Source organism: Pseudoalteromonas aliena (genome assembly GCF_038155085.1).
In the GTDB taxonomy this organism is placed as follows: Bacteria; Pseudomonadota; Gammaproteobacteria; order Enterobacterales; family Alteromonadaceae; genus Pseudoalteromonas; species Pseudoalteromonas aliena_A.
Window position 1 is genome coordinate 1 of the sequence record NZ_JBAKAU010000010.1, and the last position, 57,671, is coordinate 57,671.

At 39.1% G+C, this 57,671-nt stretch carries 44 protein-coding genes (1 of these 44 running past the window's edge); 9 read left to right on the forward strand and 35 right to left on the reverse strand.

The features are described 5' to 3' along the window. Positions 1-330: 330 nt before the first annotated feature. From V6260_RS11025 to V6260_RS11035, 3 genes are all read right to left on the reverse strand, one after another. Complete coding sequence (locus V6260_RS11025; RefSeq protein ID WP_341594117.1) at positions 331-1,086, reverse strand: class I SAM-dependent methyltransferase; 756 nt, start codon at positions 1,084-1,086, stop codon at positions 331-333. A gap of 139 nt (positions 1,087-1,225) precedes the next feature. Then, positions 1,226-3,265, reverse strand: a complete 2,040-nt coding sequence (gene prlC, locus V6260_RS11030) for an oligopeptidase A (RefSeq protein ID WP_341594118.1) — start codon at positions 3,263-3,265, stop codon at positions 1,226-1,228. Positions 3,266-3,362: 97 nt separating this feature from the next. Then, positions 3,363-3,497 carry a DUF2461 family protein gene (locus tag V6260_RS11035; RefSeq protein ID WP_341594119.1) on the reverse strand — a complete coding sequence of 45 codons (135 nt, stop codon included), beginning with the start codon at positions 3,495-3,497 and terminating at the stop codon, positions 3,363-3,365. Between the two features lie 78 nt (positions 3,498-3,575). Here V6260_RS11035 and gorA point away from each other — a divergent pair, with 78 nt between their 5' ends. Next, positions 3,576-4,937 carry a glutathione-disulfide reductase gene (gene gorA, locus V6260_RS11040; protein ID WP_341594120.1) on the forward strand — a complete coding sequence of 454 codons (1,362 nt, stop codon included), beginning with the start codon at positions 3,576-3,578 and terminating at the stop codon, positions 4,935-4,937. A 45-nt stretch (positions 4,938-4,982) separates the two neighbouring features. Here gorA and V6260_RS11045 read toward each other — a convergent pair whose 3' ends face one another. Continuing rightward, positions 4,983-6,413, reverse strand: a complete 1,431-nt coding sequence (locus tag V6260_RS11045) for a hypothetical protein (protein WP_341594121.1) — start codon at positions 6,411-6,413, stop codon at positions 4,983-4,985. A gap of 284 nt (positions 6,414-6,697) precedes the next feature. On the opposite strand from V6260_RS11045, the gene V6260_RS11050 reads away from it, so the two are divergent. Continuing rightward, positions 6,698-7,534 carry a mechanosensitive ion channel family protein gene (locus tag V6260_RS11050; RefSeq protein WP_341594122.1) on the forward strand — a complete coding sequence of 279 codons (837 nt, stop codon included), beginning with the start codon at positions 6,698-6,700 and terminating at the stop codon, positions 7,532-7,534. Positions 7,535-7,588: 54 nt separating this feature from the next. On the opposite strand, the gene tldD is transcribed toward V6260_RS11050, so the two are convergent. From tldD to V6260_RS11175, 25 genes are all read right to left on the reverse strand, one after another. Continuing rightward, complete coding sequence (gene tldD / locus V6260_RS11055) at positions 7,589-9,028, reverse strand: metalloprotease TldD (protein WP_341594123.1); 1,440 nt, start codon at positions 9,026-9,028, stop codon at positions 7,589-7,591. After that, complete coding sequence (locus tag V6260_RS11060; protein WP_341594124.1) at positions 9,025-9,864, reverse strand: carbon-nitrogen hydrolase family protein; 840 nt, start codon at positions 9,862-9,864, stop codon at positions 9,025-9,027. The genes tldD and V6260_RS11060 overlap by 4 nt, the downstream gene beginning before the upstream one ends. Then, positions 9,861-13,718 carry a YhdP family protein gene (locus tag V6260_RS11065; protein WP_341594126.1) on the reverse strand — a complete coding sequence of 1,286 codons (3,858 nt, stop codon included), beginning with the start codon at positions 13,716-13,718 and terminating at the stop codon, positions 9,861-9,863. Before V6260_RS11065 ends, V6260_RS11060 begins: the two co-directional genes overlap by 4 nt. Beyond that, complete coding sequence (gene rng / locus V6260_RS11070; RefSeq protein ID WP_341594127.1) at positions 13,718-15,190, reverse strand: ribonuclease G; 1,473 nt, start codon at positions 15,188-15,190, stop codon at positions 13,718-13,720. Before rng ends, V6260_RS11065 begins: the two co-directional genes overlap by 1 nt. 1 nt (position 15,191) lies before the next feature. Beyond that, on the reverse strand, positions 15,192-15,761 hold the full coding sequence (locus V6260_RS11075; protein WP_341594128.1) for a Maf family protein: 570 nt from the start codon (positions 15,759-15,761) through the stop codon (positions 15,192-15,194). After that, complete coding sequence (mreD, locus tag V6260_RS11080; protein WP_341594130.1) at positions 15,761-16,240, reverse strand: rod shape-determining protein MreD; 480 nt, start codon at positions 16,238-16,240, stop codon at positions 15,761-15,763. Before mreD ends, V6260_RS11075 begins: the two co-directional genes overlap by 1 nt. Beyond that, a complete protein-coding gene (mreC, locus tag V6260_RS11085; protein ID WP_341594131.1) occupies positions 16,233-17,075 on the reverse strand; it encodes a rod shape-determining protein MreC in 843 nt (280 codons plus the stop codon). The genes mreD and mreC overlap by 8 nt, the downstream gene beginning before the upstream one ends. Then, positions 17,075-18,118, reverse strand: a complete 1,044-nt coding sequence (locus V6260_RS11090; RefSeq protein WP_341594132.1) for a rod shape-determining protein — start codon at positions 18,116-18,118, stop codon at positions 17,075-17,077. The genes mreC and V6260_RS11090 overlap by 1 nt, the downstream gene beginning before the upstream one ends. A gap of 96 nt (positions 18,119-18,214) precedes the next feature. After that, positions 18,215-20,257 carry a formylglycine-generating enzyme family protein gene (locus V6260_RS11095; RefSeq protein WP_341594133.1) on the reverse strand — a complete coding sequence of 681 codons (2,043 nt, stop codon included), beginning with the start codon at positions 20,255-20,257 and terminating at the stop codon, positions 18,215-18,217. A 121-nt stretch (positions 20,258-20,378) separates the two neighbouring features. Continuing rightward, a complete protein-coding gene (locus V6260_RS11100) occupies positions 20,379-24,119 on the reverse strand; it encodes an H-type lectin domain-containing protein (protein WP_341594135.1) in 3,741 nt (1,246 codons plus the stop codon). Further along, positions 24,116-24,607: an agglutinin biogenesis protein MshP gene (locus V6260_RS11105; protein ID WP_341594137.1), complete on the reverse strand. Its 492-nt coding sequence runs from the start codon at positions 24,605-24,607 to the stop codon at positions 24,116-24,118. The genes V6260_RS11100 and V6260_RS11105 overlap by 4 nt, the downstream gene beginning before the upstream one ends. Next, positions 24,597-25,436, reverse strand: coding sequence for a type II secretion system protein (locus V6260_RS11110; protein ID WP_341594138.1), 840 nt, complete (start codon positions 25,434-25,436; stop codon positions 24,597-24,599). The genes V6260_RS11105 and V6260_RS11110 overlap by 11 nt, the downstream gene beginning before the upstream one ends. After that, entirely contained in the window at positions 25,436-25,972 is a 537-nt protein-coding gene (locus tag V6260_RS11115; RefSeq protein WP_341594139.1) for a type II secretion system protein, read from the reverse strand. Before V6260_RS11115 ends, V6260_RS11110 begins: the two co-directional genes overlap by 1 nt. Next, the gene (locus V6260_RS11120; RefSeq protein ID WP_341594140.1) at positions 25,959-26,450 is read right to left on the reverse strand and encodes a type II secretion system protein; all 492 of its coding nucleotides are present in this window, start codon (positions 26,448-26,450) and stop codon (positions 25,959-25,961) included. Before V6260_RS11120 ends, V6260_RS11115 begins: the two co-directional genes overlap by 14 nt. A gap of 8 nt (positions 26,451-26,458) precedes the next feature. Further along, positions 26,459-27,019, reverse strand: coding sequence for a prepilin-type N-terminal cleavage/methylation domain-containing protein (locus V6260_RS11125; protein ID WP_341594141.1), 561 nt, complete (start codon positions 27,017-27,019; stop codon positions 26,459-26,461). A 22-nt stretch (positions 27,020-27,041) separates the two neighbouring features. Next, positions 27,042-27,623, reverse strand: coding sequence for a pilus assembly FimT family protein (locus tag V6260_RS11130; protein WP_341594142.1), 582 nt, complete (start codon positions 27,621-27,623; stop codon positions 27,042-27,044). Between the two features lies 1 nt (position 27,624). Then, entirely contained in the window at positions 27,625-28,845 is a 1,221-nt protein-coding gene (locus tag V6260_RS11135; RefSeq protein ID WP_341594143.1) for a type II secretion system F family protein, read from the reverse strand. Then, on the reverse strand, positions 28,832-30,559 hold the full coding sequence (locus V6260_RS11140; protein ID WP_341594144.1) for a GspE/PulE family protein: 1,728 nt from the start codon (positions 30,557-30,559) through the stop codon (positions 28,832-28,834). Before V6260_RS11140 ends, V6260_RS11135 begins: the two co-directional genes overlap by 14 nt. Then, positions 30,556-31,698, reverse strand: a complete 1,143-nt coding sequence (locus V6260_RS11145) for a tetratricopeptide repeat protein (RefSeq protein WP_341594145.1) — start codon at positions 31,696-31,698, stop codon at positions 30,556-30,558. The genes V6260_RS11140 and V6260_RS11145 overlap by 4 nt, the downstream gene beginning before the upstream one ends. Further along, positions 31,695-32,597 (reverse strand): ExeA family protein, encoded by a 903-nt coding sequence (locus V6260_RS11150; protein ID WP_341594146.1) that lies wholly within the window; start codon positions 32,595-32,597, stop codon positions 31,695-31,697. Before V6260_RS11150 ends, V6260_RS11145 begins: the two co-directional genes overlap by 4 nt. Positions 32,598-32,599: 2 nt before the next feature. After that, on the reverse strand, positions 32,600-34,258 hold the full coding sequence (mshL, locus tag V6260_RS11155) for a pilus (MSHA type) biogenesis protein MshL (protein ID WP_341594230.1): 1,659 nt from the start codon (positions 34,256-34,258) through the stop codon (positions 32,600-32,602). Further along, positions 34,242-34,568, reverse strand: a complete 327-nt coding sequence (locus tag V6260_RS11160) for an agglutinin biogenesis protein MshK (RefSeq protein ID WP_341594147.1) — start codon at positions 34,566-34,568, stop codon at positions 34,242-34,244. The genes mshL and V6260_RS11160 overlap by 17 nt, the downstream gene beginning before the upstream one ends. Further along, complete coding sequence (locus tag V6260_RS11165; protein WP_341594148.1) at positions 34,546-35,223, reverse strand: agglutinin biogenesis protein MshJ; 678 nt, start codon at positions 35,221-35,223, stop codon at positions 34,546-34,548. The genes V6260_RS11160 and V6260_RS11165 overlap by 23 nt, the downstream gene beginning before the upstream one ends. Continuing rightward, positions 35,220-35,819: a PilN domain-containing protein gene (locus V6260_RS11170; protein WP_341594149.1), complete on the reverse strand. Its 600-nt coding sequence runs from the start codon at positions 35,817-35,819 to the stop codon at positions 35,220-35,222. Before V6260_RS11170 ends, V6260_RS11165 begins: the two co-directional genes overlap by 4 nt. After that, entirely contained in the window at positions 35,816-36,739 is a 924-nt protein-coding gene (locus tag V6260_RS11175) for an MSHA biogenesis protein MshI (protein ID WP_341594150.1), read from the reverse strand. Before V6260_RS11175 ends, V6260_RS11170 begins: the two co-directional genes overlap by 4 nt. Positions 36,740-36,817: 78 nt before the next feature. Between V6260_RS11175 and V6260_RS11180 the strand changes: the two genes are divergently transcribed. Continuing rightward, the gene (locus V6260_RS11180; protein WP_341594151.1) at positions 36,818-37,726 is read left to right on the forward strand and encodes a 1-aminocyclopropane-1-carboxylate deaminase/D-cysteine desulfhydrase; all 909 of its coding nucleotides are present in this window, start codon (positions 36,818-36,820) and stop codon (positions 37,724-37,726) included. A 19-nt stretch (positions 37,727-37,745) separates the two neighbouring features. On the opposite strand, the gene V6260_RS11185 is transcribed toward V6260_RS11180, so the two are convergent. From V6260_RS11185 to V6260_RS11195, 3 genes are all read right to left on the reverse strand, one after another. Further along, positions 37,746-39,422 (reverse strand): EAL domain-containing protein, encoded by a 1,677-nt coding sequence (locus V6260_RS11185; protein ID WP_341594152.1) that lies wholly within the window; start codon positions 39,420-39,422, stop codon positions 37,746-37,748. 221 nt (positions 39,423-39,643) lie between these two features. Further along, complete coding sequence (locus tag V6260_RS11190; protein ID WP_341594153.1) at positions 39,644-40,258, reverse strand: response regulator transcription factor; 615 nt, start codon at positions 40,256-40,258, stop codon at positions 39,644-39,646. Beyond that, positions 40,255-42,387, reverse strand: coding sequence for a PAS domain S-box protein (locus tag V6260_RS11195; RefSeq protein WP_341594154.1), 2,133 nt, complete (start codon positions 42,385-42,387; stop codon positions 40,255-40,257). The genes V6260_RS11190 and V6260_RS11195 overlap by 4 nt, the downstream gene beginning before the upstream one ends. Positions 42,388-42,947: 560 nt before the next feature. On the opposite strand from V6260_RS11195, the gene V6260_RS11200 reads away from it, so the two are divergent. From V6260_RS11200 to pntB, 5 genes are all read left to right on the forward strand, one after another. Next, positions 42,948-44,339, forward strand: coding sequence for an NAD-dependent succinate-semialdehyde dehydrogenase (locus V6260_RS11200; RefSeq protein WP_341594155.1), 1,392 nt, complete (start codon positions 42,948-42,950; stop codon positions 44,337-44,339). 73 nt (positions 44,340-44,412) lie between these two features. After that, positions 44,413-45,195 (forward strand): acetoin reductase, encoded by a 783-nt coding sequence (locus V6260_RS11205; RefSeq protein WP_341594156.1) that lies wholly within the window; start codon positions 44,413-44,415, stop codon positions 45,193-45,195. A 225-nt stretch (positions 45,196-45,420) separates the two neighbouring features. Next, entirely contained in the window at positions 45,421-46,440 is a 1,020-nt protein-coding gene (gene adhP, locus V6260_RS11210) for an alcohol dehydrogenase AdhP (RefSeq protein WP_341594231.1), read from the forward strand. 109 nt (positions 46,441-46,549) lie between these two features. After that, entirely contained in the window at positions 46,550-48,082 is a 1,533-nt protein-coding gene (locus tag V6260_RS11215) for a Re/Si-specific NAD(P)(+) transhydrogenase subunit alpha (RefSeq protein ID WP_341594157.1), read from the forward strand. Between the two features lie 10 nt (positions 48,083-48,092). Beyond that, the gene (gene pntB, locus V6260_RS11220) at positions 48,093-49,487 is read left to right on the forward strand and encodes a Re/Si-specific NAD(P)(+) transhydrogenase subunit beta (RefSeq protein ID WP_341594232.1); all 1,395 of its coding nucleotides are present in this window, start codon (positions 48,093-48,095) and stop codon (positions 49,485-49,487) included. A 228-nt stretch (positions 49,488-49,715) separates the two neighbouring features. Here pntB and V6260_RS11225 read toward each other — a convergent pair whose 3' ends face one another. From V6260_RS11225 to V6260_RS11235, 3 genes are all read right to left on the reverse strand, one after another. After that, positions 49,716-52,445, reverse strand: coding sequence for a response regulator (locus V6260_RS11225; RefSeq protein WP_341594158.1), 2,730 nt, complete (start codon positions 52,443-52,445; stop codon positions 49,716-49,718). A gap of 376 nt (positions 52,446-52,821) precedes the next feature. After that, entirely contained in the window at positions 52,822-53,547 is a 726-nt protein-coding gene (gene ssb / locus V6260_RS11230; RefSeq protein WP_039485810.1) for a single-stranded DNA-binding protein, read from the reverse strand. A gap of 20 nt (positions 53,548-53,567) precedes the next feature. After that, the gene (locus tag V6260_RS11235) at positions 53,568-54,935 is read right to left on the reverse strand and encodes an MFS transporter (RefSeq protein WP_341594159.1); all 1,368 of its coding nucleotides are present in this window, start codon (positions 54,933-54,935) and stop codon (positions 53,568-53,570) included. 163 nt (positions 54,936-55,098) lie between these two features. Here V6260_RS11235 and uvrA point away from each other — a divergent pair, with 163 nt between their 5' ends. Beyond that, a protein-coding gene (gene uvrA / locus V6260_RS11240; protein WP_341594160.1) for an excinuclease ABC subunit UvrA crosses the window boundary here: on the forward strand, positions 55,099-57,671 show its 5' portion. The gene runs 247 nt beyond the window's last position; 2,573 of the gene's 2,820 nt are visible here — the first part of the coding sequence; its start codon is at positions 55,099-55,101; the stop codon falls past the right edge of the window.

Sequence of the window (57,671 nt, forward strand, 5' to 3'; positions counted from 1 at the left end):
TTTATGGGGTTAACCTAACATGCGCGGCATAAAGCCCCGCCCACATGGTATTGCCTCGTAGGCGTGAGTTTACCTCGCGCAACTCTTGTAAGTTTACCTCGTCCTTTATGGGGTTAACCTAACATGCGCGGCATAAAGCCCCGCCCACATGGTATTGCCCCGTAGGCGTGAGTTTACCTCGCGCAACTCTGATGAGCTTACCTCGTCCTTTATGGGGTTAACCGAACAAGCGTGGCATAAAGCCCTACCCACATGGTATTGCCCCGTAGGCGAGAATTTACCTCGCGCAGCTCTTGTAAGTTTACCTCGCGCTGGTTTACTAATAAGTTTTTAAACCATTGCCGCCTTTACATATACATCAAAACGGTTCTTTTTGGTTTTTATCTGCATACTTGGGGTTTTTTCGTTTAAGAATGGAGCATAATCGGGGCGTTTTACAACAACACGCTTACTGGCAAGTGGATAGGCAAAATCAAGTAAGTCGTCTGCGTCGTTGTCTGCACCAACTAGCTCTTGAAATACGCGCATTTCTTTTTTAACTAATGCTGATTTTTCGCGATGAGGAAACATAGGATCTAAATAAACAACATCGGGCACGCTTTCGCACTGAGAGAGCAAAGTATGGCTTGAACCAAATATTAGGCTCATATTTTCTTTCATCCATGAGCCAATCTCAATGTCAGAATAAGCGCGTTGAAGGCCGTCATACAACAGTGCAGCGACTACGGGATGCCGCTCATGTAAGATTACTTTACAGCCAAGCGAAGCAAGTACAAAGCCATCTCGCCCTAAACCAGCGGTAGCATCAAGTACGACAGGCGTTGCACCTTTATTTAAACCCACCGCTTTGGCAATGGCTTGCCCTTTACCGCCACCAAACTTGCGTCTGTGAGCCGCAGCCCCTGTTACAAAATCAACATTGATTGCGCCTAATTTAGGCTCGTCGGTTTTAAATAGACTTAACCCTTTATCGTCGTAATGTAAGCTAAAGCCACTGCAGCTTTGTGCCCATTGGGCCAAACCAAAGCGTGTTTCTAACTCATTTAAGTAAGGACGTAACTCTTTAAAAGCACACTGAATAACCACAAATAGCTCCGACGATAAAATACTACGTTAGTATATCAATCAGTATCATTTAAAGCACTAAAATAGCTTTATAACGTTATGTTGGATAATAAAAAAGCGCCATTTAGGCGCTCTTTTAGAATTGTGCTAATTACCTACTTTAAGCTGCAATACCGCTGTGGCGTAGTAACGCGTCAACCTTAGGCTCACGACCACGGAACTTTTTAAATAATTCCATTGGCTCTTCACTGCCGCCTTTTTCTAAAATGTTTTCAAGGAAGGCTTTGCCTGTTTCAGCATTAAAAATGCCTTCTTCTTCAAATTTAGAATAAGCATCAGCAGAGAGTACTTCAGCCCATTTATATGAGTAATAACCAGCGCTGTAACCGCCTGCAAAAATATGGCTAAAGCCATGCTGAAAACGGTTAAACTCAGGAGGCTTTACGACCGAGGTACGGCTACGCACGTCGTTTAGTACGGCTTGAATTTGACACTCTTCACCCGCTTTATAATCATTGTGGATTTTAAAGTCGAATAACGAAAACTCAATCTGACGTAGCATTTGCATGCCTGAGTTATAGTTTTTAGCCGCTAGTAGCTTATCAAGTAGCTCTTTAGGTAACGGCTCGCCCGTTTCATAATGACCTGAAATAAAGCTCAATGCTTCTTCTTCATAACACCAGTTTTCTAAAAACTGACTAGGAAGCTCTACCGCATCCCACGCCACGCCATTAATACCCGCAACAGGAGCAGCATCAACTTGTGTAAGCATGTGGTGAATACCATGGCCAAATTCGTGGAATAAGGTTGTCACTTCGTCATGAGTAAACAATGCAGGTTTATCGCCAACCGCTTTATTAAAGTTACACACTAAATAAGCCACTGGAGTTTGTAGGTCGCCGTTAGCACGTACTTTACGACCCATACAGTCGTCCATCCACGCACCACCACGTTTACGGTCGCGTGCATATAAATCGAGATAAAAACGTCCGCGTAGGGTATTACTACTGTCGTAAATTTCAAAAAAGCGAACATCTTTGTGATAAGTATCAAAATCGGTAACTTCTTTTACGCTAATACCAAATAAGCGATTAACCGTTTCAAATAAACCACTTAGTACTTTATTTGCTGGGAAGTAAGGACGTAGTACTTCGTCTGAAATTGCATACTTTTCTTGCTTAAGTTTTTCGCTGTAGTAACCAAAATCCCATGCCTGTAATTCAGAAATACCATGCTGTTGCTCAGCGTAAGCTTTTAACTCAGCCACTTCTTGCTCTGCTTGTGGTTTTGATTTGGCAGCTAGGTCTTCTAAAAACGAGAATACTTGCGCCGGTGTTTCGGCCATTTTAGTTGCCAGTGACTTTTCAGCGTAGCTGTTAAATCCTAGCAATTGTGCAAGTTCATGGCGAAGCGCAAGCTCCTCACTCATAATTGCTGAGTTATCAAACTCACCGGCGTTAGGGCCTTGATCTGATGCGCGCGTAGAAAACGCGGTGTAAGTTTCTCTGCGTAGTTCGCGGTTATCTGCATAAGTCATAATTGGTAAATACGATGGAAAATCAAGGGTAAATACCCAACCGTCTAACTCTTTACTTTTTGCCGTATCGGCTGCAAGTGCAAGAGCTGATTCTGGTAAGCCTGCTAAGTCGCTTTTATCAGTAATATGTTTGTGCCAAGCAAGTGTGGCATCCATTACATTGTTGCCAAATTTTGAGGCAAGTTCTGATAAACGCGCGCTAATCTCACCGTAGCGCTTTTGATCTTCTGCTGATAATGCAATACCCGATAATTTAAAATCACGAAGCGCATTAGTAATTGTTTTTTGCTGTGCTGTAGTCAGCGTTTTAAATTCGTCGCTATTATAAAGCGTATTATACGCGTTGTATAAACCTTGGTGCTGACCCATAAACGTTGAATATTCAGATATTAATGGTAAGCACTGCTCGTAAGCTTCGCGTAATTCGTCGTTATTCATTACTGAATTTAAGTGCGATACAGGGGAGAATAGTCGCGATAATTTATCGTCGGCTTCTTCAAGGGGTAATACTAAGTCATCCCACGTGTACGAGCCTTTAGCTAACACGTCATCAATGGCTTTACGACAAAGCTCAATACCGTCTTTTAGTGCTGGTACTACGTACTCAGGCTTTATTTTTGAAAATGGTGGTAAGCCTTCAAGGCCAATTAGTGGGTTACTCATAAATACTCTCTTTGCGTTAATGCATTATGTTTTAAATTGGGCCTAAAAGTAAAAAAACAACTATTATTTAATGCACAAAGTCTTTGGTGAGAGGCGCTTATATTTGCCTAATTAAACCTAAAGCGGGCTCTCTTACGTATTCCTCGTACTGTGATTTATGGTCGTTAAACCAGTCTCTATTATTGTTTTGATCAAGCTGAGCAAGAAATTCGAATGTTTTTTTACTAAACATAGGTCACCTAAACACTCTTTATTTTTAAAACTTAATGTTATGCTAATGCGCATAAAACTCAACGCCTAAGGACATAAAATGACACAACACTTTGATTATATTGCAATCGGTGGTGGCAGTGGTGGTATTGCCTCTGCAAATAGAGCGGCAATGCGTGGCGCTAAAGTAGCACTTATAGAAGCAAAACACATGGGCGGTACGTGTGTGAACGTAGGTTGCGTACCTAAAAAAGTAATGTGGCATGGTGCTCAGGTTGCTGAAGCAATTAATTTATATGCCCCAGATTACGGCTTTAATGTTGAAGTTAAAGGCTTTGATTGGAGCAAGTTAGTAGAAAGTCGTGAAGCCTACATAGGCCGAATTCATAAAGGTTACGACAGTGGCCTAGCAAGCAATGGCGTTACTGTAATTAAAGGTTTTGCTAAATTTGTAGATAATAAAACAGTTGAAGTAAACGGCGAGCACTACACAGCCGACCATATATTAATTGCAGTAGGTGGACGCCCAAGTATTCCGCATATTGAAGGTGCTGAACACGGTATCGATTCAAATGGATTTTTTGAGCTAAAAGAGCAACCTAAGCGTGTTGCAGTTATTGGTGCAGGTTACATAGCTGTTGAGCTTGCTGGTGTATTACACGGCCTTGGCACTGAAACACATTTATTTGTTCGTAAGCACTCTCCACTTCGTAACTTTGACCCATACATAGTTGAAACACTTGTTGATGTTATGGCTGCTGAAGGCCCTACCCTTCATACAGAATCTGTACCTCATAAATTAGTTAAAGAAGATGATGGCTCTGTAACGCTACATTTAGATAACGGCAAAACTCATAACGTTGACCAAGTAATTTGGGCCATTGGCCGCCAGCCAACAACAGACGCAATTAATGTAGCTGCTGCCGGCGTAGAAGTTAACAGCGATGGTTTTGTCAAAGTTGATGAGTTTCAAAATACTACAGCTAAAAACATTTATGCTGTTGGTGATATTATCGAAAACGGTATTGAACTTACGCCTGTAGCAGTTAAAGCAGGGCGTACTTTATCAGAGCGTTTATTTAATAAAGAACTACCTGATGATTTAAAAATGGATTACAGCCTAGTTCCTACTGTTGTATTTAGTCACCCACCAATTGGTACTATTGGTCTTACTGAGCAAGAAGCTATTTCTCAGTATGGCGAAGAAAACGTTAAGATTTACCAATCTGGTTTTACGGCGATGTACACAGCGGTAACTAAACATCGTCAGCCTTGTAAAATGAAGCTTGTATGTGCAGGCCCAGACGAAAAAGTAGTTGGCCTACACGGTATTGGTTTTGCAGTCGACGAAATGATTCAAGGCTTTGCTGTGGCAATGAAAATGGGCGCAACTAAAGCTGATTTTGATGCAGTAGTGGCTTTACACCCAACAGGTTCGGAAGAATTTGTAACGATGCGATAAAGCACTTAAATACTTAGCCTCTTAAGAGGCTAAGTATTACTTTTGTTAGCTTATTTTTTGTTTAATAGAGTTAAATACGCGTAAAAATGGCGCTAACAAGTAAGGCGTATTTGGTTTTATGCCAGATTCTGTCGCTAAATTAGTAAAAGCAGATGAGGCACCAGACCATAAATTAGACATGTTTTTGTAACTCACTACATCTTTAAAATCTTGTTTTAATAAGGCGTTAAATACATTTTTATGAGCAAAAGGAGAAACTACAGTAAAAAATTGACCTGCTGCAATATTTCCTCCATTTATTATATAACGACCTCCTCGCCCATATAAACTTTCGAAGTAGATAATGTTTTGATAAGGAGTTAAATTAAGCTGGGAAGTGACTTTTGCAAATTCATTAATTAAAAACTCTGTGTTTATTGCATCTAAGTGTCGATATCGTCGTTTTAATATATATTTTGCAGATAAAGGAAGTCTATATAAAATTGGAAATAGCAAAAACAAGCCACCTAAAACTCCACCTAACTTTAAATAACTAGCTCTTTGTAACCCATCTCCCAAATAGCCATCATAAACAGTGCATGTTGAAACTTCTTTCGATTGCTCAGCCAATGCATTAGATATTTGCCTGTAAATCGTAAAAGCATTTGATACATTCGCATCAAAAATATACTTGTCTGCTTCAATGTCTACTTTATTTTCTGCGTCTAATTCAAATTGGAAATAACAAGCTGTCGTACTTGTGATCTGCTTTCCAATTAAAGTATCTATATTTGTTGGTGCACCGTAGGTATAACCATACGAAAAAGTGGATGTACTTGCGATAAGTCGTGAATCAAACCCTCCTGTCAACGGGGCAACCCTTAGTTTATAAGGGTATGACTCAATAAGATGACCCATTTCTTTTCTAACATAGCTGATTGGCTGCGGTGATTCCGCTATAAGTGAAGTGTATACTTTGACTTTACCTGTATGATTGACAACACTCCCAGGAGGGAGCCTTTTTATATCTTTAAAACGAGTATAATTTCCAACTAAATGCCCTTGCTGGTTCTCAAATCTTGCTAACTGCTCATCTAAAATCTTGTTATCAAAAGCACTAGTTGTTGGCGCAATTTCAATGCTGTTTTCTGTAAAGCGATAATAATGAGTAGATAGTCCAAATGGATCATTTATTATATCTATATTATTATCGTGAGATATTATTGCAATAAAGTTGCCCGCATTAATCGTACCTAATTCATTGTTTTTATAAAGCGTATAAAATTCATTCGCATCGATAAGTTTATCGGTGAAGGCCCAGCCATGAAATAACACTACGTGAGCATCTAAAAACGCACAACAGTCTTTATTTTGATGCGAAAAATAGCGAACAGAACTTTCACCTATGGAAAACTCTTGAAGCCTTAAGCTAGTACATTCAATCATCCCGCTGTCAATTATAGAATCACATTTCGTATTGAGATAGACTCCTTTCATTACTTTACCCTCCTTTGCAAAAAGAACATATTAACATATAAAATCAATGGCATGCACAGTAAAAATTAACATACCACCAAGATAACTACTCTAATTAAGAAATATAATTTAAGTTAGAAATAAACTTTCTTAAATTCGGTATATTTAAGACATTTAGACCTAGTGTATGACTATTATGATTGACGTTTACGTGGCAAAGTAAGATATTAGGGCGTGTTGAATTTGTAGTATTTTGAAATATTATTAACGTCAAATTTGTAGTTAGCTTCCCCTATTAGAGAGCCATGATAAAAAACATATTATTACATCCATTTCTTCTTTCGCTAATAATGCTATTCACCGGGTTTATTTTAAAAATACTTGTGGATAAATTAGCAAAAAACCGTGCAGAAAAAAAAGAAAAAGATATCCGCTACATTGCACACAATATTAAGCATTTTATTAATTTTGTAATGGTGTTGCTATTACTGTTTATATGGGCTGCTGAAATTCAAAACTTTGCACTTTCTATTGCTGCTTTTGCTGTGGCGATTGTACTGGCAACGCGTGAATTTATTCAGTGTGTAATAGGCTTTTTTTACCTCGTAACAACTCGCCCGTTTAGAGTCGGTGATTGGATACAAGTAGGTGATTACTTTGGTGAAGTAGCTGAAACTGATTGGATAAAAACAACCATGCATGAAATTGATATACATACTTATCAATTTTCTAGAAAAACCATATACATACCTAACAATAAGTTAATTACCAGCTCTATTAAAAACTTAAACTTTGTAAAACGCTTTGTTACACATCATTTTATTATTGTCCGAAGAGAGAGCTTTAACCCGTACCCTATTCACGACACACTCACTGAGCAAGCTAAGCTGTACTGCGAAGAGTTTCAAGAAGTAGCAAGCCGTTATAATTCGATGATTGAGCGTAAACTTGATGCAAAAATATCTGGTCCAGAACCGGTAATTCACTTTGGAACAACCGATTTAGGTGAATTTAAAGCAAGCTTTACGCTATTTTGCCCTACGGAAAAAGCGCTTGAAATAGAGCATAAATTAACAGAGTGCTTTTTTGCGTTATGGTACAAAGAGGCTGAAAAAAATAAAGAGGATGAAAGAGAAGTATAAACCTCACCTTCATTAAAACAAAAAGCGCGAATTCACTTCGCGCTTGAGTGACTTTTAAGCTGTACCACCTACTGTTAACTGATCAATTTTAAGGCTTGGTTGGCCTACGCCTACCGGTACGCTTTGACCATCTTTACCACAAACACCAACACCTTTATCAAGCGCAAGGTCGTTGCCAACCATCGATATTTGCTGCATTACTTCTGGTCCATTACCAATAAGCGTTGCGCCTTTAATTGGCTGGGTAATTTTACCATTTTCGATTAAATACGCTTCTGATGCGCTAAATACAAACTTACCTGAGGTTATATCAACTTGTCCGCCGCCAAAGTTAGGCGCGAATACCCCTTTTTTAACTGAGCTGATAATATCGGCTTGGCTGTGCTCACCACCTAACATGTAAGTATTAGTCATGCGAGGCATTGGTAAATGTGCATACGACTCACGACGTGCGTTACCAGTAGGGTTTACACCCATTAAACGCGCGTTTAGCTTATCTTGCATATAGCCTTTTAAAATACCGTTTTCGATGAGTACGTTGTACGCGGCTGGTGTGCCTTCATCATCAACATTAAGTGACCCTCTGCGATCGGCCATGGTGCCATCATCAACAACTGTACACAGCTCAGATGCTACTTTTTGGCCCACTTTACCACTAAACGCAGACGCGCCTTTGCGGTTAAAGTCGCCTTCAAGGCCGTGCCCTACTGCTTCGTGTAAAAGCACGCCAGGCCAACCATTACCGAGTACCACTTCCATCGTGCCTGCAGGTGCATCAATAGCTTCAAGGTTTACTTTAGCTTGGCGTACCGCTTCTTCTGCAAATTCCATCCAACGTGGTTTTCCGTCAACAAGCTCTTTAAAGTAACCATAATCTAAACGTGCACCACCACCTGCGCCACCGCGTTCACGGCGACCGTTTTTTTCAAGTAGCACTGAGCAGTTTAAGCGAATAAGCGGGCGAATATCGGTGGCAAACGTACCATCACTTGCTGCAATTAATACTTCTTCATATACTGCCGACATTGAACTAATGACTTGCTCTGCATCGGGTGCTAATTCACGTATGTAGTTTTCAAGCTCACGTAATAAGCTTACTTTATCGTTATCACTCATGCTTGAAATTGGCTGGTGCGGTGCAAATTGCTCTTTAGCTTTAACATCACTAAATACTTTAATCGCTTTATCTTCGCCAGCATCTGCAATACTACGAGCCGCTGTAGCCGCTTTATTAAGTGCTTCAAGGTTTATTGCATCAGAGTAAGAAAAACCTGTTTTTTCGCCGCTTACAGCACGCACACCAACACCACGCTCAACGTTGTAAGAGCCTTCTTTAACTAAGCCATCTTCAAGCACCCACGATTCGTGGTGACTAGATTGAAAATATAAATCGGCGTAATCCACTTTATACTGATGTATGTAAGCGAGCGTTTTTTCGAGCTCTTCTCTATTTAGCTGGCTGTCTTTTAGTAAATGCTGTTCAACCGAATTCATAATAAATGCTCTCTAAATCGTTGATGAGACTGCACGGGCATATCTCGTCTAATTTTTTGTAACTGGTCTAAATCTGCGTGGCAGCTTATAAAACCGGTGCCTGTTGGCAATTCGCTCAGGGTATTACCCCAAGGTGAAATAATAATACTGTGACCATATGTTTGTCGGCCATTTTCATGTGTACCGTGTTGAGCCGCTGCAACTACATAGCATTGTGTTTCTATTGCGCGAGCTGCTAATAGCGGTTGCCAGTGTGCTTGCCCTGTAACAACTGTAAATGCACTCGGGACTAAAATAATCTCCGCGCCTTGGCGAACTAGATCATTGAACAAGCCACTAAAGCGCAGATCATAACATACTGTTAAACCTATTTTACCAAATGGAGACTCAACCACCACCATATCGCTACCTGCTTGGGTAAAATCTGACTCTCGATAGCTACCTGTTTTATCATCTACATTTACATCAAATAAATGTATTTTGTTGTACGTTGCAACAAGCTCGCCTTGATTATTATATAAGTGCGATGCTGCGTAATATTTATGTTCGTTAAATGGCTCAGGTATTGTGCCTGCATTTAACCAAATATTATGGTGTTGGCACAATTCACTAAGTTGTAATTTGTATTGCTCAACTTGCTTAGCAACAAGTAACGTATCGTTTCCGCTTTTACTAAATACTAAAAAAGCCTCTGGCAAGCAAACAAGTAATGGCCTCGTTGTTGGGAGGGTTCTAAGTGCGCGCTTTAAGCTTGCTATATTGTCATCTGGGTTTTGCACTGAACGCATTTGTAGGGCAACTATTGTGGGTGTGCTTACGCTTGCTGTTTTGTTCATTGCGTTGCTGTTACTTGTGCATCTTTAAGTTTTAAATCGACTGATGCTTGTGGCTGATTTTGCGCAGCTTGAGGTAGCGTTACTTCACGACTTTTTCTATCGAGCTCTTGAACAATAGGATCGTTCATTTTACCGGTCACCTTAAAGTTGATCTCTGAGATCACTCTTGCTGAGTGGATCACTTTATCTAGTGCAAGTGCTGCTAGCCCTGTGACCGGATTTACCATCCACGCAACAATAACAGGAATGCTCGAAGTAACTTGCGGTGCAACAGCCAAATCGTAATTTATATCAAGCGTGTTTAAATTTGCGTAGCCTTTAATGGTTAAATCAGCTGGCACACCGTCCATTTTAGTATCTTTAGTGTAAGCAATACCGTTTTCTAGCTGCATAGAGCCTTGCATGCTGTTGTAAAAAAAGCCCTTAGAAAATACATCTCTAAAATCAAGTTTCAGTTTGCGTACGAGTGAATCAAGGCTCAACAGCGAAAATACACGTGCACCACCATCACTGATTTCAGTTAAGTGGCCTTCCCCTAAATCCCAAGTAATCTCACCGCTTAAGTTTGCTATATCAAAATCATAGGGGGCTGCTTGCCAAGTAAGGTCATAATTTAGATCAGCCTTTGAATCTTTAATCGCGGAGGTTATATCAAACTCATCAAACAGCGCACCTATATCATCACTTTTAAGCTCGCCACTTAGCGTTGTGAATCCACTTTGCCACTGCCCTTTAGTACGAAGGATATGCTCGTCTTTATCTACTACTAGTTCAGATATTAATAAACGCTTACCATCACCTAGTAATGACGCACTCACTTTATCTAGTTGGTAGCGGTCAATTTTGCAATCACTACATTCAAACTCAATGGCAGGTATTTTAGTAAGCCAGCTCAAGTCTTCCTCAGGAAGTACATCTGTTCTTTCATGTGCTTGGTCTATATTTTCAGCAAAATTAAGCTTTAAGTAATCAGCGTTAATTCGTATTGGCATGCTCGGTTGTGACGTAGGTATAAAAACGCCAGCTCTAAGTTCTTTAGCATTTAGCTTTAGGTATAGATCGTCTTTTGATGGTGCTAAACGCATTTCAAAGTCATTAAAAATGATGTTACTCGCATCAAGCATACCTATATTTGCGACCACTTCATTAAGCGGTGGCATAATCCCTGTTGATTCTTTATCCGGGTTTGCTTTACCTGCTTTAATTATTTGATCAATCAGATCAAACCAAGGCACTAATTCACTCTGTTCAAGATTTATATTTACACTTAAGTCTTTTTGGCTTAATCCTAAATCTTGTTTTCCGAGCACAAAATGGGCATTACTAAACTGTGATTTACCGTTTTCTAAAATAGCATTAAAGTAAAACCGTTGATTAGCGTTTGCTGTAATGAGATTAGAAATTTCATCACCTTGTACTACTGCATCTAATGGCCAAACCTGTTCGCTATTTTTATTATAAGGTGCAGGTAAGTTACTCGTTAAGCCAAGTAGTTCTGAGTTTACCTGTGCACGGTAATTAAAGCCTTGCTCAGTAAAATTAAGTACTAAGCCAATATCAACATCGCTTTGCCCGTTCAAGTAATTTTTTAATATACCTTGTCCACTATCTATTAGTGTATCGGCATCAATTTTGGCATTTATATCTATATTTGCTTGGTAATTTTTTGCATCACTTTTACTGCTGTAATTAATATTTAGCGGCATGCCCAACCACTCTGCGGTCGCATTTTTAAGTGTTATGTTGTCATTTTTAAAATTAAGTTCGCCAGTTAAATTTTTAAGCTCAATACCTGGCGTTGCTATAAATACTGGCAAGTCATTTAAATTAACTTTGCCACTAACACTGGCTCCGCCTTTAAACTTAGAGCCAACTAAAAGCTCAATACTGGCATCGGCTTCGCCTTTGCCCTGTACAACTTTAAAAATTTCAGCAAGAGGTTTGGCAATAGGTGTCGCTGCAAAAAAATCATGCAATTTTTCCACCTGCGCTTTTTTATCAATTTGTACAATAAGCTCATCAGCATTCATTAAATCTGCAATGCTTACCTGTACGCTATTACCAATATCTAAATTAACCAACTTACCTTGTTGGCTATATATGTCCATACGTTCATTATCAAAATGTAGTTGTACATCGGCATTAGTGACCAAAGGCCAGTCAGGATCAAACTGATAGGTTGCGTTGTCTATTTGCGCTAATACACCAAACTGGCCACTCCCATCGGTGAATGGAAAACCAGATAAAGGCCCTGCAAATAATACTTGTGCTTTAGATACTTCTCCGCCTTTAATTGCGCCATTTAAATAGCTAACGAGTTCAGGGCTCATTGCTTTTAATGGGAAGTAGTGACCTGCAATTTTGGCATCTGGGGCGAACGCTTCAGCGTAAAGATCTAAACGAGGATCCTCTGTTAGGCTAAGCTGTAGCTCCGCGGCAAGAGTAACCTCGTCATTATCAAACCAAATATCATCACTACTTATATGCCAAGCATCATCATACTTAGCTAAATCGAGCTCTACATTGAGTTGGTTGTAATTTATATTGTCACTAAAACTTTCACCTGTAACAAGTGTGCCGTTTTCTCCAAATATCTCTAATCGTCCACGTGTTTGATTCAATAAGGCACTTACCCTTAGCGCTTGTGCAGCTGGCACTGAGTTCAACTCTTGCCAACCAATATTATTTGCCTCAAACCACAACTGCCAATGCTCTGCATTAGTAAAACTGAAATAGGCTTGATCTATTTGCCCGCTTGGAGAACGTGATAAAAAAGGTTCTAAATAACTAAAGTTACTAAGGTCTGCTAAATTACTTACTAGCTCTATATCAACTTGATTAAACCATACTTTATTTTGCGTACCTAATTGAGCTTCAAACTCTAAACTTGGCCATATTGTATCGTTACTATTAAATGTTAAGCCGGTACTTTTTAAGTGCCAGTTATTTTGTTCTGGATATAGATGGAACCCACCTTCACTCAAACTTACTTGCTGACTTTGCCCTTCTCTTTGCCAACGCACAAAACTAGGCAGCCACTGCACTTTTATATCGCTTACAAAACCTTTATCTAGTTTAAGCCACGCTTGTAAATTAATATCGCTATGCAGTTGTTGCTTTTGCGTATTTATATATTGTGCTAGCCAGTTAGATACATCAACTTTATTAGCCTGTACGTAAATATTACCCGCAACTTGTTCAAGTGTTTCACCAGTAAGTGCTATGCGTGCATCAAAATCGCCAACAGAAATACCAGGTAAAGCTAAACTACCACTACCAAGATGCTGCTCATCTTCATTTTGCCAAACAATATTTTTGAGAAGTAATTTACGTTCTTTACCATCTTCGAGAATAAAGTTAATACTAGAATTTTCTATCGCGAAATGGCCTGTTTCACCTAAAAAAAGCTCTTCTATTAACTCTTTTTGTTCAAATGACACTCCACCTTCGGCGCTATTTTTTAATAAGTTAGCAACCTTCACGCTCGTATGAAAACCATTTATGACGAAGTAATTGGACTTTAACTGTAACGACTTTAAACTTTCCCATAAATTTAATTCTAGGCTAGTTTTAGCGATAGTGAGTGAGATAGGTGCGGTTTCGTTATCTTTAAATGATAACTCCTCCAGCACTAATGCAGGGCCGCTCCCCTGCCAACTTGCTGATATTTCTCCAATAGATAAGCTTATGGCAAACTTATCGTGTAGGTAGCTTTCTATATTACCTTTGTAGTCGTTTGCGTAAGGTAATGTATATTTTAAAATTGAAACAATAACGGCTAGTAATACTAAAACGATGGCGCAGGTTTGCCATAATTTTCTAAAACAAAAAAAACAAACCGCTTTTGCCTTCATTACATCATTACCACATCAAACTGTTCTTGGCTGTATAAGCTCTCTGTTTGAATATTGACTTGCTTGCCAATAAATAGTTCAAGCTCTGCAAGATTATGATATTCATCATTAAGTAAAGCCTCACTTACCGCTGGTGCTGCATATACCATAAATTTATCGGCAGCGTATGCTCGGTTAACACGCACTATTTCACGTAATATTTCGTAGCAAACAGTTTCGACGGTTTTTTGCGAACCACGACCAGAGCAAGCAGGACACACATCACACAAAATGTGCTCTAAGCTTTCGCGCGTGCGCTTACGTGTCATTTCAACTAAACCAAGTGCAGAAAGTCCATTAATATTGGTTTTAGTGCGATCTTTTGCCAGTGCTGATTCGAGTGAATGTAATACTCTGCGCTTATGATCTTCACTCACCATATCTATAAAATCGATAATTATGATTCCACCGAGGTTACGTAATCTAAGTTGACGTGCGATAGCTGATGTTGCTTCAACGTTTGTATTAAAAATAGTTTCATCTAAATTACGATGGCCTACAAACGCTCCGGTATTTACATCTACTGTCGTCATGGCTTCGGTTTGGTCAATAATTATATAACCTCCCGATTTTAGCGTTACTTTGCGATGCAGTGCTTTTTGGATTTCACTTTCAACATCAAACAAATCAAAAATAGGTCGCTCACCAGGGTAATACTCTAAGACTTGAGAAAGAAGCGGCACAAACTCTTCAGTAAAAATTTTCAACTCTTGATAAGTAAGCTTTGAGTCAACCCGGATCCGCTCCATATCCTCACCGACATAATCACGTAAAGTTCTAAACGCTAGTGTTAGATCTTCATGTAAAATATTAGCTTTATTGATTTTTTGACGACGTGATATTATTTTTTCCCATAGTTTTCTTAAAAATCCGGCGTCGTGCCTTAACTCTGCTTCGCTAGCACCTTCTGCCGCTGTACGGACAATAAAACTACCATTTTCATCACTATACTCGGCAACAATTTTTTTTAAGCGTGAACGCTCTTCTTCAGTTTCAATACGCTGACTTACACCTACATGGGTCGCATCTGGCATAAACACTAAATAGCGAGAAGGAATCGTTATATCGGTGGTGAGTCTTGCACCTTTAGTACCAAGCGGGTCTTTAACGACCTGCACCATTATATATTGGCCTTGGCGAACTAACTCTCTAATATCCTGTACTTTTTTTATTGGTTCATCGTCTACGCCTTCAACAATGGAGGCACTATTTACAATATCAGATGCATGTAAAAAAGCAGCTTTTTCAAGCCCTATATCTACAAATGCAGCTTGCATCCCAGGGAGTACGCGGCTAATTTTACCTAGATATATATTCCCCACAATACCTAGGTTACCTATTCGCTCTAACTGGATTTCTTGTAATACACCGTTTTCGATTAGGGCAACACGGCTTTCACTTGGCGTGACATTTATTAGTAATTCTGTACTCATGTTACCTTCTTAAGAATGCTTGTAATAATTGTTCGGTCTCATATAAAGGTAAGCCTACTACAGCAAAATAGCTACCCGCAATGTGAGTCACAAAACGACCACCCAAACCTTGGATACCGTATCCGCCAGCTTTATCTTGTGGTTCGCCTGACTCCCAGTAGGCATTAATTTCTTCATCTGTTAGAGGCTTAAAAGTTACATCAGTGCTTACAACACAGCTAAGCACATCACTTTGCGTTGCAAATGCAACAGCGGTGAGAACTTGATGTGTATTACCCGATAGGCGTTTTAGGGTATTTGTAAAATCAATTTTATCGCGAGGCTTACCCAATGACTCGTTGTCTATGACAACTACAGTATCGCTACCAAGCACTGGGCGGTCAGTATAACCAAGCTCAACCCCACTTTGTGCTTTTAAACGCGCTAAACGCTCAACAAGTGCTTTAGGTTGCTCATTTGGAAGTGGGCTTTCATCTGCATCAACACTAAATTGTGTAAATTCAATATCTAATTGGCTTAATAACTCTTTACGACGGGGAGAGGCTGATGCCAAATATACTGCGGTAGTCATTACCTAATCCTAAAATGTCTGCGATATTTACGTAGTAGTAAAAAAACCCAAAACCAACTAACCATTCCGGTAAGAACGGGCCATAAGTACTGTGGATTAAAGTAAACCCCTAGCAAAAAGTGATTAAGCCAAAACTGCATTAAATGATACAGCGTTAAAAACAAACCAATTATTAAGCTTTGCTGCCAAAGCGAAAAGTTGCGAATTTTTTGAAAGTTGCTTGCGGTTACAAATATACATATTGAAAATGTAAGCGAATTTACCCCTAGCGGCGAGCCAGACGCTAAATCGATTAATAAACCAACTACCCATGCGGTACCAATATTTAAACGGTGTGGCACTGCAAGAGACCAATACATGAGTACAAGTAAAACCCAGTCAGGTCTAAATGGTTCAAACGAAAATGGAAGTGGCATTAAAGCCATTATTAACGCAAAAAAAATGCTTAGCGCAATTGACAGTGAGTAACGATTAATCATCGCTGATTTGCTCCTGTTGAGCACGCCAAAGAATTACAAGTAAACGAATACGATCTAACTGTGCTATTGGCTCTGCAAATACTTGTGCGAATGGGCGGCCTTCATCACGATTAATTTCAGTGACAACGGCAACCGGATAACCTTCTGGAAATGTACCACCCAATCCTGATGTAACTAGCACATCTCCAATTCGGACATCTAAACTATGTGGAACATGTGAGAGTTTAACGACATTTATTTTACCAATACCTTCAACCACGGTGCGTACATCGTTACGAAGTATACGCACAGGCGTAGCATGTGTAGTGTCGGTCATTAGTAATACACGTGAAGTCATTGAGCCAACTTTTGTAAGTTGTCCTACTACACCCATTTCATCAATTACAGCTTGTCCTTCGCTAAGCCCATCAGCAGCCCCTCTATTAATAACGACCTGATGACTATAAGGATTAGAATGGACGGAGAGTACTTGAGCAATAATTTTACGATTTGATTGCTTAGCAGATGAGCCTAATAAAGCACGTAGCTTTTGGTTTTCTCTGACTAAAAATTGATACTGCTGCAACTGCTCACTTTGCAACATTTGCTTTTTTTTCAGTGCTTCGTTTTCGGTAAGAAGTTGATCTCGCGTATGCAGGCTTTTAGCACTCAAACTAAATAATTCGTAGGGTAAATTAGCAACGTAGATTAGTGGGCTGACTAAAGTATTAAGGCCAGTACGAACAACCGTACCACCTTGCGTATATCGGTCTCCAACTATGAGTACGATACTCAAAAGCACTGCGACAAAAAGTCGCAGCTGCAAGGAGACAGTTCTTCCAAACATTAATTTCATTAGTCGTAACTAAAAACGTCACCACCATGAACATCTATCATTTCGAGTGCTTTACCGCCACCACGTGCAACGCATGTAAGTGGATCATCAGCAACAACAACCGGAATACCCGTTTCTTCCATCAATAAACGATCTAAATCTTTTAGTAAGGCACCACCACCGGTAAGTACCATACCGTGCGCAGAAATATCTGACGCAAGCTCTGGTGGTGATTGCTCAAGAGCAACCATTACTGCGCTTACAATACCCATTAGAGGCTCCTGAAGAGCTTCTAAAATCTCATGCGAGTTAAGCGTAAATGAGCGAGGAACACCTTCAGCAAGATTTCGACCGCGTACCTCAATTTCAGTTGGCTCGTCTGTTCTAAATGCAGAGCCAATTTGATGCTTAATATTTTCAGCTGTCGCTTCGCCAATTAAACTACCAAAGTTACGACGCACGTAATTAATAATCGCTTCATCAAACTTATCACCACCAATACGCACTGATGATGAATAAACAACACCATTTAGTGAAATAATAGCAACTTCCGTTGTACCACCACCGATATCAACAACCATAGATCCAGTCGCTTCTGATACCGGTAAACCTGCTCCAATTGCAGCAGCCATTGGCTCTTCAATTAAGTAGACTTCACGAGCGCCCGCCCCCATTGCAGATTCACGTATTGCACGTTTTTCTACTTGAGTGGCTCCACATGGCACACAAATTAGTACACGAGGGCTTGGGCGCATAAAGTTATTATTATGCACTTGTTTAATGAAGTGTTGTAACATCTTCTCGGTTACATAAAAGTCGGCAATTACACCGTCTTTCATTGGGCGTATTGCTTTAATGTTACCTGGTGTGCGACCTAGCATTTGTTTTGCTTCTGTACCTACAGATGCAACACTTTTAGGTCCACCAGCACGCTCTTGGCGAATAGCAACAACAGAAGGTTCGTTTAATACAATACCTTCTTCTTTAACATAAATTAGGGTATTGGCTGTACCCAAGTCGATCGACAGATCGTTAGAAAAAATACCACGGAGTTTTTTAAACATGAGGCTGGATGACCTTTGAAATATTTTGTGTTAACTGACACTCTAATTTTTAGTTTAATAATTTGAAACAAAAAAACAGAGGCTTCCTTGTAAAAGTTATCGCTCTCGCATTAAGCGAAAGCCAATATAATTAGCTCTAAAATCAGGTGCTAAAATTAAACGAGTTGATGCACGAGCAAGACTTGGAGCAAAATTCCATGCCCCTCCTCGAACAGATATATCCTGCTTGTCTAACTCCTGATTAGTCCATTCCCATACGTTACCTACAGTATCATATAACCCAAACGCATTAGGGGAGAAAGAACCAACCGGCGCAGCGCGCTTATTTGACCACTCACTACCACACCAACCACAGTTAGCTAAGTTTTTACCAATTTCGTTACCCCAAGGATATTCTGTTTCGGTTCCCGCACGTGCGGCATACTCCCACTCTACTTCACTTGGTAAACGAAATTGTTGACCTGTTTGCCCTGATAACCATTCAGCATAAGCTTTTGCATCATTGTAAGTTAAGCATACGGCAGGATTGTCATTACTCTGTTCATAACCAGGATTACGCCAATTTAAATCAGCATCCCATACTGGTTCACCATTTAAGTAATATGCACACCCTTTACTCTGCTCTGCTTGCGTCTTATAACCGGTATTGGATATAAATTTTTCGTAAGCACCAACAGTAACTTCCTTACTTTGCATAGCAAAAGAATTCGCTATTACTTTTTCAACTACAGGGCGTTCATTAGCTAAACCATTGCCGTTAATATCACCCATCTTGAACTTACCAGCAGGTATAACTACTACAGGTGTTTCAACGTTTGCATTTAATACGTTAACGTTTTCACTTATTTTACGAGTTGTTACTTCTGGTTGCTCACTAGTGTAGGTCGGTGCAGCAATCGACTCAGACTTTTTTACTAAATTTGCGTGAATAGTTTGCGCTTTATTTAAATCCACACGAGCCTGAAATGGCTTATAGCCTAATTTACGGATTTCAACGTTGTGAATGCCACGGGGCAAATTCGTTACTAATCGCGTAGAACCAAAACTAACGCCATCAATAAATACTTCATCATCATATACATTAGAACGAAGCGTCAACTCTACTGGTTCTGCTTCATCTTGATTAGTAATAACATTACGATTTTGTATTACAGGCTGTCCTAAAGAATCATATGCTGGTTGCTCATGTAACTGAGAAACAGATACTGTGCCGGCATTATCCTTGGTATTACTGAATGTTAACTGACTATCAGAATATGTTGTGCTATAAGCTGGCTGATACATAGCAGTAAGTGGAGTTCCATATTCAGAACAGTAACGATTATCTATGCTTAATAAGCTACATAAACGGCTGCTATTAACCTCACCGCGCATAGTTACGCTTAAGTTAACGTTGTAGTTACCCTGACCACTAAATGCACTATTAACTACATGACTACTTAAAATTTGTACTTGAGCGCCAGCTAAATTACGCTTTGGTTCAACTATGCGTTCTTCTGTTAGGTTTGCAAAAATTTGATCTACAAAACGTTTAGTTGCTTTTTGCATGCCCATTTGCTGACCACGTTGTTCACACGCTGCTAATGTTTCTGTTCGCTTACAATTAATAGTATGGTTAACCTCAAGCGTTCCTTCACGCGTAAATTCATTGCGTAAACGCTCAACTCTGGCTGTGGTTAATTGTTCTTTTAAGCTCTCTAATGTATTTAAAAGCGTATGTTTAGCAACACGAATTTGCTCTATATCTTTACGGTGGGATGCAATTGCCGCCAACTGCATAGAAATATCATCTTTATTTTGCTTATGATCAACCACTGCCTTTTGATAACGCGATTGAGCGGTGCTTATATCAAGTGTGGGATCATCGATTAATCGGCGGTACATTTCATTCATCGCATCGAGCGCTTGATTTTTTTCTTTGTCTAGCTCTGTAGAACGAGAACGAAGTAGCTCTAGTTGATTTTGTAACTGACTTTCTTCTTTGAGATGTTTTTCAAGTATTTTTGTCGAGTTATCGTATTCTGTTTGTTTAACACTAATCTCTGACTCAATTCCAGTTACTGTAGCTGTGTCTTGTGCAAATGCACTACTTGCTAACAAACTAGCTGTAATTAACAGATATAAAGGAGTAATTCGCATATATTCCAATCCCAAAAAGCGGCAATTATTTGGTCGTTATTATTTTTTATAATTAAGGCCTTATGCTATGTACTTGCAGCACAAAACACAAGCTTTGTTCAATTAATATCTTAGTTTACAACTATTCACGTGTTTCACGCCAGTAAATAACCCGATCATTTCCTCTAAAGCGTCCAAATTGTAAAATAGTATGAGGATCTAGCTGTGTTCTATCGCCTTTCCAATCCCACTTTAACCAATCATAAGTATTATACTCTAAGATAAATTCACCCAAACCATTTGGCTGTGCATAAATACCATTGTTTGCAGGATATACTCCCGCTTCTAACTGGCCAGATACACCCGTTTCATATTCATAGGCTAATTGCGGGCTGTTAGGTGATATTTGAGTGATTTGGGTATGATCAAATACACTACAGTTATCTTCTGCATTATTCACAAACCCGCTGCCGTTGTGATGCTGAGCCTGCATAGGTATAAGTAAAGGGTCAAGGTCGGAGCCTGCGTTATTACCAAGTACTAAACGTCCAAATCTAAACTCTATTGGTAAGTCATTTAGTCGTAAACTATTACAGCCACCCGAACATGATGCTTGTGTGTTTGGTTTATCGTTTGCATCAATTAGTGTTGCCCCTTCTATGTTAGAAAGCGTTGCCATCAAACTGACCATGGCAAATGGCCCATCTGGTTGCCCTACACCTAATCTTTTGAGTGTGGTGTTTATTTGGCTCATTTGCCATTGGCCGTCGCTTATATCTCCCCAGTTATTATTCCCTAGGTTTACTAAGCGGCTAGTAAAACTAGTTGCGGGTACATAGTTACCTACTTCATTATTTTCTGCATTAATAGCTACACTGGACTTATCAAACCCCTCTTTATAATTAGTCATTAACTCACCGTTTTGATTTAGGGCTTGTACTGTAAAGCCAAGTTCAAAAGGTTGATCAAGGTAAGTTAAATTACTGCCATATTGCGTGCATTGAGCGACGGCTTGGACCCCCATTACCTGAAACTGTGAAGGTGCAAAGCGGCCAACATTGTATAGTTCACCTTTTACATCTCCTGCACCAAAGTAATCAGCATCTTGAAGACCTGCTGTTAAATCAATGATGCCAACTTGGTCGTAATTGTATTGCGATATAGATTCACTCAAATTACCTGTATCACTAAAAGATGATGTACTCATCGCTTCAAGCGTACCTGAAATGCCTGGTGTAGGTGCTTTAAGCGTTGCCTCAACCAATGGCTGCTCTGTAATAAAATGTTTAGCTATGGGGTTATTTATAATATTGCCGTAGCTGTCTGGAAAACCATCGTTATTAGTGTCTTGCCCTGACCGCCATTGCACCGCATTCATTTTTAAATCGAATGCTTCGCCTGTTAATCTAAATAAACTTCCATCAGCGTCTGCTGCATAGCCATCACTTGCAACGCTCATTGCTAATCCAAATGGCTTTACAACATATTCGTTTGAACTACCTGTTAAATTGACTGATAAGTTGGTAACTGGGTCTAAAATTAAATTAGTTTTTACATTTAAACTCAACTTTCCTGCATCGGGATAATTTATAACAATCAGCGCTTTAGACTCACTATCAAAATTTAGTATGAATGGTTTAGCTGCTTGCTCAATAGCAAAGTTATTATTGTTATTACTTAGCGATACTGTATCAGAGCAACTTGCACCAGCACTGCATGTGTACGATAAATCTAAGTTTACATCGCCACCGGCGGGAAACGCCGCTTCACATACTCCCGTTGTGGTATTTGTTTTTACCGCCTGAATAAATAGCGCTTTTGCATTAAATCCAGTATTTGAAGGCTTTGCTGATAACTGAGTAGGAATTGTAGTATTGCCATCGGTTTCGTTATTAAAAATAAACCCTGCCTCAGAAAATGTGACTTTACAGCCGCTCAAACCAACATTATTACCACCGATGTAACAACGAAGAGGAGCCGAAGGATCTGCAGTGTTATACCCAAATGTAACGCTACCAGTTGTACGTTTGGCAAACTCAACAGTTGTTGAGCCTGTAAAATTAATATTCTCCCCCGTAACCCAGCTTTGTTGCCCACTATTATCTGGAGAAAGGTTCAAACTAGACGGCTCAGCAAACAATAAGTCGCAGGCGTCATTTGCACACGCTGTGAGTGTCATTTCTTTAGCTTCACACGTTAAACCTTTGTTATCGCTTATTGTTAAACGATAATGATCTAGGGTTTCTGGTGTATAAATTCCACAAAAGCCAGGAATACTCTCTGGCACTGGTAGAGCGTCAAATTTTGAGCTCCCTTCAGTAATAATTTGTGTACCGGATGTAATTGACCCCTGATATGTTACATTTTGTGCAATTCTTACCTCTCCAGTGGCAACAATGTAGGCCGCAATATTGGCATCGGCAGCAATAGCAACCGCACCATCCACATAAATAGCCAAGTACGCGCCAGTTTCTACCACTATATTTGTTTTACCTATATTCAAAAATGAAGTTGATAGAAGAGAGGTTGTGTCTTTTAAAAAAATACGTGTAGGCGCTGTTACTCGGTACTCGGTTTCCAGCATACTTAATTGCAACTCATCGTAGTAATAATCGCCAGCTAAGGAAGTAGGTACTGGCCCCGTTGAACTACCATCATTTGTAACCGTTGGCACCTGTGCTGCTTGATTAGGCTCTAAAGAGTTATAGCCACCAGCAACACATGCCTGACCATTACATAATGGAGGACTTGTCAGCGCTGTAGAAATTAAATTCCTGGTTGTGACAAATTGCGCATTACCATCTGTTATTTCTACCCCCTGAACCAACTGCACCTCACCATTATTATAAGTAGAAATAGCGCCCGGGAATAACGTATCACAATCTAAAATATCACCATTAAATACGAAGGTACTGGTCATAGCGAGTATTGAAGCTTCTTCTTTTACGTGGTTTCGCTCGTTATCGCCATCACGATCTTCATCCACAACGAGCCCTAGCCTGTCGGTTCGTAGGTTACAGCTGCGTAACCAACCACCGTCATCCTCTAAGTGAGAGTTTTTACTTGCTACAACTAATGGAGCTACACTAAAGCTATTAGTAAAACTAAAGTAATTACAGCCATTGCTCCAACCGTCAACTTCAAAGCCGGTAAAAAATGTTTCCCAAGATACTTCAAGTCCATTATCGTCTGTAAATACGCGGTTACTCCCAGGCTCTACAGCCATATAAGCAACTGTCTCACTTTTTATAACGCCGAGCGCTGTTTCTGAAGCTTCTAAAGCAATATTAACGCCGCTAGCAGATAAGGAATTGCTTTCTACTGCAACGGTCAAAAAAGGCACTAATGCTTGAGTAGGTGGGTTACTATCTATGCTGTTGAGCGTTTGTAATGAATGGAAAAAGTTCGGCCTTTGTGAAAATGGCTCAGCAAACATTAACTGCTTATAACCTTTTGGCGTAAATGGAGAGAAACCTGACTTAGGACCGTACTGCAGTTCTAGCTGCAAATCTGTGCTCCCAACTTCCATAATTGTTCCATCAGGAAACTCATGTACGCCATATTCAACAGCCAAATAATGAGCTCCCATCGTAACGTGCTCACCATCCTCACTCGAAGGCTCAAGAGGTAGTGCCTCAAAACTGGTTGTGGTTATATTACGTATTCTTATTATTGCGGGGTTTCCGCCTTGGTTTGTTGAGAGCATAAAAACAGCAGGTGGTGTTATGTATTGCTGTTGAAAGTTTATTTTTGTCCAAATAGGTGATGTATATGTGTCTTGCAGCTCAATATAGCGCCCTTCAATTTTAGGCGGTACCGCGTTTGCGTAATTACAAAGCAATACGCAGCTAAAAAGTATAATGACTAATGCATTTTTCATCATGGTAATGTTTTAGCCTCTACGCTTAGTGTTCTTTGTGTTTGCCAATAGTCTTTTCTGCAGCTACTCCCTGCAGGGCAATCAATTGCAGCGCACGTTGCACTGCTTTGTAGATAATATATATTCACAAGTCCATTTGCTGTACTGCTGTCGGGTAGGTCTATATATTCATCGCAACTTATCACTACTTTACAGTTAGCTAAATATGTAGTTTGGTAGGTTAAATCAGTAGTAACTGATGCACAGCTTTGAACTGAGCTATTTATTGGAAATAGTTGTGTTAAACCACTTTCTAATCCGCTTTGCGCCGCCATATAAGCACGAGCGCCGTAATACTCAATCGTGTTTTGTTGTGATGCACCAAAAAGCACTTTAACTAGTGCCAATCCCAGTGCTAATAAAGCAACAATAATGACTAAAGAAACAATTATTAAGTTCCCTTTTTGTTTACTGGGTAAGGCTTTTCCGTGAGGATTTTTTTTAAGGTACATTAGGAATATGCACCTCATGGTTAAAGTTCATTACTTCAGTATAGTTAAATTGCATTTGTGCATTTACATTAAGCACAGCATTTCTTTGTAAGGAGAGCGCATCAAGAGTAAAAAACAAATCACTCGCTAAATTATTTGCAATATAAATACCTAATAAATCACGCTTAACACCACTGCTTACTTGTAAGCCCACTGCATCTAATTGATTAATAGTAAAACCGTAATTGGTATATCTATATAAATATTGCCCTTCAACACAAAAACTTACAGGTTCTGAAAGTAAATAGAGACGTTTACTTGGAGACTCTTGAGCAAATGCTTTACTAAATTGCCACTCATCAATTGCACTCGCTGAACTATTAAATGCTGATACTTGCAAGCGCTTATTATTATTTTCATCATATATATCAGCACTGCTTAATGGATAAATAGTTGCCCAATCTCCAGCTTGCGGTTGCGTTAAGTTATTAAGTTCAAAATCAACAGCGCTAACATTAAAAGGCGCTACGGTAGGTAGGTAATTTGTATAGTGGGTGGCCGACAAAAATGGCGTAAATTCTAAGCACTGCTGTGCACTACACGCTCCGCTAGTACTGTTATCGCAAGAAAGCCTTAATGAATTTGGTGTAGCGTGGCGAAGCTCTTTACTAAGTCGCGTTATTAAAAAACGAGCTTGTGCAACCGCTTCTTGGCGCTTTACACCTTGTGAGTAAATACTGACACCTGCACCAATAAACGAAAACGCACTTACGGCTAAAATGCCAATAATAATCATGACAAGTAACAATTCTATAAGTGTAAATGCATTTTGGTATTTAGCTCTTGGCATTAGTAATTCCCTTTATATGCACTAAATCCGTAAACTTCACCTAAGGGTGATGTTACTTCAATAGTAATACGCTTAAAGGTTGTGCCATCGTTGATGGTCAGTTCGTTAAAGTCGCTATCGTACTCAACAGTAACAACTAAGTTAAAGTCACTGTAATCGCTTAACACCTCACCCAAACTATTTGTAATAGGTTGATTAGAAAGTGCAATATAGTCATCTACATCGTTATAGCTGGTTCGAGATTCTGAGTCGGTGCCTAAATCGCCAGCTGCTGTACAGGGCTCTGCACCTAAGCTTGTTTCGCCGCAACGTCTAAAAGGAGCGCTTCTATCGCTGTGCTCATCAAACGACTTGCTTTGAATTTCGTTCATTAATGATTGACCAAATTCAGAGGCTCTTAAAGCAATAATTGGCTCTGCACTTTTTTTGGCTTGTGGGGCTATTAAAGCGGTAATAATGCTAAGCGCGATAGCAAACATTACTATGCCAATAATAAGCTCTATTAGAGTAAAACCTTTTAGTTTAAGGGCACGCATATATAAGCCCTTCGCCACTGATGCATACGCCAGCTAATCCAATATCTATTCGACATTGTATAGTACAAGTTTGATTTGATTTACCTAAAGGATCAAAGCTAATTTGAGTAAATATATTCGCGTTACTATCTAAAGCGTTAAAGGTTATATCACTTCTTTGCGTGTCTATTTGTACCACTAAATGATCGGTGTTATTAGCATCAGCGCCACCGATACATGTATCAGGTGTGGGGGGAGCAATAAGTGTGGAGGTTATATAAAGAGTATGGCAACTTGTTGTCGCTGTATTTTGCATTGCACGTAACTGCACTGTTCTCAGTGCATTTAAAGTACGGTCTCGATATGAGTATGCATCTTCTGTTGAGCTGCCCAGAAATTTGGGAACTGCCGTTACCGACAGTATTCCCAATATCACTAGAGTAATAATTAACTCAATGAGTGTGAAGCCACGCAATCGTTGCTTACTACTGCTTATCATTTATGTAATTAACAACCCGTAGTAACAAGTGTTATTACTGGTGGCACTACAACAACAGAGCTTGTAGCATCACCCGAATTTGTAGCTGCCGTATATTCAATACGGCAATCGTCCCCTACAAGATAACTATTAGGAAAAATAATAGCTTTATTTGCTGTAGCAGTATCTATATTAAAGTCTTTTGAATCCACTGTATCAGGAGTACCATCTACATCAGCAGTACCATCAGCAAAGTCGACATCTAAAAAGGCTTCAAAGGCAGCCTCTGTTGCTGCTGGATAACCATATACCGTAGGAACTGGTGCACCAGTATCTACTGTTACAGATTCAGATGCTTTTTTGTGATTACTAGCAATAATAGATTTGCCATTCACAATATTCATGCCACTGCGAATAGAACCCTGAAGGCCTTCAAGTGTTGAAGCATTGGCATCACCTTGCAAGTTTAAAAAGCGAGGGGCTGCGGTAACGGCTAAAATGCCTAAAATAACAATTACGATGATTAATTCAACAAGTGTAAAACCTGCTTGTTTATTCATTGGTAAACTTTTTAACGATTGCGTTTTCATAAATAAGCCTCTTTTTAATTACTTAGTTTTTAAATATTTTTACTTTGCCTGTTTTAGCAAAGTATGAAAAACCTGTTAAACCTGATATTTCACCCGTATTGGTAGGTATACTTTTAATATCAATGGTATAAGTTAAATAGTAGACGCATTGCGTACTTTCTGCATTGTACCTAACTAAAAAACTTACACTTTTTATTATCGATATTTCACTACTTGAGGTACTACTTGGTGCATCTTGTAAAATTACATTTAATACTTGGCGGCATTTATAAGCATTTATAGACTCTGCGCGAGTATCTTTTTTTTCTGTTCCATCACCCGTTGGTGTACCTAGCGATCCATCAACAGCAACTATCACTCCTCCATAATTAACGAATGTTATATGTGACTTACTATTTGGTCTCCCTTCTAACTCCCATTGACCTCTAACCATGCCAACAGCCGATGAAAAACTACCCGCAATAGCATCTACGCTTGCATTATGCGCTTGATTTTTAATACCTATATATTGAGGTATAGCAAAGCTCAAAATTACTGCCAGTAAAATAACAACAATAACTAACTCAAATAATGAGAAACCTTTTGAGTTAGTTATTGCATTCACGTTAATTACCTTTGATTGCCGACATCATGTTCCACATCGGCATAAATATACCCAGTGCTAAAATCAGCACCATAATGGCAACAAACACCGTTAAAATAGGTTCTATTTTTGCGGTTAGGCTTCGTAAGTCATAATCAACTTCACGCTCATAATAGTCAGCTGCTTCTTGAAGTAGCTCATCAACCCGACCGGTTTCTTCACCTACCGCCACCATCTGTAATACAAGCTGAGAAAATAGCTCAGAGCTTTTTGACGCTCTAAGTAAACTATCGCCCTTTTCTATATCTTGGCGCATAGTCATAATCGCTTTTTCCATATAGCTATTATCCACAGCATGCGCTGTTAGCGATAAACCAGTGGTCATAGGCACACCAGAGCGCAATACCATAGCTAAACTTTGACTGTAACGTGCAAGCAACGTACGTTTTAAAATATCCCCAATAAAAGGAATTTTTAATTTATATTGATCCCACTTAAAGCGTCCTGGTTCTGTATTTAAATAACGCATCCAAGCAAAAACAGAACCAATACCCATCACCAACAATAACCACCAGTAGTTAACAAAAAAGCTGCTAGTGCCAATTAATATTTGAGTCATTAACGGCAATTCGGCATCAAATTTTTCGAACATACTGGCAAAGGTAGGAATAACGAAAATATTCAAAATAATCATAGCCGCTACTAGAGCAAAAATAACAAAAGTAGGGTAGCGCATAGCTGCTTTTATACGCTTTCGGGTTTCTTGTTCTTTCTCAAAATAAATAGCGAGTTGATAAAAAGCATCTTCTAACCGGCCAGAACCTTCACCAACCATTACCATTGACACGGTTAATCGGCTAAATACCTCGTTATGTATCGCCATTGCACTGGATAAATCGCGGCCTTGTTCAAGCTGCTTGGTAACTTCTATTAGTACATTTTTAAATTTTTTATTTTGTGTTGTATCTGCCAGCCCAACCATAGCTCGTATAATTGGTATCCCTGCTTTTAATAGCGAATACATTTGCCTAGAAAACATAATCATGTCGTCTAGCGTTATTTTTTCGACAAATAAATTATCAAAAATTTTGATGTTATTTTTTGTTTCAACTAAGGAGATTGATATTGGTATAAATTGACGTTTCATTAAACTATCAGCTACGCCAGCTTGGTTACTCGCTTCTAATTGGCCTTTAACCAACATACCTTTGCTGTCTTTCGCTTTATAGCTATATAGTTGCATTAATATCCCCTACTATCTCGGGGATATATTCAGCCACTTTAAATACCTCATCTAAAGAGGTAATACCTTGCTTGGCGTAGTTTAATGCCATTGTTGAGAGCGGCGAAAAATTCGCGCTGTTTTTAGCAGCTTTTGCAAAACCTTGCGTGTCGTTAACTCGTAATGCATCCATCATTGCATCATCCATTTCGAGCAACTCAAAAATACCTACACGCCCTTTATAACCACTATGGTTACATGCTGTGCAACCTTGCCCTTTAGAAAATTGAGCATCAGTAACATCTTCGCCTAAATATTTTAGCCAACTTATTTCTTGATGATCTGGCAAGTACGGTACTCTACAGTCATTACATACTCGTCTTACTAATCGTTGGGCAATAATAGCGCGCAGTGAACTTGCCACTAAGTAGGCTGGTGCGCCCATGTCGATTAAGCGCATAGCACTAGTGATTGCATCATTAGTATGTAGCGTTGATAACACGAGATGACCTGTTAAAGCGGCTCTTAATCCAATGTCTACCGTTTCTTGGTCACGCATTTCGCCAACCATTATAATGTCAGGATCCTGCCTTAGAGCGGTCCGTAAAATACTTGCAAAGCTAAGCCCTATTTTATTATTTATTTGTACTTGGTTAATACGGCCAATACGATACTCAACGGGATCCTCTACTGTAATAATTTTACTTTCTTGTTGGTTTAACTCACTTAATGCACCATAAAGTGTGGTTGTTTTACCTGAGCCTGTTGGTCCAGTAACTAAAACCATACCATGCGGACGCTTTATAATACTGCGCACTCGCTTTAATATGTGTACTGGCATCCCTGTTTCATCTAACGATAATAGCCCTGCTGATTGATCAAGCAAACGCATTACAACTGACTCACCATGCTGAACCGGCATTGTAGAGAGGCGCACATCAATACTATGGCTGCGCACTTTTATATTAAAGCGACCATCTTGAGGAAGGCGTTTTTCAGATATATCTAATCCCGACATAAGCTTTAAACGTAATACTAATGCAGATGCTATTTTTACTTGATTAAGAGTGTGCTCTTGTAATATGCCATCTACACGTTGGCGAATACGCAATAAACCTTCATCTGGCTCTATGTGAATATCAGATGCGCGAACTTGCACCGCATCTTCAAATATTGATTGCAATAACTTTACAACGGTTGCATCAGATGTCTCATCACCTAAAGAATTTAAATCAAACTCTTCTACGTCTTGGTATTCTTCATGAAGCTGTGCTGCAAAGTTAGTAATTTCATCTGTACGACGATATACATTGTCAAACGCAGCCATTATTTGACTTTCTTGTACGACAGCTAAATCTATTCGTTTAGGAGCAAGCATAGTTGCAAGTTGGTCAAGCCCCCTTAAATCAGCAGGATCGCTCATCCCGAGCAAAACAGAGTCACCATTGTCTTCAATTACTAATGCTCTGTAGCGACGTGCATAAACCTCAGATAAAAGCTTAGATACATCAGCTGATATTTTTCTCTGTGATATATCTAAAAAGGGTACTTGTAATTGCTGAGCTAAAAAACGTAATAGCTGTGGTTCACTAATAAACTCAAGTGTAATAAGCGTCGAGCCTAATTTACGACCCGTTGCCGCTTGAATATTTAATGCTTCACTTAGTTGCGCTTCGGTGATCATGTGCTCATGCACAAGTAAGTCCCCTAAGCGCATTTTTAAACTAGGTCTCATACAGCCTCCTTTAGTGCAACTAAACGCTTTAATGCATGCTGGGTCATAGCTGTGTTTAATCCGCCTAAATCTAGAGCTACTTTGTAAAGCTGTTTAGCTTCCAGGTATTCTCCCAGTGCATCTTTTGAGGTTGCAAGTGCCAACCACCACTTAGCTTGACTAGGCTGGAGCTGTGTAAGATGTTTAAAACTTTCAAGTGCTTTATAGTGCATACTTGCACTTTGCGCTGCAGTACCTTGCAACACCCAAAAATCAAGATTTGCTTGAGCCTCAAATTCACCACTTAAGAGCAGCAATACTTCTTCATACTGCTGTTGCATAATGAGTATTTTGCTTAGCATTACACGCCATTCAAGTACGTTAGGGTTTTGGCGAATACCCGCTTGCAAAACCTGTTGTGCCGAATTTACATCTTGTTGTTTAAAGTAGGTTGCAGCTAGTAAATTTCGAGCCTCTACGTGTAAAGGCAATTGCGCTAAAATAATATTTAAATCACTAATTGCTTCGTTGTATAAGCCAAACTGTATTGCCTGTTTAGCTGCGGCTAATTGCTCAACTAATAAAGTCTGTGGCGACTTAGCTTCAGCTACGCTTTTAGTCATCATATTTTGAGGCTTCGTTTTAGTCATTGGAGTAATTTTTGGCTTGCTGACAGTAACTTCGCTAGTTACCAGCACATTATTTTTAGCTAGTGCAGGGCTTTGTTTAACCTCGGCAATTACAACTGGCTCAGCCATTGGTTGAGAAACCAGTAATGTTGCTTCACTTAATTCAGATTCAGCTAAATCATTCACTTCTGACCTTATTTGCTCAATTTGCACAACCGTTTTCACAACATCTTGCTCAACTAAAGCTTCCACATTGCTCTTTTTATCTTGATTATCAGATACATTAGGGCTTAGAGCAGCGACTATTTTTTGAGGTAGTAACACAGGCTCACGTTGAATCTCTTTTTTGTCAGCGGTCGGTAAATACAGGTATGCTAAAAAAATGATACTTAGCATAATAAGTACAATTACGGTTTTAAATGCAATATTTTTTACATCATATATCGGCTTTACGCTTATACCTTCTTGGGTGCTTATTTGTTTAGCTTCTCGTTGCTCAATATTTTTAAGCATATTATTTATAACGCTCATAACCACTGCCTCCATAACCATATGGCAGCAATAGCTAAAGCACTAAACATTAAAGCACTGTAGCTCCAATATTGTCCGGTTCGATATTTTGCGCAGTCTTCGGTATCTTTTATAGCAAGTTGAATATGGCGATTTGTTATTGTATTTAACCCTTCACCGTAAGCTTGTAATAGTGCTTTGTGGCATAAAATATTAACTAATCTAGGAATTCCACGGCTAGCTCTAGCAATTTTGAGCCCCATACTATTATTAAACAAAGGAGGCCTATTAAACCCTGCAACTTGCAGGCGATGATTTATATAATAAATAACTTCAGCGCCTGTCATGGCTCTTAATTTATAAGAGAAACTAATACGCTGGCGTAATTGCCTGACTTTATTATTTGCCAGTTTTTCATCAAGCTCTGGTTGCCCAAATAACACAACTTGAATCAACTTTTCGCTTTCTGTTTCTAAGTTTGTAAATAATCTCAACGCCTCTAAAGTCTCCCAACTCAAGCATTGCGCCTCATCTATCAAAAGCACTACACGCTCATTATCTTCTTGTAAATCCAATAAGTGATGATTTATAAGCTGCCCTAGTGTTTGTTGATCTAATGCTTTATCTACATCCATACCTAGCTCAATTGCAATCGCCCATCTAAGCTCTTCTGGGCTTAAATAAGAGTTAGGTAAGTAAGCCACAATATAATCTGGCTCAAGTTGATTTAATAACTTTCTACAAAGTAGCGTTTTACCTGTCCCTACTTCCCCGGTGACCTTAATAAACCCCTCACCCATTTCAATAGCTGTTGTTAACACTTGCATCGCTTCGTGGTGGGGTTCAAGTGCACAAAAAAATTCTGTGTTAGGGGTTAGCGTGAAAGGCATTTCACTTAAATTAAAAAAGCTTAAATACATAGTTAGTTTTCATACCATGTTTTTAAAAGCTGACGGCTTTCACCTTGTTGTTTTTTCCACGTATCTGGCATGACAACCGTTGGTTTGATTAAAATAATCAGCTCTTTTTTCTCTTGGCGTTTACGAATACTTTTAAATAAGTTGCCAAACATGGGGATATCACCCAGCACGGGGGTTTTGGATTCTTCATCTTGTGTTGATGTTTGCATCAAACCACCAATAACAACTATTTCACCACTTTGGGCGCGAATAACAGTATCTGATTCTCGAATGTTACTTTGTGCTAGCGGTAATTCGAAGCGTTGATCGTCTAAGGTAATTACTTTTAATTGCTCCTCAGTTTCTGTAACCGAAGGGTGAACATGCAAAATTACTGAGCCGTACTTATCAATTTGCGGCGTTACATCTAATGCAATCCCTGAAAAGAATGGCGTTAAGTCAATTTCTGGAGACGTTGTAGTCGATGTACCTGTTACCGTAGTACTTGATACATTAGTAACAAAGTATTCGTCTTGTCCTACTTTTATAACCGCTTTTTGATTGTTTGTAGCGGTAACTCGAGGGTTAGATAACATTTGCACATCACCTTGGGTTTCTAGCAAATTAATAACCCCGTTAAAGTCTCCTTTTTGAATAGTTAACGACGACGCTCCACCAATGGCTGCAGAAATACTATTACTTATAGTAGAGCCCGCTGTTGTAGCAAACGAAATACCGCCTTCTAAGCCACTCGCTATACGCTCCCAGTTAACACCCTGCTGGTACTCGTCTTTTAAAGTTACTTCTATTATTTTGGCTTCAAGAATAACTTGGCGTTGCAAATTCTCTTGGCTTTGGCGTAAAAATTCTTTTAGCTGACTAATCTCACTTGGTAATGCATTAACCGTTACCAAACTTGCTTGTGGACTAGCAATAACGTAGCGACCATCATTTGCGCCAATAAAAGATTTAAGCGCAACTTCTAACTCTTTCCAAAAATCGTTTTTATTGATAGTTTGAATTCGAGAACCATTTAAATCTAAGTTTTGGTTATCGCTGCCAAACTCACTATTTTGCTGGTTACTACTACCTGAACTTGAACCACTTGAGCCACTGCCGCTTTGCGCAAACTGACTAACACCACCAGCAACAACACTCACGGTGGACTGACCATGTCGTTGCATCATTAAATAATTTACAGGTATTGTTTCTATGCGCATTTTGGCTGGTAGCACCTGCACAATTCGTCCTTCATTAACAATATCTAGTGGATACATTCTCTTAATGACAGCAATAACTTCATTAAATGTCACGCTTTTAAGGTTTAAACTAATGGTGCCATTTACCTCAGGGTGTACAGCCACACTGAAAGGTGTATCGTCTGTTAAACCTGCAAAAAAAGCACCTATTTCAACGTCATTTGCAGCCACATCAAAACGCTTGATTGATAAATCATCACTTATTGTTTGGTCATTATTTATAGATGACAACAAGCTTTGTGTAAGTTCACTTGGCATTTGTAGAGGCGCAATGACTTTAGCCTCGGCTGGTTTTGCTGCTAACTCTTGCTTTATATGCGTTTTAACCTCTTTACCTGGTTTAAAGCTATGGCACGCAGTTAAAAATGTAGGCAATAATAAAATAACAAGCCACGGGTAAGATAAATTATTTTTTAATTTCATAGTCATATAATTCTAATTTTATTTGTTTATCGTCATTTGCTAACACAACCTGCTTTGAGTTAATGCTTAGCACCCGAAAATCGTCTACAGCATCACCAACTCGATAAATATGGCCGGAAATGATGGCCTTAAATGCTGTACTGTTTTTAATAATAGATTGCAATTTGAGTTCTGTGTTTTGAGTTACAGTCTGGTTGTTACTTACATACATATTTGGTTGAGTAGGATCACGTAATTGCGCTAATGCACTGGGTGCGAAAGTAAACAAAAGTAATAAAAAATATAAATTATAATGCGATAAATTTTTCATTAGCGCTCACTGTAGCAATTTGTAAAGTTAGCTCAGCTTGTGGGTACGTTAGTACCTGGTAACTAAACTCTTGTATCAATAATTTTTCTTGATTATTTTTTAAGGCTGCTAAATATTTTTGTAGGCTAAAATAACTACCTTCCAAAGTAACCACCATTTGATGCTCAAAAAATAGTGTTTGCGTATCATGCTCACCCAACTTTTCAACATCTATAGCCTGTGCAGGCTTTACATTAAAACTACTCACTCTCACATCGCTACTATCTACGAGTAAGTCTTTTAAAACAGCAGGTACATTTTTAGCGGCAACAAAGCCTTGGCTAAAACTATTAAGCTGATTATTGATATCCTCTAACTTATTTCTTGTCTGTGCTATTTGAGCGCGTAACAGTTTAGTGTAATCGTGATTAAGCGCTTGATTTAACATTGAAAGCTGTGCATTTATTTGCTGCAATTCCTGTAGCGCAATATTTTGTTCAGAACGAATATGAGCAACTTCGTCTTGCTGTGGAAAAATAACAAACCACAGGCCTAAGTAAATCACCATGAATAAGCCAACAAATACAGTAGAGTACTTCTCACGCTTTTGAAGCGATGCAAATTGTGCTCGATACTTTGCCCAAATAGGCCAACCTTTGTCCTTTTTGTTATTCATGGTTTAGCGCCTTTATCAGTAAGGTCAGTCGCTACATTAAATTCACTCAGACCATCTTTTATTGACAGCTCTAAAACTGAAAACTCTTTATCAATAAAAAAAGGTGACTGCTTTAAATTATTAAACCATATAGGTAAAAATTTTGACTGAGATACTTGCCCTTGAAACGTGACACTTTGCCCTACAAATTTAATATGCGTAAGCCAAATACTAGGTTCATGATACTTTGCTAAATCTTGCATTACTTGAGCGTAATCAGTGGCAGATTGAACTGAGCTTTGTTCTAAATAGCTAAATATTTGCTGCTTATGTAAAACCTCTTGCTGAAGTTTTTTTAACTCATTAATAAACCGTGTTTTATTTTGTTTCTCTGCAAGCTTTTGTTTTAAAACTTCTAACTGAGCTTTACCTTGCTTGAGGTCTTGCCTATTTTTTTCTAAATCCAGCTCACTTGAATAGGCTTTATAACTATAAAAAGCCCACGTGATTGCAATAATTAATAGCGCCCCCAACCACAGTGTAATCATTCCTGACAAAGGAACTGGATCTCGCCGTACGCGTAAGGTTTTTTGATAAAAGTTAATCCGGGTTTTCATCGCACAGACTCCGGATCAGTTAATTGATAAGCTGCACCGAGTGCATAATAAAAATTTGGCTCTAATTGCTGCGTTAATTCTAAATTAGGCGTAAAATCTACAACCTTGATTTGTAAAAACTCTGCAAGACTTGCCCTTAAAGTGAGTGACGATAAGTCGTCGCACTGTAGCTGAATACTTCGAATTGGTGGTTGCTTAAGCTGGCTTTCAAAAAAGTCCATTGAACGTTGAATTTCTAATCCTAACGCTTCTACTAGCTCTTGATTTTGATCTTTATCAGAAATACCTAAAAAACCGTTTAATCGCCTAGCTAGCACCAATTTCCCATCACGGATAATTAAAATTCGAGGTTCATGATTAGCATGTTGAACAATTAACATGTGCGCTTCTTTATACGTGCCAAATAAGGTAACTAAAACCATCTCCTCAGAGGTCATTGCACGTAAAACAGGCTTGGTTTGTTCAAAACTATCTATAAACGGAAGTAGCTGCAGTTTGTTAGTAATAAATACATTCATTTTGCTGCTTTGCATTGGTAACGTTATTGGGTAGTCAATAAAGTCAGCAACTATGTTTTCGGGGGTTATATCAACTAAATCTTTTGTAGTCCAAGGGAGTGACTGTATTATCTCTTCATCACTAAGGTTTGGTTTATCCATTTGCACTATTTGATAAAAATAATGTGGTATAACCAAATTAACTGCACAAATGTCTGTAGAAACTTGATTTGTGCAAGCGACAATAGCGGCTGTATAATCGGCTTGCTCAGCCACAGTTACACTGTAAAAACTGTGAACAATCCATTGGTCGCTTTGTTTTTTTAAACATACTGCGTTAACAGTACCTGCATAAGCAGCAACACCAATAGCTGTATTAGGATCTAAACTACGATTTAACCATGAAAACAGCTTTTCTTTCATATAGCTACTATTGTTAATAATGTATTATTAAAGTGTCGTACATTATATTTACTTTGCCAAGTTGAAAACGAATATAAAATGATTCAATCACTCAAAATAAACGAAAATAACTATATTCAACAAATAGATACAGCGTATCTAAAAAAGAGAAATATTTACTTAGGTGTAAAACGTGATGATTTACTTCATCCATTAATAAGTGGTAACAAATGGCGTAAATTAAAATACAATTTAGTCCATATGAAAGAGCTAAACAAAACAGAGTTACTTACTTTTGGGGGGGCTTTTTCGAATCATATTCACGCATGCGCAGCGGCAGGGAAAGAGTTTAATATTAAGACTCATGCAATAATACGTGGACCAGAACTTGATAGTGATAACCCAACCCTTCAGTTTGCTAAGCAATGTGGTATGCAACTTCATGTAGTTAATCGTATTGAATATAAGCAGCGGTACGATCAGCGATACTTAGAAACTCTACAGAGGCGTTTTCCAAACGCTTTTATAATCCCGGAAGGTGGTACTAACGAACATGCTTTATTAGGGTGTAAAGAACTAGTTCACAGTTTACCAGAGCATGACTATTTAGTATGTCCAACTGGTAGTGGGGGCACTCTGGCTGGCTTAATTGAAGGTAGCAAGGCAAATACACACATAATCGGAATTGCTGTTCTTAAACAAGCGCAATACTTAAATGCTGAAGTAAAGAAATTAAGTAGTAAAGCAGAGAAACAAGATAACTGGCAGCTACTTACTGATTTTCATGATGGGGGTTATGGCAAGTTTTCTCCTGCCCTATGGCAATTTTGCCAGGAGATGAACCACACATACAACCTCCCCCTTGAGCCTATTTATAGTGGAAAAATGATGTATGCATTATGGAAACTCATCGAGCAAGACTACTTTCCACCCGGAAGTAAAATTATTGCTATTCATACTGGAGGGCTTCAAGGTTTAAATGGGTTAAAGTACAGAGGGCTAATTTAAACAGAGACGCGTGGCTGTTTTAGTAGGAGACTACCTGAGTAAACTCTTGTAAAGGCTCTGAAAAATAAAAGCCCTGAGCGCCTACTATACCCAACTTAGTAAGCATAAATAGCTCCTTTTTAGTCTCTACACCTACGGCATGTACTGGTAAATTAAGTAACTTAGCCGCTGCAACGATCTTTTTAATTTGCTTTTGATTTTGAAGGTTCTCATTTACTAAATGCACTAAGTTGTATGATACTTTGAGTGCACACACTTCATCATAGTTAACCAAAGCAGTAATTTTGTCACAACTTTGCACGTTATCGATCACAATTTGAGCACGTATTTGATTAATAGCATTAAGTGCATGGGTTATTGATTTTCTATACTTAAAAAATTCTGCCTCACTTATTTCAAATTGTAATTTAGCACATAATTCAAGCTCTGCTATTTGACTAGGTAGCCACTCCCAAAATACATTATTAAACCAGTTTTTAGGGTGTATATTTACACTAACTGTTTGGCTCGAAGGTTCACTCAGCATTAGCTTTTTGACTTGTGTTATTACTGCTTTATCTAATATTAAAGCATCTTGATTACTATAAACCTGATTAATAAAATAACGAGCAGCTAGTAGACCAAGTTGGCTATGTCTAACTCTAATGAGAGCTTCATGTTCTAAAATTTTCCCACTAGAGAGCTCAAATAAAGGCTGAAAGAATAATATAAATTTATTCTTTTTAATATTTTCGATAACTTGCTTACTAGAAAGTGATTTTTCTTGGCAAGAATTTAATGCTAAGCGGTGAAAGTGCTGCATTAAGCTGTTTTGCGATAACACGAGTGCTGATTTTGCTAACTGATAAACCGCAATTTGATCTGCGCCTAATCGATAGTCGCACGCACCTATTTTAATGTTTTTATGATTCATATTTATTTGATAATTTTGACATATTAAAAACACATTTTGATGGAGCTTTTCAACGTAGCTATCCAACTCGCTAATAGATACGTTTGGTAAGGTAACCGCTAAGTAACTAGTGTTTAGTCTTTTTACCGACACGTTTTTAAGTTCGGATAATTTTTTAGTGATTAAGACGTTTAGACTGGCTTCTTTATCAAAGTTACAATCACATTCAATAAGTAAAAATAAATTATGTGATGCCGTATTAATCCCATACAAAGAACTTAAACCACATTTTTTTACCTGTTGGATTAGTTGAGTATTTTTATGCTTATGTTGAATAATTTTAGTCGGCTGTATAGCTGTATTTTTAAGCATTACTTTACGGTTTACTTTTAACACTTCCCACCAGCGATAAGACCAGCTAGCGGCGCCTAATATGATCAAGTTTAGCAATATAAATAAGTAACTTTGTGTTGCCCAAGCCGGATAGTGATAGAGGCTCAAACTTAATGTTTTGTAAGAAAAAACTTCGCGTTCTATATTCACTAAATGCCTAAAATGCTCTGCAGGCTTTGGCAGCTCCAACACAAAACCTTCACTTTTAGCTAATGCAGCCAACACTTCATTGTTTATAGAAGGAGATAAATTCAGCTCGTAAACGTGTTTAACGAACTGCTGCCCAGAAGCATGAACTTTTTGATGTAATGCATCATTTAGAACGAAATTAAAACTAATAAGTATCATTAAAAATAAGACAAAAGAGATACCTTTGAAGTACTTTAAAAGCCAGATTTTACTCTTTTGCATAGCCTGCCACTCGTTAAATTATTAACTAAAGTGTTGTTCAATATCTATAGAAGTACAAGGCTGTAAACTAAGTTTAAACGTTTATTAATAGCGCTAAACAACCCCCCCCCTTATAAACGAGACATAATAGTTTAAATTAGTTAGGTATTAGATAAAGGCCCACATGGGGGCTGTTTAAAAGTCTGTGTCATTTCAGCATTATTAAATAGATGGACTGATAATTAATTTAATTGCTCATACATAATTTTACTTCGCACTAAATGAGCAAGTGTTTTAGCACCCAATTTGCTCATTACATGGGAGCGATGAACCTCAACGGTACGTTCACTAATATTTAAATCGCATGCAATTACTTTGTTCATTGCCCCATCCGCCACTCGCTCAAACACTTCTCGCTCTCGGCTCGATAGCGACTCTATATTAATTTTATTTTTGTGTTTATCGAGTAATTTCTCATGTTGGCTCTCATTAAATATCAATGCTTCGTTAATGCGATCAATCAAATGCTGCTCATCAAATGGCTTTCTAATAAAATCAATTGCGCCTAAACGCATAGCCTCTACTGCCATTGGAATATCACCATGTCCGGTAATAAATATAATAGGTAGTGAGCAGTTTAAATTTTTAAGTTTTTGCTGCACTTCCAAGCCGCTCATTTTAGGCATACGTATATCCAGCACTAAGCAACCGGTCATATTCTCATTATATACATCTAAAAATGCAGACCCTGAGCTAAAACTCTGTGCATCTATTCCAATGGAGTCTAATAATATTGCAAGCCCTTCACGCACACCTTCATCATCATCAATTATAAACACGCTTTGCTTATCACTCATCCGCGACTCCTTTTTTCATAAATTGGCAGAGTAAACATAAAAATGGCCCCTGTTGGTTTATTATCACAAAAATTAATATGACCGCCATGCTCTTCAATAATACTTTTTGATATTGATAGGCCAATACCTGTGCCATTTTCTTTGGTTGACGAAAATGGTTTAAATAATCTTTCTCTCATTTCTTGGGCCAATCCTGCCCCTGTATCGGTCACTGATATTTCAACATTTTTATCTTCATTTAGTTTTATTTCAAGCTCTATTTTTGAACCATTATCACAAGTATTTAACTGCATAGCTTCCATACCATTGCGCAACAAATTAAGAATAACCTGCTCTATTTGAACTCGATCAACAAATACATCAACAGCCTCATCACATGCTGTCATTCGTATAGTTACATTGCGAAGCCGTGCTTCTGACTCAGCAAGATTTATTACTTCTTTTATCATAAATATACAATCGATGACTTCTTTTGAGCGCTGCCCTTTTTTGGTCATTAACTGCATACGCTCAATAACGGCTCCCGCTCGACGAGAGTGCAAACTTAATTTTTCAAATATTGAGGGGAGCTTTTCAAACTTTCCTTTCTCACAAAAATTTTTAGCTGTCTGAGAAAACAGTGAAATTGCGGTCAGAGGCTGGTTTATCTCATGTGCAATTCCTGCTGCCATTTCTCCTAATGCATTTACCCTTTCGGCATGAGCTAATTGTTCAGTATGAAGCCGAGATTGTTCTTCAGAAGCCCGTTGTTTTGTGATATCTCGAATTAAACCAACAAACATCGTATTTTCATGGTTTTGTATTTCACTTACCGATAAATGAATTGGAAACTGCGTGCCATCTCTGCGTTTAGCAATAAGCTCTCGACCTACACCAATAATATGCGTTTGCTTTGTTTTTAAGTATTGAGCTAAATGTTGATCGTGCTGATCACAAAAAGGTGTAGGCATTAGTATTGTTATGTTTTTATTTTTCACTTCATCAGCGCTATAGCCAAACATAACTTGTGCAGCAAAATTAAAGCTTTGAATAAGCCCATGCTGGTCAATTGTAATAACCGCTTCAACTACTGAATTTACTACCGCATCAGAGAAGGCATAACTACTAATTAAATCAGCCTCAGCCTCCTTAATAGAAGTAATATCATTGATAAACCCTTCAACGATTATTTCGCCATTAAAAATAGAACTAACTGGGCCTCCTTTTTCCCATACTAATTTAATATCGCTATTTTTAGTGATGATCCTATATTCAAGTTCAAAGGGGCTGTTTACTTTAAAAGCTTCGTTAAGTGACTTCTCTACCCGTTTAAAATCATCCTCATGTATTATTTTTCTCCACAGCATTCTATTTTTTTTAAATTCAGCCCGAGAATAACCGGTTAAATTTTCACACCCATCACTAACAAGTATCATTGGCCTGTTTATAGTGTTAGATGAGTGATACGCCATACCTGGAAGGTTTTTCAACAAGTGTTCAATTTTATAACGTTCATCTTTTAGTTTACTACGTGCAAACAAATAAGTGTAAGCAGCCAATACAATTATAAAAGTGATAAAAAGGCCCAGTGCAATTAAAACTCTCATTACTTTATAGTGAGCAATATATAAAAACTCATCGTTGGGCGATACGCTTATTTCCCACTCATGACCTTGCAAATAATAAGATGAGCTTTTACTCCAGGCATATGCAATAGCGGGTTGGTTGCTTTGATCTGAGTACACTTTATGCCCGTCAATAAACAGTGTGAAATAATACTCGTTGAGTAAAAAATCAGGCACAACAGACTTAATATAAGGTTTAAACAGCAATACACCTGAAATAAAACCATCTAATTTATTGCCTCTTGTATTGACGTTAAAAATTGGGATGTGTATTCCAATACCTTCATCTCCATGAATAAACGCCAAAGGCATTGTGACTGCCTTTTGCTGTGTATCTTGTGCTTTTATTGCTGTTAATAAGGCAGGTGGGTTTAACGCTAAATTAAAATTGATAGTCACTTCATTATTGTGCTTTGGTATTCTTTTTCGAACATGAAAGGTGTTGTCAATCCAGCCAATAGCTTGATAACCATATTGTGTACCATAAAAATTTTTACTAATCGCATCCCAATCACTTTGCGACATACCACTTGAAATAACCGATAGTTTAGATTGCTCTGAAAGTGATGTTATTCGCTTTTCTAAATCGTTCTTAAGTAGTGTTTTAATGCCTTCAGCGGTGTCTTGGGTTATACGTTCAATATATGTTCGTTCTTGAGAATCTATATGGAAGACTATAAAAATCATTAAGCACGTAACCAGCATACCAAGTATTATTGCATACCATAAAATGGCTAATTGGGATGAGGAAAATAGCCTTACTTCTTTATCGCTGTAGTTCATAGTGAATTTACACTAACGCCTAGTTGATTAATAACGAGTACACTTGCTTATCTCGCACTTCCTTGCTTAATAATCCCCCTCGCTTACACTTGCGTCAAGAGGTACCTAAACAATAAAGTTAGCTCTGTTGAGTCAATCACTTAACTTTTCAAGTTGTGGTTTCCCACATGTTTTTACGTAACATCACCAATAGTCTCACTTCAGTACTTGCTCTAGGATAGTTATATACGCAGTTTCTCAGCGTAATTCATTCAAAAATGAAAGCTTTAACGATCTTATTTAGTTTAATTGAGGGTACTATCATGGCTTACGCAACAACAAATCCATATACAGGTGAGGTTGTAAAAACCTTTCCTGATGCTACTGATGCTGAAATCACTCAAGCAATAGAAAATGCCGATTCAGTATTCCAATCTTGGAAGCGAACATCTTTTTCTTCACGCGCAAAAATAATGCAAAAAGCGGCCGAGTTATTACGCAAAAATGTTATTAAATACGCTAATTTATTAACCCTAGAAATGGGAAAAATAACATCAGAAGCAAAAGCCGAAGTAGAATTATCAGCCGCTATTTTAGAGTACTACGCAAATAATGCTGAGAAACTTCTCGCATCAGAAAAATTACCCGTTGCAGATCCAACTGAAGGCGAGGCAATTATTATCCATGAACCACTTGGTGTATTGCTTGCCATTGAGCCATGGAATTTTCCGTATTATCAAGTTGCTCGTATTATTGCGCCGCAATTGTCAGCGGGTAACACTATGCTACTAAAGCATGCGGGTATTGTTCCACAATGTGCAGCAGCATTTGAAGCACTTATGATCGAAGCAGGTCTGCCTAAAGGCGCTTTTAAAAACCTATACGCCACACACTCTCAAACAGAAATGATCATTTCTCATCCACGAGTTCGTGGGGTTGCACTTACAGGTTCTGAAAGTGCTGGTGCAATAGCGGCTGCAGCCGCTGGTAAAGCACTTAAAAAGTCTACATTAGAGCTTGGTGGAGCCGATGCGTTTGTTGTACTTGCTGACGCTGAAATGGAAAAAACAGTTAATTGGGCGGTATTTGGTCGCCACTGGAACGGTGGACAAGTATGCGTATCATCCAAGCGTATGATCATCGAAAATAGCGTTTATGATGAATTTGTTGAACTTTACACTGCGGGTGTTGCTAAATTGCAGGCAGGCGATCCGCTTGATCCCGCCACTACGTTAGCTCCGCTGTCATCACAAAGCGCTGCTGATGAGTTAAAAACAAAAATCAATGAGGCCATTAAGCTTGGTGCAACAGCCACTGAAGTGGGCCCTAAAGTACCTAGTCAAGGCGCCTTTGTACAACCCACCATTTTAACAAATATTAGCGAAGATAATCCGGCTCGCAACTGGGAATTTTTTGGTCCTGTATCAATGCTATTTCGCGCAAAAGATGAAGAAGACGCAATTAAAATTGCAAATGACTCTCCATTTGGCTTAGGTGGATCAGTATTTACCTCAAATCCTGAACATGGCTTAGAAGTCGCTAAGCAAATATCTACCGGCATGATCTTTGTCAATCATCCAACAATGGTTAAAGCAGACCTACCATTTGGTGGCGTACGCCGCTCTGGTTTTGGTCGTGAGTTAATTGGCCTAGGGATTAAAGAGTTTGTGAATCATAAACTTATTGATGTTGTTGATATTGACGCGCCTTTTTAAAGGCGCTGTTAAATAGCATACAGAAAAATTATTTATATAAATATCTATAAATTCAGGTCTAGAGGACATTTTTATGAAAAATATAAATGACAAAGTAGCACTTGTGACTGGAGCTGGTCAGGGTATTGGACGCGGTATTGCATTACGGCTTGCAAGCGATGGGGCTGATATTGCAATCGTTGATATTAACGAAGAAAAAATGGCAGCAGTCGCTTCAGAAATTGAAAATCTTGGTCGTAAAGTAACGACGTTTAAAGCTGACGTAAGTAACCGCGATGAAGTATATGCTGCCGTTGAACATACTCAAAATACACTAGGTGGATTTGATGTCATGGTTAACAACGCAGGTATCGCACAGGTTAACCCTATTGCCGATGTAGAACCTGAAGAAGTCTCGCACATCTTAAAAATAAACATTGAAGGTGTGCTATGGGGAATTCAGGCTGCAGCAGCTAAGTTCAAAGCTCTAGGACATTCAGGAAAGATCATTAATGCTTCATCAATAGCCGGACATGATGGTTTTGCTATGTTAGGTGTTTATTCTGCAACAAAATTTGCAATCCGAGCTTTAACACAAGCATCTGCGAAAGAGTACGCCAGCGATGGTATCACCGTAAACGCCTATTGTCCTGGGATTGTGGGTACTGATATGTGGGTAACAATTGATAAACGCTTTTCAGAAGTTACGGGGGCTGCTATTGGTGAAACCTACAAGAAGTTCGTGGATGGCATTGCGCTAGGCCGCTCAGAAACACCTGACGATGTTGCAAGCCTAGTTTCGTATCTCGCAAGCCCAGACTCAGACTACGTAACTGGCCAGGCAATCATTACTGATGGTGGTATCGTCTACCGATAAGGTCGCGGACAAGGTGTTCGATTAAGGAAAATTGGCTTACGGCAGCAAGTGAATGAAATGCAAGCTACATCACCCTGTAGTCAGTGAGATGGGGAGCTGTTCTCTATATTATTTCGTGCAAAAGATGTAGCCGACTTAACGTTTAATGTTGTTGATATTGACGCGCCTTTTTAAAGGCGCTGTTTCTAGCTTTTTAATATTATAGGAAAAATTATGAACCAAAAAATGAAAGCAGCCGTTGTAGAGCAATTTGGTAAACCTTTAGTTCTACGTGATTTAGATATTCCATCGCCTAATGCAGGGCAAATATTAGTTAAAACAGATGCCTGCGGTGTATGCCACACAGATTTACATGCAGCAAACGGTGATTGGCCATTAAAACCAACTCCACCATTTACTCCAGGCCACGAAGGTATTGGGCTAGTTACCCAAATTGGCGAAGGTGTTACAAGCGTAAAAGTAGGCGATAGGGTCGGTGTTCCTTGGCTATATTCAGCTTGTGGACACTGTGAATTTTGCTTAAGTGCTTATGAACCAGTATGTCCTGATGCTGAGTTTGGTGGTTACACTAAAAATGGTGGTTTTGCCGAGTATATTATTGCCGATCCTAATTACGTTGCACTTATTCCTGATGGCTTATCAGCAGTACAAGCAGCCCCTATAATTTGTGCTGGCGTTACAACTTACAAAGGTATTAAAGAGACCGATGCTAAACCAGGTGAGTGGGTAGCAATTTCAGGTTGTGGTGGACTTGGTCATTTAGCAATTCAGTATGCTAAAGCTATGGGTCTTAAAGTCTGTGCCGTTGATATTGATGATACCAAACTTGAACATGCCACCTCATTGGGCGCAGATGCGGTTGTTAATGCAAAAAAAGCGAATGCCGCTGATACAGTCAAAGAAATAACGCAGGGTGGTGCGCATGGCGTGCTTATTACAGCGCCTTCACTGCCTGCATTTGAGCAAGGGGTTAACATGACCCGCAAACACGGTACATGTGTTTTAGTTGGCTTACCACCAGGCGAGTTTCCGACGCCGCTATTTGATGTAGTAGCAAATTGTATCACTATAAAAGGATCGTTCGTTGGTAATCGCAAAGATATGGCCGAGGCATTGGCTTTTGCAGCACAAGGCAAAGTTAAAGCTGATATCGAATTACAGCCTTTGAGCGCTATCAATAACATTTTTGAAAGGCTCGAAAATGGCAAGGTCCCTTCTCGCGTAGTTATTGATTTTACACTTTAAATAGCAATAAATACGGTGGAAACGTGCCAATAAGCAACAACCACCACCGTATTACTGATTCCCCCTAAAAACACTAATCTCACTCTGGCATTAAAATCTGAGGTATAAAATGAAAATCGGTGTTCCAAAAGAAATTCGCACAGGTGAGCGCCGAGTCGCAACAACCCCTGATGCTGTAAGTAAATTAATAAAACTTGGTTTTAATGTCGCCATTGAAGCGGGTGCAGGTATGGCGGCTAATTACACAGATGATGCGTATATCGCAGTAGGTTGTGAAGTAGTTAACTCAGCACAAGATATATGGGCACAATCTGATATTGTGCTCAAAGTACAAGCACCTGAAGTTGATGAAAATACATTACTAAAAAGTGGACAAACATTAATCTGTTTTTTATGGCCTGCCCAAAATCCAGAGATGCTAAAGGATTTAACTCAACGCGGCATCACCGCCATTGCAATAGATAGCATTCCTCGTATTTCTCGGGCACAAAAAATGGATGCCCGAAGCTCAATGGCTAATATATCTGGCTATCGTGCAATTGTAGAGGCAGCCCAACATTTTGGTCGCTTTTTTACCGGACAAATTACAGCGGCAGGAAGAGTTGCTCCCGCCAAGGTACTTGTAATTGGTGCCGGTGTTGCTGGTTTAGCCGCTATTGGTGCTGCAAAAAGTATGGGCGCAATTGTTCGCTCATTTGATACACGTGCTGAAGTAAAAGAGCAAATTGAAAGCATGGACGCTGAATTCTTAATGCTCGACTTTACAGATGAAGACGGCTCAGGCGAAGGCGGTTACGCTAAAGTAATGAGCGATGAATTTATCGAAGCCGAAATGGCATTGTTTGCAACGCAAGCTAAAGACGTTGATATAATTGTTACTACCGCGCTCATACCCGGAAAACCAGCGCCTAAATTGATTACCAGCGAGATGGTTGCATCAATGAAGAGCGGCAGCGTAATAGTCGATCTTGCAGCTGAACAAGGCGGAAACTGTGAATTAACCGTCCCGGGAAAGGTTGCCGTGTGTCATGGCGTGTCGATCATTGGTTACACTGATTTACCAAGTCGCCTTGCTACGCAATCGAGCCAATTATACAGTAATAACTTATACAACCTGTTAGCCGAAATGACCCCAGAAAAAAACGGCGAGCTCTTTGTTGATATGACAAACGACGTTGTATTAGGTGCAACCATATGCACAGAAGGAAAAACAATCTGGCCGTCACCAGCGCCTACACTATCTGCACCCCCTAAAAAGGTTACGACTACACCTAAACCTACTATTGTTGAGAAAAAGAAATCGGTATTTGGACCTATAATTGGCGCCGCTATCGGGGCACTCGCATTGCTTGGGCTTGGTGGCGTTGCACCAGCTGATTTTATGTCTCATTTTACCGTGTTTGTTTTAGCCTGCTTTGTAGGTTATATGGTTATTTGGAGTGTATCGCCTGCACTGCATACGCCTTTAATGAGTGTAACCAATGCCATTTCAAGCATTATTGTTATAGGTGCTTTGATTCAAATAAGCTCAACAGACGACACCATTAAATGGCTTGCCGTTTTTACCGTGTTAATTGCGAGTATTAATATTGTTGGCGGCTTTGCTGTAACACATCGCATGCTCAAAATGTTCCGTAAGTGAGGTTGTCATGATCAGTACTGGTATTGTAACCGTGGCATATATTGCTGCGATGGTTCTTTTTATTTTGGCTTTAAACGGCCTATCCAATCAAGAAACTGCCCGTAAAGGTAATTGGTATGGTATTTCAGGCATGGTTATTGCGCTTTTTGCGACTGTTTTGGGCGTTGTTACCAATAACTATATTGAATTGATGATTGCATTATTAGTGGGTGGCAGTATTGGCCTACTTGTAGCAAAACGCGTGCAAATGACTGAGATTCCAGAGCTGATTGCTATTTTGCACAGCCTTGTTGGGCTCGCGGCTATAATGGTTGGCTATGCTAATTTTTCTGACGCTTCCAGCCACTTTTCGGGTATTGATTTAACTATTCATGATATTGAAACCTATGTAGGAGTTTTAATTGGCACTATTACATTTTCAGGTTCAATTACCGCTTTTGGTAAATTATCTGGTCGAATAGGCAGTAAGCCTTTAATACTACCAGGGCGGCACACATTTAACCTTGTGTTATTAGTTGCTGTTACCTGGCTTGGGCAGCAATTTGTTGTGCAATCGGCTGTAGGGAGTGGCGTGTTGCCACTGGTTATTATGATAGCGCTTGCTTTAGTTTTTGGTGTACATATGGTTATGGCAATTGGCGGTGCCGATATGCCCGTTGTTATATCTATGCTTAATAGTTACTCAGGCTGGGCCGCTGCCGCGACAGGCTTTATGCTAAATAACGACTTACTTATTGTCATTGGCGCATTAGTAGGTTCAAGCGGAGCTATTTTAAGCTACATAATGTGCAAAGCTATGAATCGAAATTTTTTGTCTGTCATTGCCGGCGGCTTTGGTGGTGGCAATGTAAAAGCCTCATCTGGAGAGGTTCAAGATCAAGGTGAAGTGCTTACCATAAGTGCAACCGAAACAGCTGCACTACTTATGAGTGCAAAAGAAGTAATGATTATTCCGGGGTACGGGATGGCCGTTGCAAAAGCACAGCAAATAGTCTCTGAACTCACAAGTAAATTACGTGAAAAAGATATTAACGTGCGCTTTGCAATACACCCTGTTGCAGGGCGAATGCCTGGACAAATGAATGTGTTATTAGCTGAAGCTAAAGTTCCTTACGACATTGTTTTTGAAATGGATGAAGTAAACGACGATTTTTCACAAGTTGATGTTTCACTTGTTATTGGTGCGAACGATATTGTCAATCCATTGGCACTTGAGGAACCAAACAGCCCTATTGCAGGAATGCCTGTACTTGAGTGTTGGCATGGTAAAACATCCATTGTTTTAAAACGCAGTATGGCGACAGGCTATGCAGGCGTGCAAAACCCCTTATTCTTTAAAGAAAACACACAAATGTTATTTGGAGATGCCAAAGACACGTTAGTCGAAGTTGTTGCTGCACTATAAAAGTAACGCTGTAAAGCCGTGGAGGATTCCATGGCTTTGTTATTTTTGCATTACTTAAATTTTATATTTTTGAGTTCCGCTTAATTGCCGTGATTATAACTAGTTAAACTACCTATTAAACCTTTGAGTCAAATTCTATTTTAAGTTATTCAAAACAGGCTCAAACAACGGGAGATATTACGATAGGTACTTAATATAGATAATTATTAAATCACTTTAATAGTTCAGCTATTTATTTAAACAGCGGATTATAGTTTCACGTAGATTTTGCGTTTTAATGGGTTTTGCAACATGGGCATTCATGCCAATGGATAAGTATCGTGTAATATCATCTTTCATAACATTAGCTGTTAAGGCAATTATTGGAATATTTGCGATAGTTTCATCACTATCATTACGAATAATTTGAGTCGCCTCAACACCGTCCATGATAGGCATATGAATATCCATTAAAATTATATCAAACGGCTCTAATTTTACTGTTTGGATGCACTCTAACCCATTATCAACTAAGTAAACCTGAGCGCCGCTATTTTCTAGTATGTTGGTAACTATTAGTCGATTGATTGAATTGTCTTCCACAACTAATACTTTAATACCTGTCAGCGACTGTTCACTCACAGTATTTACTTTAGGCACTTCATTAAAAGAACCGACTACTCTACTTTTCACCTCCTCATACAAGACACTTGAATAAGCAGGTTTTTGCAAAATTGTGTTTATATTTATTTTGCTGACCACATCATTAAGCAAAAGCTCATGATCCCTTGTAAGTACAATTATATTATTGCAAAGCTGGGGATTAATATTATAAATACGCGTTAAAAATGTTTCACTACTCATCGTCGGCATTATCCAATCTACAATAATGACTTTGAATTTTTCTTTATTCTGTCCAATAATATCAATAGCTTTCTTAGCTGACGAGCAAGCAGTACATGCTAAGCCCATAGCTGTAAGCTGATTTTCAATTACCTTAAGATCCTCTTCTTTATCATCTATAATTAATACGTCAAACGGATCAGTAAAAATTAGGTTAGGCGTATCATCAATCAATGCTTGGTTGTTCAATTTAACTTCCACCGAAGCTACAAACTCACTACCCACACCTTGAGTGCTGTGTACCGTTATATCACCACCCATCAATTGGCATAAACGCTTACTAATTGTTAAACCTAACCCTGTACCACCGAACTTCCTAGTTGTAGAACTATCAGCCTGGGTAAATGATTCAAATAAATTGGTAAGATTATCCTCAGCAATGCCAATACCTGAGTCTTTAACCGTAAAATATAAGCAAACACTTTGCGGATCGTCTAATAACTTTCTTGACTCAATTAAAACCGATACAGTGCCGTGAGTGGTGAATTTAATTGCGTTAGAGCATAAATTTAGCAACACCTGATTTATTCGCACTACATCACCGATTAAGTCCAGTTTAACTGCCTCATCAATGACAATATCAAATGTGACCCCTTTACTTTGGGCCAGCTCATTGAAGGTTGCTTTGATGTAATCAACAATCGAATTTACAGAAAAAGGAAATTCTTCAAGGTTAATGTTTCCAGACTCAATTTTTGAAAAGTCTAAAATATCGTTAATAACCACCAGGAGTTGATCTGAGGAATATTTGATTTTATCTAAATAATGCCCATACTCACCAGGTAAACCTTTTTCGATCAAAATATTAGTCAAACCAATAATCCCACTCATAGGGGTTCTAATCTCATGACTCATATTTGCTAAAAACTCAGACTTAGCGGATGTCAGATGCTCTGCTTCCTCCTTGGCGTGCAAAAGCTCTTCAGTGCGTTCTTCAACGCGCGACTCTAACCTTTGCTTTTCTTCATCAAGCTCTATTAAAAGCTGAATGCGGCGTTGGTTTAAAAACAAAACAAAAACTAAAAAACTGCTAAGAATAAAAATAATTGCAGTAGCGCTGTAAATTAATATTTTATTTTTCTCAAAGTAAGTTGGCTCGTAATAAGAGATAATTGACTCTTTCGGCAAGCTCTGCAGAGCAATATTAAACTTACTTAATTGTCGCCAATCATATGAGTATGTACTAAGCCCTTTACCACTAATTTTATTTAAAGCTTTATTTTCATTATAAAAAACTATTGAATCGGCAATACGTTTACCTATTTTTTCACCCGACAAAACATACCCACCAACAACACCTGAGCCTAATAGCACTTCCCAATAGCTAAACACTGGCGCCGGACTTTCTTTTGTTAATCGCTCTATTAGCTGATAAGGACTAAGTGATTTATTATCATAACGCCTAAAAATGGGGGTAAATAAAATAATCGAATCCGCAGGGGCATTTCTTACTCTGGTTAGTAATTCTGGTAATGGAAGATCAAACCACTTTTCTACATTTAAATACGAAAAATCACGGTTAATAACCGGAAATAATCCTCGATGAAAGCTCATACCAATATCGTTTTTTGTATCTAAAATCACGATCAATTTTTTAGGCTTCATTAAATTAACAGCACTTGCTGTTGCTTGCGCGTAATCTAATTTAGCTTGGATCACAGCTCCGCTGGTCTTTTGTGGTAGGTTAAACTGGGCGCCTGGTTCTAAGTATATTCGTGGAGCATTTATAAAAAAATCGTCTAATTGAGATAGTAACTTCGCTGCAGAAGGCGACTGAGTAACAATGATATCGATGTGCTTATTTTTATATTTTTGTTTGAGGTAGCCTTTCATTAACTGCTTTTGATTAACTTCATCAAAGCGATTTACATCCATATTTTCGACAAATAGTTCATAACTAAAAGAACGTTTTGTAAGCTCAGTACGCAGCCCAAACTCAACACTTTTATACCAAGGCATATCTTGATTTGTTGAATTTATAAATAAAATATGAGTAACGTCTGAAGGAAGTTGAGCGTGTGAACTAGGACTCAAGAATTGAAAAACAAGAAATAAAAATAAGATATTAGTTTTCATGTTTCTCATTGTGTAATCAGGGGAAAGTTGTTCAATGGTAAGTGTTAACGATATATATATCAATTAAACACAAGATAAAATTTACTATAATTTAACATTAACAACAATACTATTTCACTTTACAGCCTAATGAGGTCTTATATCGATAGTTTTTAGATTATCATCACAGCGCAATACGCATAAAAAACCCAGTTTTTACACTGGGTTTAGTTTAATACTTCATTAAAAAGTGGTTTATATTTACACTTTGACCTTGGTACATTCATAACACGGTCAAAAATTAATCACAAGAAGAAAGTTACACTAAAAATAGCAAAAAGCCCCGTATGAACGGGGCTTTTCTATAATACATCTTTACACTGTAAAGGTTGGAAAACTAGAATGGAATATCGTCATCAAAATCAATGGTTGGTTCCATTGGGTTTGATGCACCACCTTGCGGAGCACTTTGTGGTTTAGGAGCGAAACCACCTTGCTGCTGCGGTGCACTATTTTGTTGTGGTGCAAAGCCGCCTTGCGGTTGTTGGTATTGATTATTTTGTTGTGGAGCTGGCGCTGACTGAGGTTGCGCTGCAGGTGCTGCTTGCTGTTGTGGAGCATAACCACCTTGTTGCTGGTTATTTTGGCCTTGATTATTTTGACCGTAACCACCGCTTTGTTGAGCACTTTGCGCTTGATTACCTTGGTAACCTCCACCTTGTTGCCCACCTTGTGATTGATTACCTTGGTAACCACCACTTTGTTGATCGCCACCACGTGCACCTAACATTTGCATTTGACCAGTAAAGCCATCTACAACTATTTCTGTAGTGTATTTTTCTTGGCCTTGTTGATCGGTCCACTTACGTGTTTGAAGTTTACCTTCAACATAAATTTGTGAACCTTTTCGACAATATTCACCAACAATTTCAGCTAACTTGCCAAAAAATACAACACGGTGCCACTCAGTTTTATCAACCATTTGGCCAGTGTTCTTATCTTTATAGCTATCCGAAGTTGCTAGGGTAATATTTGCTACACCGTTGCCGTTAGGCATATAACGAACTTCAGGATCTTGCCCTAAATTACCAACCAAAATTACTTTGTTCACACCGCGTGCCATGGAACCATCTCCTATAAATGTTAGATTAAACCAGCGACTTTACGCGCTTGGTCTAGGTCAAATTCTTTATCATTAATCTTTAAATAGCTGCGACTTTCATCGCGAACTACAGTTGCTTCTATTACACCTGGTAAAGCAACTAACTGAGAAGCAAGTACTTGAGCATGCTCTTCAGAATCTAATTTGGTCATTAAACTAATAACTTTACTTTTGGGTGGGACTTGCATTTTCCACGCAATAATAAGCCATATTAACCCAACAAGTGCCGCTGCCGCAAACACAGCTTGCGTCGTTGTAGTTTGTGCTACATAGCCACCTAACATACCGCCCAAAAAGGCGCCTAAAAACTGACTAGATGAGTAGCCTCCCATTGCTGAACCTTTTTGGCTTGCAGGTGCTATTCGCGATACAAGCGCAGGCATAGTGGCTTCTAAAAAGTTAAACGCCACAAAATAAAGCAGCATACACACAGCAATGCCTACTACACTATTAACCCATATCGACATTGCTAACATACTAATAGTTAACAAGGCTACTGAGCCAATAAATGCTTGTTTTTCTTTCTCTTTTTTAATGGCAATAATCATAATGGGTACCATTAAAATAAACGCTAAAAGCAATACCGGAATATATAAATACCAATGGTGGTTTGCCACTAAGCCATCTTTTATTAGCTGGCTCGGCAATACCACAAAAATAGTAGTTAGCGTTAAATGTAGCAGTAACACACCTGCATTTAAACGAGATAACTGTGGATGCTTAATAAGTTTTTTAATGTCGCTAAAGCTTGCCAAGGTATCACCTTTGGGGGCTTTATTAACGGCATTGGGCACTAAAAATAAAATAATACCAATACCAAATATAGCCAGTATTGCTGTTAACCAAAATACGCCTGCCACGCCCCACGACGCTGCAACAATAGGCCCTAATAACATAGCAAAAGCAAAGCTCATGCCTATGCTCATACCAATCACAGCCATTACTTTAGGGCGTTGTTCGTCGCGGCTTAAGTCGCTGGCAAATGCAAGTAATGCACTGGCTATTGCTCCCATACCTTGCAGCGCTCGGCCAACAGTAACCATTTGAATAGATTCAGCAAGTGCAGCAATAACAGAACCCAGCGCAAACACAACTAAGCCACCAACAATGACTTTTTTACGGCCTATTTTATCAGACAAACGTCCCATAGGTATTTGCAGTACTGCTTGGGTTAAACCATAAGCGCCAATTGCAAAACCTATCCACATAGGCGAAAAACCATCAAGCGATTGGCCATAAATAGCCAATACAGGCATCAGCATAAACAAGCCGAGCATTCTAAATGCAAACACACTCGCCAGCGATACAGCGGCGCGTTTTTCTCGTGAATTAAGTGAAGATGCGGTCATTATCTGCGTAATCTTACGATATGAAAAATTTAGGGTGGGATTCTACCATAAGCTTGGCAATAATTAATCGCTTATAAGTAAGGATTTTTTCGTTGATCATTGATTAATAATGTTTCGTATTATGCGATACTGAGCAAATAATTTTGGTAATAAACGAGATAGCATGGAAAACATTGAAGTCCGAGGCGCCCGTACGCACAATTTAAAAGACATCAGCCTAACCATCCCACGTGATAAATTAATTGTTATCACTGGCCTATCTGGTTCGGGAAAGTCATCACTGGCATTTGATACTTTATATGCAGAAGGACAGCGTCGTTATGTTGAGTCACTTTCTGCCTACGCAAGGCAATTTTTATCGTTAATGGAAAAGCCTGACGTTGATCATATTGAAGGCCTCTCTCCCGCCATTTCTATTGAGCAAAAATCAACATCGCACAACCCTCGCTCAACAGTAGGTACCATTACCGAAATATACGATTACTTACGGTTAATGTTTGCCCGCGTGGGCGAACCACGATGCCCAACCCACGACTTGCCGCTTGCAGCACAAACAATTAGCCAAATGGTTGATACCGTTTTGGCACTGCCAGAGGGCACTAAGCTAATGCTTTTAGCCCCAGTGGTAAAAGAACGTAAAGGTGAGCACGTAAAATTACTTGAGCAGCTTGCAAGCCAAGGTTACATTCGTGCTCGTATAGATGGTGAAGTATGCGACTTATCCGATCCGCCAACGCTTGAACTTCATAAAAAGCATACAATTGAAGTAGTTGTTGACCGCTTTAAAGTTAAAGATGGCCAGCAGCAGCGTTTAGCTGAGTCATTTGAAACCGCACTTGAGATGTCTGGCGGTGTGGCAAATGTAGCCTACATGGACGACAGCAGCATTGAAGAAATGCTGTTTTCAGCCAACTTTGCCTGCCCTACTTGTGGCTACGCAATGACTGAATTAGAGCCGCGTTTATTTTCGTTTAATAACCCTGCCGGCGCGTGTCAAAGCTGTGACGGTTTAGGCGTACGCCAATACTTTGATCCTAACCGCGTAGTACATAACCCTGAACTAAGCTTGGCCGGTGGTGCAATAAAAGGGTGGGATAAACGCAGCTTTTATTACTTTCAAATGCTTCAAGCGGTAGCCGAGCATTATAAATTTGATTTAGATGTACCGTTTGAAAAGCTGGCTAAAGTATCTCAGAAAATTATTTTAGAGGGCTCAGGGCAAACTAAAATTGCTTTTAATTACCGTAACGACAGAGGCGATTTAATAACACGCAACCACGAGTTTGAAGGCGTGTTAAATAACATGAACCGTCGCTATCGCGAAACAGAGTCGAATTCGGTGCGCGAAGAGCTCGCTAAATATCAAACTAGTCAAGCGTGCCCTAGTTGTCATGGCTCTCGTTTACGCCAAGAAGCACGCCACGTATTTATAGGTCAAACAAACCTGCCTGCTATTACTACTATGAGCATTGGCGAAGCGATGGACTTTTTTGAAGGATTATCTCTTACGGGTCAAAAAGCCCAAATAGCTGAAAAAATTCTAAAAGAAATTCGCGATCGCTTATCGTTTTTAATTAATGTTGGCCTTAATTACTTATCACTTGAGCGCAGTGCCGATACCCTCTCTGGTGGTGAAGCGCAGCGTATTCGTTTAGCCAGCCAGATTGGTGCGGGCCTTGTAGGCGTAATGTACGTACTGGATGAGCCATCAATTGGTTTACACCAGCGCGATAACGACCGTTTATTACAAACATTGGTGCATTTGCGCGACTTAGGTAACACCGTTATTGTTGTTGAGCATGATGAAGACGCGATCCGCGCAGCCGATCATATTATTGATATTGGCCCAGGTGCGGGTGTGCACGGCGGCCATATTATTGCACAAGGTACACGCGACGATATTTTAGCCACTAAAGACTCAGTAACTGGCCAGTTTTTATCAGGCGTGCGCAAGATAGAAGTACCAAAAGAGCGTAACCCAACTAACGATAAATGGCTTGAGCTATTTGGCGCAACAGGTAACAACCTTAAAAATGTCGATTTAAAAATTCCATTTGGCTTAATGACCTGTATAACAGGGGTATCGGGCTCTGGTAAATCAACACTTATAAACGATACATTATTCAAACTAGCGCATACTGAATTAAACGGCGCAACCACAGCAGAAGCCGCACCGTATAAATCAATTAGTGGTCTTGATCATTTTGATAAAGTAATTGATATTGATCAAAGCCCAATTGGCCGTACACCACGCTCAAACCCTGCTACCTATACCGGTATTTTTACGGGTATTCGAGAGTTGTTTGCGGGCACACAAGAGTCACGCTCTCGTGGATATAAAGTGGGTCGCTTTAGTTTTAACGTTAAAGGTGGACGCTGTGAAGCCTGCCAAGGTGATGGCGTAATTAAGGTAGAAATGCACTTTTTACCTGATGTATATGTACCATGTGATGTATGTAAAGGGCAGCGCTACAACCGCGAAACTCTAGAAGTACAATACAAAGGTAAAAACATTCACCAAGTACTCGAAATGACCGTTGAAGACGCGCACGACTACTTTGATAAAATACCTGCAATAGCCCGTAAGCTTAAAACGCTAATGGACGTTGGTTTATCGTATGTTCGCTTAGGACAAGCAGCTACTACGCTCTCTGGTGGTGAAGCTCAGCGTGTAAAACTTGCCCGGGAGCTTTCTAAACGCGATACAGGTAAAACACTGTACATACTTGATGAGCC

Coding starts and splice junctions, on each gene's coding strand:
- prlC (WP_341594118.1), bottom strand. CDS start 3,265: ATGAGTAACCCACTAATTGGCCTTGAAGGCTTACCACCATTTTCAAAA.
- V6260_RS11035 (WP_341594119.1), bottom strand. CDS start 3,497: ATGTTTAGTAAAAAAACATTCGAATTTCTTGCTCAGCTTGATCAAAAC.
- gorA (WP_341594120.1), top strand. CDS start 3,576: ATGACACAACACTTTGATTATATTGCAATCGGTGGTGGCAGTGGTGGT.
- V6260_RS11045 (WP_341594121.1), bottom strand. CDS start 6,413: ATGAAAGGAGTCTATCTCAATACGAAATGTGATTCTATAATTGACAGC.
- V6260_RS11050 (WP_341594122.1), top strand. CDS start 6,698: ATGATAAAAAACATATTATTACATCCATTTCTTCTTTCGCTAATAATG.
- tldD (WP_341594123.1), bottom strand. CDS start 9,028: ATGAATTCGGTTGAACAGCATTTACTAAAAGACAGCCAGCTAAATAGA.
- V6260_RS11060 (WP_341594124.1), bottom strand. CDS start 9,864: ATGAACAAAACAGCAAGCGTAAGCACACCCACAATAGTTGCCCTACAA.
- V6260_RS11065 (WP_341594126.1), bottom strand. CDS start 13,718: ATGAAGGCAAAAGCGGTTTGTTTTTTTTGTTTTAGAAAATTATGGCAA.
- rng (WP_341594127.1), bottom strand. CDS start 15,190: ATGAGTACAGAATTACTAATAAATGTCACGCCAAGTGAAAGCCGTGTT.
- V6260_RS11075 (WP_341594128.1), bottom strand. CDS start 15,761: ATGACTACCGCAGTATATTTGGCATCAGCCTCTCCCCGTCGTAAAGAG.
- mreD (WP_341594130.1), bottom strand. CDS start 16,240: ATGATTAATCGTTACTCACTGTCAATTGCGCTAAGCATTTTTTTTGCG.
- mreC (WP_341594131.1), bottom strand. CDS start 17,075: ATGAAATTAATGTTTGGAAGAACTGTCTCCTTGCAGCTGCGACTTTTT.
- V6260_RS11090 (WP_341594132.1), bottom strand. CDS start 18,118: ATGTTTAAAAAACTCCGTGGTATTTTTTCTAACGATCTGTCGATCGAC.
- V6260_RS11095 (WP_341594133.1), bottom strand. CDS start 20,257: ATGCGAATTACTCCTTTATATCTGTTAATTACAGCTAGTTTGTTAGCA.
- V6260_RS11100 (WP_341594135.1), bottom strand. CDS start 24,119: ATGATGAAAAATGCATTAGTCATTATACTTTTTAGCTGCGTATTGCTT.
- V6260_RS11105 (WP_341594137.1), bottom strand. CDS start 24,607: ATGTACCTTAAAAAAAATCCTCACGGAAAAGCCTTACCCAGTAAACAA.
- V6260_RS11110 (WP_341594138.1), bottom strand. CDS start 25,436: ATGCCAAGAGCTAAATACCAAAATGCATTTACACTTATAGAATTGTTA.
- V6260_RS11115 (WP_341594139.1), bottom strand. CDS start 25,972: ATGCGTGCCCTTAAACTAAAAGGTTTTACTCTAATAGAGCTTATTATT.
- V6260_RS11120 (WP_341594140.1), bottom strand. CDS start 26,450: ATGATAAGCAGTAGTAAGCAACGATTGCGTGGCTTCACACTCATTGAG.
- V6260_RS11125 (WP_341594141.1), bottom strand. CDS start 27,019: ATGAAAACGCAATCGTTAAAAAGTTTACCAATGAATAAACAAGCAGGT.
- V6260_RS11135 (WP_341594143.1), bottom strand. CDS start 28,845: ATGCAACTATATAGCTATAAAGCGAAAGACAGCAAAGGTATGTTGGTT.
- V6260_RS11140 (WP_341594144.1), bottom strand. CDS start 30,559: ATGAGACCTAGTTTAAAAATGCGCTTAGGGGACTTACTTGTGCATGAG.
- V6260_RS11145 (WP_341594145.1), bottom strand. CDS start 31,698: ATGAGCGTTATAAATAATATGCTTAAAAATATTGAGCAACGAGAAGCT.
- V6260_RS11150 (WP_341594146.1), bottom strand. CDS start 32,597: ATGTATTTAAGCTTTTTTAATTTAAGTGAAATGCCTTTCACGCTAACC.
- mshL (WP_341594230.1), bottom strand. CDS start 34,258: ATGAAATTAAAAAATAATTTATCTTACCCGTGGCTTGTTATTTTATTA.
- V6260_RS11160 (WP_341594147.1), bottom strand. CDS start 34,568: ATGAAAAATTTATCGCATTATAATTTATATTTTTTATTACTTTTGTTT.
- V6260_RS11165 (WP_341594148.1), bottom strand. CDS start 35,223: ATGAATAACAAAAAGGACAAAGGTTGGCCTATTTGGGCAAAGTATCGA.
- V6260_RS11170 (WP_341594149.1), bottom strand. CDS start 35,819: ATGAAAACCCGGATTAACTTTTATCAAAAAACCTTACGCGTACGGCGA.
- V6260_RS11175 (WP_341594150.1), bottom strand. CDS start 36,739: ATGAAAGAAAAGCTGTTTTCATGGTTAAATCGTAGTTTAGATCCTAAT.
- V6260_RS11180 (WP_341594151.1), top strand. CDS start 36,818: ATGATTCAATCACTCAAAATAAACGAAAATAACTATATTCAACAAATA.
- V6260_RS11185 (WP_341594152.1), bottom strand. CDS start 39,422: ATGCAAAAGAGTAAAATCTGGCTTTTAAAGTACTTCAAAGGTATCTCT.
- V6260_RS11190 (WP_341594153.1), bottom strand. CDS start 40,258: ATGAGTGATAAGCAAAGCGTGTTTATAATTGATGATGATGAAGGTGTG.
- V6260_RS11195 (WP_341594154.1), bottom strand. CDS start 42,387: ATGTCGCAAAGTGATTGGGATGCGATTAGTAAAAATTTTTATGGTACA.
- V6260_RS11200 (WP_341594155.1), top strand. CDS start 42,948: ATGGCTTACGCAACAACAAATCCATATACAGGTGAGGTTGTAAAAACC.
- V6260_RS11205 (WP_341594156.1), top strand. CDS start 44,413: ATGAAAAATATAAATGACAAAGTAGCACTTGTGACTGGAGCTGGTCAG.
- adhP (WP_341594231.1), top strand. CDS start 45,421: ATGAAAGCAGCCGTTGTAGAGCAATTTGGTAAACCTTTAGTTCTACGT.
- V6260_RS11215 (WP_341594157.1), top strand. CDS start 46,550: ATGAAAATCGGTGTTCCAAAAGAAATTCGCACAGGTGAGCGCCGAGTC.
- V6260_RS11225 (WP_341594158.1), bottom strand. CDS start 52,445: ATGAAAACTAATATCTTATTTTTATTTCTTGTTTTTCAATTCTTGAGT.
- ssb (WP_039485810.1), bottom strand. CDS start 53,547: ATGGCACGCGGTGTGAACAAAGTAATTTTGGTTGGTAATTTAGGGCAA.
- V6260_RS11235 (WP_341594159.1), bottom strand. CDS start 54,935: ATGACCGCATCTTCACTTAATTCACGAGAAAAACGCGCCGCTGTATCG.